51 protein-coding genes are annotated in these 57,671 nt (G+C 48.0%); 29 read left to right on the top strand and 22 right to left on the bottom strand.

Features of this window, described 5'->3' with window-relative positions:
* The first annotated feature begins 15 nt into the window (after positions 1–15).
* Complete coding sequence (locus B3850_RS00600; protein ID WP_286911227.1) at positions 16–984, top strand: hypothetical protein; 969 nt, start codon at positions 16–18, stop codon at positions 982–984.
* A 10-nt stretch (positions 985–994) separates the two neighbouring features.
* Here B3850_RS00600 and B3850_RS00595 read toward each other — a convergent pair whose 3' ends face one another.
* Positions 995–2,389 (bottom strand): PhoH family protein, encoded by a 1,395-nt coding sequence (locus B3850_RS00595; RefSeq protein ID WP_407716541.1) that lies wholly within the window; start codon positions 2,387–2,389, stop codon positions 995–997.
* A gap of 142 nt (positions 2,390–2,531) precedes the next feature.
* Here B3850_RS00595 and rapA point away from each other — a divergent pair, with 142 nt between their 5' ends.
* From rapA to B3850_RS00580, 3 genes are read left to right on the top strand one after another with little or no spacing between them, the layout of a single operon-like run.
* Positions 2,532–5,192 (top strand): RNA polymerase-associated protein RapA, encoded by a 2,661-nt coding sequence (gene rapA / locus B3850_RS00590; protein ID WP_286875979.1) that lies wholly within the window; start codon positions 2,532–2,534, stop codon positions 5,190–5,192.
* Positions 5,192–5,848: a pseudouridine synthase gene (locus B3850_RS00585; RefSeq protein WP_053953900.1), complete on the top strand. Its 657-nt coding sequence runs from the start codon at positions 5,192–5,194 to the stop codon at positions 5,846–5,848. The genes rapA and B3850_RS00585 overlap by 1 nt, the downstream gene beginning before the upstream one ends.
* A gap of 54 nt (positions 5,849–5,902) precedes the next feature.
* Positions 5,903–6,694 carry a DUF3530 family protein gene (locus tag B3850_RS00580; protein ID WP_053953899.1) on the top strand — a complete coding sequence of 264 codons (792 nt, stop codon included), beginning with the start codon at positions 5,903–5,905 and terminating at the stop codon, positions 6,692–6,694.
* 6 nt (positions 6,695–6,700) lie between these two features.
* Here the strand turns inward: B3850_RS00580 and djlA are convergent, their stop codons facing one another.
* From djlA to B3850_RS00565, 3 genes are read right to left on the bottom strand one after another with little or no spacing between them, the layout of a single operon-like run.
* On the bottom strand, positions 6,701–7,537 hold the full coding sequence (gene djlA / locus B3850_RS00575; RefSeq protein WP_053953898.1) for a co-chaperone DjlA: 837 nt from the start codon (positions 7,535–7,537) through the stop codon (positions 6,701–6,703).
* Positions 7,534–8,211, bottom strand: a complete 678-nt coding sequence (gene murU, locus B3850_RS00570) for an N-acetylmuramate alpha-1-phosphate uridylyltransferase MurU (RefSeq protein WP_058577050.1) — start codon at positions 8,209–8,211, stop codon at positions 7,534–7,536. Before murU ends, djlA begins: the two co-directional genes overlap by 4 nt.
* Positions 8,208–9,209, bottom strand: a complete 1,002-nt coding sequence (locus B3850_RS00565) for an aminoglycoside phosphotransferase family protein (RefSeq protein WP_286911225.1) — start codon at positions 9,207–9,209, stop codon at positions 8,208–8,210. Before B3850_RS00565 ends, murU begins: the two co-directional genes overlap by 4 nt.
* Positions 9,210–9,334: 125 nt before the next feature.
* Between B3850_RS00565 and B3850_RS00560 the strand changes: the two genes are divergently transcribed.
* The 7 genes from B3850_RS00560 to B3850_RS00530 are packed head-to-tail and all read left to right on the top strand — an operon-like array spanning position 9,335 to position 17,965.
* Positions 9,335–11,626, top strand: coding sequence for an LPS-assembly protein LptD (locus B3850_RS00560; RefSeq protein ID WP_286911224.1), 2,292 nt, complete (start codon positions 9,335–9,337; stop codon positions 11,624–11,626).
* 11 nt (positions 11,627–11,637) lie between these two features.
* Positions 11,638–12,936, top strand: a complete 1,299-nt coding sequence (surA, locus tag B3850_RS00555; RefSeq protein ID WP_058577053.1) for a peptidylprolyl isomerase SurA — start codon at positions 11,638–11,640, stop codon at positions 12,934–12,936.
* On the top strand, positions 12,933–13,925 hold the full coding sequence (gene pdxA / locus B3850_RS00550) for a 4-hydroxythreonine-4-phosphate dehydrogenase PdxA (protein ID WP_126752345.1): 993 nt from the start codon (positions 12,933–12,935) through the stop codon (positions 13,923–13,925). Before surA ends, pdxA begins: the two co-directional genes overlap by 4 nt.
* Entirely contained in the window at positions 13,918–14,736 is an 819-nt protein-coding gene (gene rsmA / locus B3850_RS00545; protein WP_126752344.1) for a 16S rRNA (adenine(1518)-N(6)/adenine(1519)-N(6))-dimethyltransferase RsmA, read from the top strand. The genes pdxA and rsmA overlap by 8 nt, the downstream gene beginning before the upstream one ends.
* 3 nt (positions 14,737–14,739) lie before the next feature.
* Entirely contained in the window at positions 14,740–15,111 is a 372-nt protein-coding gene (gene apaG, locus B3850_RS00540; protein WP_053953891.1) for a Co2+/Mg2+ efflux protein ApaG, read from the top strand.
* Between the two features lie 2 nt (positions 15,112–15,113).
* Positions 15,114–15,926: a symmetrical bis(5'-nucleosyl)-tetraphosphatase gene (locus B3850_RS00535; protein WP_286875993.1), complete on the top strand. Its 813-nt coding sequence runs from the start codon at positions 15,114–15,116 to the stop codon at positions 15,924–15,926.
* Between the two features lie 38 nt (positions 15,927–15,964).
* Entirely contained in the window at positions 15,965–17,965 is a 2,001-nt protein-coding gene (locus tag B3850_RS00530; RefSeq protein WP_286875995.1) for a methyl-accepting chemotaxis protein, read from the top strand.
* 78 nt (positions 17,966–18,043) lie between these two features.
* On the opposite strand, the gene tyrS is transcribed toward B3850_RS00530, so the two are convergent.
* The gene (tyrS, locus tag B3850_RS00525) at positions 18,044–19,249 is read right to left on the bottom strand and encodes a tyrosine--tRNA ligase (protein WP_286875997.1); all 1,206 of its coding nucleotides are present in this window, start codon (positions 19,247–19,249) and stop codon (positions 18,044–18,046) included.
* A 204-nt stretch (positions 19,250–19,453) separates the two neighbouring features.
* Between tyrS and B3850_RS00520 the strand changes: the two genes are divergently transcribed.
* Together B3850_RS00520 and B3850_RS00515 are read left to right on the top strand one after the other, a co-directional pair.
* The gene (locus B3850_RS00520) at positions 19,454–20,770 is read left to right on the top strand and encodes an OapA family protein (protein ID WP_286875998.1); all 1,317 of its coding nucleotides are present in this window, start codon (positions 19,454–19,456) and stop codon (positions 20,768–20,770) included.
* Positions 20,770–21,876: an anhydro-N-acetylmuramic acid kinase gene (locus B3850_RS00515; RefSeq protein WP_286875999.1), complete on the top strand. Its 1,107-nt coding sequence runs from the start codon at positions 20,770–20,772 to the stop codon at positions 21,874–21,876. Before B3850_RS00520 ends, B3850_RS00515 begins: the two co-directional genes overlap by 1 nt.
* Positions 21,877–21,891: 15 nt before the next feature.
* Here B3850_RS00515 and pepQ read toward each other — a convergent pair whose 3' ends face one another.
* The 3 genes from pepQ to B3850_RS00500 all read right to left on the bottom strand — a co-directional run bounded on the left by pepQ (position 21,892) and on the right by B3850_RS00500 (position 24,445).
* The gene (gene pepQ / locus B3850_RS00510) at positions 21,892–23,211 is read right to left on the bottom strand and encodes a Xaa-Pro dipeptidase (RefSeq protein WP_286876001.1); all 1,320 of its coding nucleotides are present in this window, start codon (positions 23,209–23,211) and stop codon (positions 21,892–21,894) included.
* An 81-nt stretch (positions 23,212–23,292) separates the two neighbouring features.
* A complete protein-coding gene (gene erpA, locus B3850_RS00505) occupies positions 23,293–23,643 on the bottom strand; it encodes an iron-sulfur cluster insertion protein ErpA (RefSeq protein WP_053953885.1) in 351 nt (116 codons plus the stop codon).
* A gap of 55 nt (positions 23,644–23,698) precedes the next feature.
* Positions 23,699–24,445, bottom strand: a complete 747-nt coding sequence (locus tag B3850_RS00500) for a DUF6776 family protein (protein ID WP_053953884.1) — start codon at positions 24,443–24,445, stop codon at positions 23,699–23,701.
* Positions 24,446–24,539: 94 nt separating this feature from the next.
* On the opposite strand from B3850_RS00500, the gene B3850_RS00495 reads away from it, so the two are divergent.
* The 4 genes from B3850_RS00495 to hemL all read left to right on the top strand — a co-directional run bounded on the left by B3850_RS00495 (position 24,540) and on the right by hemL (position 29,039).
* Entirely contained in the window at positions 24,540–26,228 is a 1,689-nt protein-coding gene (locus B3850_RS00495) for a chloride channel protein (RefSeq protein WP_286911223.1), read from the top strand.
* Positions 26,225–26,656 carry a protoporphyrinogen oxidase HemJ gene (gene hemJ / locus B3850_RS00490; protein ID WP_273269480.1) on the top strand — a complete coding sequence of 144 codons (432 nt, stop codon included), beginning with the start codon at positions 26,225–26,227 and terminating at the stop codon, positions 26,654–26,656. The genes B3850_RS00495 and hemJ overlap by 4 nt, the downstream gene beginning before the upstream one ends.
* A 70-nt stretch (positions 26,657–26,726) precedes the next feature.
* Positions 26,727–27,740, top strand: a complete 1,014-nt coding sequence (locus tag B3850_RS00485; RefSeq protein WP_286876053.1) for an aspartate carbamoyltransferase — start codon at positions 26,727–26,729, stop codon at positions 27,738–27,740.
* A 15-nt stretch (positions 27,741–27,755) separates the two neighbouring features.
* The gene (gene hemL, locus B3850_RS00480; protein WP_286876010.1) at positions 27,756–29,039 is read left to right on the top strand and encodes a glutamate-1-semialdehyde 2,1-aminomutase; all 1,284 of its coding nucleotides are present in this window, start codon (positions 27,756–27,758) and stop codon (positions 29,037–29,039) included.
* 18 nt (positions 29,040–29,057) lie between these two features.
* Here the strand turns inward: hemL and mrcB are convergent, their stop codons facing one another.
* From mrcB to pepB, 3 genes are read right to left on the bottom strand one after another with little or no spacing between them, the layout of a single operon-like run.
* Positions 29,058–31,319: a penicillin-binding protein 1B gene (gene mrcB, locus B3850_RS00475; protein WP_286911222.1), complete on the bottom strand. Its 2,262-nt coding sequence runs from the start codon at positions 31,317–31,319 to the stop codon at positions 29,058–29,060.
* On the bottom strand, positions 31,316–33,772 hold the full coding sequence (hrpB, locus tag B3850_RS00470) for an ATP-dependent helicase HrpB (RefSeq protein ID WP_286876016.1): 2,457 nt from the start codon (positions 33,770–33,772) through the stop codon (positions 31,316–31,318). The genes mrcB and hrpB overlap by 4 nt, the downstream gene beginning before the upstream one ends.
* A gap of 6 nt (positions 33,773–33,778) precedes the next feature.
* A complete protein-coding gene (gene pepB / locus B3850_RS00465; protein ID WP_286876018.1) occupies positions 33,779–35,077 on the bottom strand; it encodes an aminopeptidase PepB in 1,299 nt (432 codons plus the stop codon).
* A gap of 55 nt (positions 35,078–35,132) precedes the next feature.
* Here pepB and sfsA point away from each other — a divergent pair, with 55 nt between their 5' ends.
* The 7 genes from sfsA (at position 35,133) to panC (ending at position 40,909) form a co-directional block, all read left to right on the top strand.
* Positions 35,133–35,837, top strand: a complete 705-nt coding sequence (sfsA, locus tag B3850_RS00460) for a DNA/RNA nuclease SfsA (RefSeq protein ID WP_286876019.1) — start codon at positions 35,133–35,135, stop codon at positions 35,835–35,837.
* A gap of 141 nt (positions 35,838–35,978) precedes the next feature.
* Positions 35,979–36,431, top strand: coding sequence for an RNA polymerase-binding protein DksA (dksA, locus tag B3850_RS00455; protein ID WP_053953875.1), 453 nt, complete (start codon positions 35,979–35,981; stop codon positions 36,429–36,431).
* Positions 36,432–36,437: 6 nt separating this feature from the next.
* Complete coding sequence (gluQRS, locus tag B3850_RS00450) at positions 36,438–37,289, top strand: tRNA glutamyl-Q(34) synthetase GluQRS (protein ID WP_286876021.1); 852 nt, start codon at positions 36,438–36,440, stop codon at positions 37,287–37,289.
* Positions 37,290–37,437: 148 nt separating this feature from the next.
* Positions 37,438–38,760: a polynucleotide adenylyltransferase PcnB gene (gene pcnB, locus B3850_RS00445; RefSeq protein WP_286876055.1), complete on the top strand. Its 1,323-nt coding sequence runs from the start codon at positions 37,438–37,440 to the stop codon at positions 38,758–38,760.
* Positions 38,747–39,253, top strand: a complete 507-nt coding sequence (gene folK, locus B3850_RS00440) for a 2-amino-4-hydroxy-6-hydroxymethyldihydropteridine diphosphokinase (protein WP_286876023.1) — start codon at positions 38,747–38,749, stop codon at positions 39,251–39,253. Before pcnB ends, folK begins: the two co-directional genes overlap by 14 nt.
* 19 nt (positions 39,254–39,272) lie before the next feature.
* Positions 39,273–40,067: a 3-methyl-2-oxobutanoate hydroxymethyltransferase gene (gene panB, locus B3850_RS00435; RefSeq protein ID WP_286876025.1), complete on the top strand. Its 795-nt coding sequence runs from the start codon at positions 39,273–39,275 to the stop codon at positions 40,065–40,067.
* The gene (gene panC, locus B3850_RS00430) at positions 40,064–40,909 is read left to right on the top strand and encodes a pantoate--beta-alanine ligase (protein ID WP_286876027.1); all 846 of its coding nucleotides are present in this window, start codon (positions 40,064–40,066) and stop codon (positions 40,907–40,909) included. The genes panB and panC overlap by 4 nt, the downstream gene beginning before the upstream one ends.
* A gap of 13 nt (positions 40,910–40,922) precedes the next feature.
* On the opposite strand, the gene panP is transcribed toward panC, so the two are convergent.
* The 6 genes from panP to mpl are packed head-to-tail and all read right to left on the bottom strand — an operon-like array spanning position 40,923 to position 46,924.
* Positions 40,923–42,572, bottom strand: a complete 1,650-nt coding sequence (gene panP / locus B3850_RS00425) for a pyridoxal-dependent aspartate 1-decarboxylase PanP (RefSeq protein ID WP_286876029.1) — start codon at positions 42,570–42,572, stop codon at positions 40,923–40,925.
* Positions 42,573–43,247 (bottom strand): tRNA (guanine(46)-N(7))-methyltransferase TrmB, encoded by a 675-nt coding sequence (gene trmB / locus B3850_RS00420; protein ID WP_286876031.1) that lies wholly within the window; start codon positions 43,245–43,247, stop codon positions 42,573–42,575.
* Entirely contained in the window at positions 43,247–44,023 is a 777-nt protein-coding gene (locus B3850_RS00415; protein ID WP_286876033.1) for an ABC transporter permease, read from the bottom strand. Before B3850_RS00415 ends, trmB begins: the two co-directional genes overlap by 1 nt.
* Complete coding sequence (locus B3850_RS00410) at positions 44,020–44,949, bottom strand: ABC transporter ATP-binding protein (RefSeq protein WP_286911221.1); 930 nt, start codon at positions 44,947–44,949, stop codon at positions 44,020–44,022. The genes B3850_RS00415 and B3850_RS00410 overlap by 4 nt, the downstream gene beginning before the upstream one ends.
* Before the next feature lie 8 nt (positions 44,950–44,957).
* A complete protein-coding gene (locus B3850_RS00405) occupies positions 44,958–45,578 on the bottom strand; it encodes a flavin prenyltransferase UbiX (protein ID WP_286876036.1) in 621 nt (206 codons plus the stop codon).
* The gene (gene mpl, locus B3850_RS00400; RefSeq protein ID WP_286876038.1) at positions 45,578–46,924 is read right to left on the bottom strand and encodes a UDP-N-acetylmuramate:L-alanyl-gamma-D-glutamyl-meso-diaminopimelate ligase; all 1,347 of its coding nucleotides are present in this window, start codon (positions 46,922–46,924) and stop codon (positions 45,578–45,580) included. The genes B3850_RS00405 and mpl overlap by 1 nt, the downstream gene beginning before the upstream one ends.
* Positions 46,925–47,074: 150 nt before the next feature.
* Here mpl and B3850_RS00395 point away from each other — a divergent pair, with 150 nt between their 5' ends.
* From B3850_RS00395 to B3850_RS00375, 5 genes are all read left to right on the top strand, one after another.
* The gene (locus tag B3850_RS00395) at positions 47,075–48,058 is read left to right on the top strand and encodes a class 1 fructose-bisphosphatase (protein WP_053953864.1); all 984 of its coding nucleotides are present in this window, start codon (positions 47,075–47,077) and stop codon (positions 48,056–48,058) included.
* Positions 48,059–48,141: 83 nt separating this feature from the next.
* The gene (gene ppa, locus B3850_RS00390; protein ID WP_053953863.1) at positions 48,142–48,672 is read left to right on the top strand and encodes an inorganic diphosphatase; all 531 of its coding nucleotides are present in this window, start codon (positions 48,142–48,144) and stop codon (positions 48,670–48,672) included.
* Between the two features lie 26 nt (positions 48,673–48,698).
* Positions 48,699–49,397: an ABC transporter ATP-binding protein gene (locus tag B3850_RS00385; protein WP_286876041.1), complete on the top strand. Its 699-nt coding sequence runs from the start codon at positions 48,699–48,701 to the stop codon at positions 49,395–49,397.
* Positions 49,394–50,626: an ABC transporter permease gene (locus B3850_RS00380; RefSeq protein WP_286876043.1), complete on the top strand. Its 1,233-nt coding sequence runs from the start codon at positions 49,394–49,396 to the stop codon at positions 50,624–50,626. Before B3850_RS00385 ends, B3850_RS00380 begins: the two co-directional genes overlap by 4 nt.
* A complete protein-coding gene (locus B3850_RS00375; protein ID WP_286911220.1) occupies positions 50,623–51,093 on the top strand; it encodes a DUF3299 domain-containing protein in 471 nt (156 codons plus the stop codon). Before B3850_RS00380 ends, B3850_RS00375 begins: the two co-directional genes overlap by 4 nt.
* On the opposite strand, the gene B3850_RS00370 is transcribed toward B3850_RS00375, so the two are convergent.
* The 5 genes from B3850_RS00370 to B3850_RS00350 form a co-directional block, all read right to left on the bottom strand.
* Entirely contained in the window at positions 51,087–53,300 is a 2,214-nt protein-coding gene (locus tag B3850_RS00370; RefSeq protein ID WP_286911219.1) for a GGDEF/EAL domain-containing response regulator, read from the bottom strand. The genes B3850_RS00375 and B3850_RS00370 overlap by 7 nt on opposite strands.
* Before the next feature lie 88 nt (positions 53,301–53,388).
* The gene (locus B3850_RS00365; protein WP_286911218.1) at positions 53,389–54,078 is read right to left on the bottom strand and encodes a TIGR04219 family outer membrane beta-barrel protein; all 690 of its coding nucleotides are present in this window, start codon (positions 54,076–54,078) and stop codon (positions 53,389–53,391) included.
* A gap of 21 nt (positions 54,079–54,099) precedes the next feature.
* Positions 54,100–54,519, bottom strand: a complete 420-nt coding sequence (locus B3850_RS00360) for a copper chaperone PCu(A)C (protein ID WP_286911217.1) — start codon at positions 54,517–54,519, stop codon at positions 54,100–54,102.
* Positions 54,520–54,557: 38 nt separating this feature from the next.
* On the bottom strand, positions 54,558–54,875 hold the full coding sequence (locus tag B3850_RS00355; RefSeq protein WP_286911216.1) for a hypothetical protein: 318 nt from the start codon (positions 54,873–54,875) through the stop codon (positions 54,558–54,560).
* A 157-nt stretch (positions 54,876–55,032) separates the two neighbouring features.
* Positions 55,033–57,462: a TonB-dependent receptor plug domain-containing protein gene (locus B3850_RS00350; RefSeq protein WP_286872409.1), complete on the bottom strand. Its 2,430-nt coding sequence runs from the start codon at positions 57,460–57,462 to the stop codon at positions 55,033–55,035.
* Positions 57,463–57,671: the final 209 nt, after the last annotated feature.

The raw sequence follows: 57,671 nt of genomic DNA, 5'->3' as shown, positions 1-57,671 counted from the left end.
GTTAAGGAAGCCAGCGTGACACATCATAACGGTGCGTTTTTCTGGCTTTCTCTCAGTTTTTTACTGTTATTTTCCTCGAGCAGCCTTGCTCAATCTTTTTTTCAGCTTGATGAAAAAGACAACCAACTCCACTTTTCGTATCACTGGGACGACTTCGATGGTAATCAAAACGCCATAGAGTTTTCCGCCCACAAAAAAGACTTCCTGGACCCCTTAAAGCGTTACCGCGGGTTTAATCGTGAACGCAGTCAGCGTGAATTAAGCCGCCAGCTCAATCGATACATTCGCCAGCAAAATTGGCAGGGTATTCAAGCAAAACTAACCCCCAGGCAGCAAAGCGTGGAACTAGTGACAAGTCGGGCGAGAAACCAAGAGCAGCAAGCTCAACTCGAACAGTACAAGAGACGCTTGCGCGAGTACTACAATGAGCGCTGGACTGACTATCTGGACTCCAATTTCTACGAAAGTATCTCACTGCCACCTGGAGAGCGAGGCATCATTCCAGACCATGCCGCTATAGCCAGTGAAATGGAGAACGTCATAAAGCCGCTAATTAATGCGATTGGCGAGCAGTTGGGCGACAATACACAGCGAAATTACATTAATTATGTGACCAGTTTCCTACAGCAAATACCTTACAACGAATTGACCAACAAACTCGACAGCCGGGGCGATGGCTTTATTCCACCGAATCAACTGATTTATTACAACCAAGGCGACTGCGACAGCAAAGTGACGCTAATGACGGCTATTATGCGTAACATTATCAATAACGCTAAAATGGCAATTATTTACTTACCCGAGCATGCGGTTTTCGGCATCAATATAAGCAAACGTGACAGTGACACGACCATTGAGCATGAGGGCATTCAATACGTGCTGGTTGATGTTACCGGCCCCGCCGCTATGCCGGCGGGAACCGTAGGTGAAGATACCGAGTTTCATATTCGCACCGGTCAGTACACTGTAAAACCCGTGAATTAATTTCCCCGCTTTATAAATGCTCTTCCGCAAATTGTGCCAAGGAGCTGCGTACCACACCGTTTAAGTTAACAGTCGCACTGCCCGGGTAATCTTTAAAACGTTCCACAATATAAGTCAGGCCCGATGTGACCGCGGTTAAGTAATAACTGTCTATTTGCGCCAGGTTCCCCGATACAATCAATTTCGTGTTCTCCCCACAGCGAGTTATGAGTGTTTTAAGCTGTGAGGCCGTTAAATTCTGCGCTTCATCCAGAATGACAATGGCGTTTTGAATACTGCGTCCACGCATAAAGTTTAAAGACTTAAACTGAATGTTCGCCTTTTTCATAATGTAGCTAAGACTCGACTCCATGCTTTCATCATGCTTGTGTAAAGCTTCCAGTGAGTCGGTAATAGCCGATAGCCAAGGTGCCATTTTTTCTTCTTCCGTACCTGGCAAATAGCCTATCGACTCAGCAATTTCCGGCGTATTGCGGGTCACAATAATTTTTTCATAAATGCCCTGCTCAACCACCATTTGCAAAGCCGCCGAAAGCGCCAAAAAGGTTTTTCCGCTCCCGGCAGGCCCCGTTAGAATGACCATATCCATATGGGTGTCTAATAAAGCATGTAGCGCCATTGCCTGATAGATGTTTTTTGGTCGCACTCCCCAGGCGTCATACGACATTAGCCGTTCAACGCCTAAGTCCATAAGGGTTACCGAGTCTTTGTCGTAGGTATCCACCCGGGCCGCAAAGCTGCTGGTTTCATCAATAATATATTCGTTGGCAAAAACCTGCGGCAGCAGCTCACGCCCCATTGTATGGTAGGCATCGCGTCCTTCCTGATGGGTTTCCACGCTACCGACCTGCGACCAGAAATCCCCTTCAAATTTATAAAAGCCTTTGGTCAGTAAGCGAATATCGTCAATAAGCTGATCGGTACGGTAGTCTTCGACATATTTCATGCCCGCGCCTTTGGCTTTCAGACGCATATTAATGTCTTTTGTCACCAGCACGACTTCTGCCGGAGATTTATCTTTTTGAATTTCCAGTGCAGCCTGAATAATACGGTGGTCATTCTCGGATAAAGATAGCACCGACTCGTTTTGTTCCAACTGATAATCCGGGAATATTGCCAAGGTGCCTTGAGCGTTGTGCTCGCCGTGCATACGGCTGAGTTTTACACCATCAATAATTTCATCCGGCCGAGCTTCTTTTAATGCCTCTTCTAAAGAACGAATCGCCACCCTCGCCTCACGGCTGACGTCTTTATTTCGGTCTTTAATTTTGTCGAGTTCTTCGAGAACAACCATTGGTATAATAACGTTGTGCTCGTCGAAGTTGAGGAAGGCAAGAGGGTCATGCAGTAGAATGTTGGTGTCGAGGATGAAGTATTTACCCGCTTTATTTTCAGACATAGGCATTTACCTTTTGTCGTTACTGTTTAATTACAGCTTAGCCTAAAATTAATGACAAAATAGTGACACAGAGAAAATTTTTTCTCGGAATTTTTCGGTGAATTCAGTACCATTGCCGCCCTTAAATAAAGCGATTGGGAGTTCTGCAGTGAGTGAATTTAGAGTCGGCCAACGGTATCTCAGTGAAACTGAAACGGAAATGGGGCTTGGCCTTATCACACAAGCAGAGGGACGCCACATAACCGTTATGTTTCCTGCCAACGGTGAAGTGCGCTTATATGCCGCACAAGAGGCGCCTTTAGCCCGTTACCTATTGCAGGAAGGACAGCAAGGGAAACACGCCGAGGGCTGGACTTTTATTATTGAGGAGCTGTCTGAAGCGGCAGGCATTGTCACTTACCACGGCACACGCGAGGACACCCAGGAAACAGTCACGGTTCCTGAACCACAGTTGTCGTACCAAATTGACAACAACCCAGCGCTGACCCGTTTACTGGCGGGACAAGCCGACCGCTTAGATATGTACCAATTACGCTGCGAAGCGAATCAGCATTTGGCTGCGTATCAAAACAGCGAAGTCGCCGGACTTTTGGGTGTGCGCACGCACTTACTGCCACATCAGTTATATATTGCAAAAACAGTGGCTGACCGCTACCACCCACGCGTTCTTTTAGCCGACGAAGTAGGCTTAGGTAAAACTATTGAAGCTGGCATGATCATAAAGCGCCGACTGATGACCGACCGCTCCAGTCGAGTTCTGATAGTGGTGCCTGAATCGCTCATGCATCAATGGCTCATCGAACTGCGTCGCCGCTTAGCTTTAAGCTTCACTCTGTTTGACGAAGAGCGTTGTGAGCAAGCCTCGGAAGATACAGGAAACCCGTTTCTCACTGAGCAGCATATTATTGTCAGTAGTGACTTTATTAAAGAGCCGAAATGGCAAAGTGCTCTATCGGACGCTGATTTCGACTTACTCGTCATTGACGAAGCGCACCACTTACAACCCGACGCCGATGAGTTTGCGCAAGTCAAAGCACTGTGTGAATCCATTCCCGGCCTATTGCTGTTAACAGCAACGCCTGAGCAAGAAGGTTCGGAAGGACACTTCCTGCGTTTGCAACTGCTGGATCCTGATCGTTTTAATGACTACGAAGCCTTTTTAACAGAGCAAGAGCATTACAAAGAGCTCGCCGAACAAGCAGAATCAATTACCGATAACGAGAAACTCGATGAGCTTCTCGATAAATACGGTACCGGTCGAGTCATGTTCCGAAACCGTCGTGCGGACATTGGCGGCTTTCCCGAGCGCCGATTCCATCCCATAGAACTGCCTGAGTTTACGCCAGAAGAGGGTATGCCCTGGTGGATGGATGATCCACGAGTCGACTGGCTCATTAACCACCTTAAAGAGAATCGCAATACTAAAGCGCTCCTCATTTGTAAAACTGCTGAGCAGGTACTCGACTTATCGGAAGCATTGCGCGTTTTAGCCGGGCTTCAGGCGGCCACCTTCCATGAAGGCATGACACTGACTGAACGTGACCGTTCCGCAGCATTCTTTGCAAGTGAAGAAGACGGCAGCCCAGTGTTATTATGCTCTGAAATTGGCAGCGAAGGCCGTAACTTTCAGTTTGTTAGCCAACTGATTTTATTCGATTTGCCAACCAACCCCGATTTACTCGAGCAGCGCATTGGCCGTTTAGACCGAATTGGTCAGCAAAATACGATTGATATCTATCTGCCTTATACTTCAGGTTCAAGCGAATCCATTTTGCTGCCGTGGTATGAACAAGGCATGAATGCCTTCCGCCAGTGTAATGCCATTGGTCGTAAACTTTACGACGCCTTTGGCACCTTCATTGAAGCGGCACTTCAAAAACATCACCCCTTGTCCGACGACATTATTCAGCAAACTCAAGAGTTGAGTGATGCATGGCGTGAACTTAATAAGCAGGGTCATGACAAACTGCAGGCAATGAACGCCTGCCGCCCCGAGCAGGCCGAGCGCATTATCGGGAATATTGAAACAGACTCAGACGTCGATACCGTCGCGGACTTTATGCTCGCATTTTGGGACCGCTTTGGTGTCAATAACGAAGTACTGGACGAGAACCGTTGGTTTATTCGCGCCAGCGAACACATGCGCATACCAGGGCTTCCAGGTCTGCCGGAGGATGGCATTACTGTCACCTTCGACCGGGTAACAGCACTTAACTTTGAAGACGTAGACTTTCTTAGCTGGGACCATCCGATGGTTCAGGCCGCGTTAGAACTGCTGTCCGCCGACGACTTTGGCAGTACGTGCGTTGCTCAAATGAAAAACACCGCCATTCCGGCAGGCAGTTGGTTTCTCGAACTGGACTTCACCAATACAGTAACGGCTCCTGCTAAAACCGCGGCTCAGGAATTTTGTCCGCAAGGTAACCTGCGTTTGTTACTCGACAGTCAGGGCCGAGAGCTGTCCGATAAAGTCTCCCGTGAGCTACTTGATCAGCAAGCCAGTTTTCTCGACAAAAAAACCGCTCGTCAAATTTTGAAGCAGCTACGAGGCCCGGCTCAAGACCTGATACACGGAGCCCAGGACCAAGCTCGCAGTTGGCAAGAACGGTTGGTTAAGGCGCAGCAAGAAAAAATCAGTGAGACACTGCAACGCGAGCTCAAGCGTCTGGAAGCATTAAAGGACGTGAACCCATCCGTTCGTGAGTCAGAAATTGAGGCTCTCAAAGAGCGCCAAGCCACTTTGTTGGCCGCAACCGAGCAGCCACAACTGTCGCTAACAGCTATTCGCATATTGGTGAATAATCACTAATGGCCCTTTTGCATTATCGACCACCGTTAGAGCCTTACCTAAAAGTTATTTACGAGGACTCTGAATTGCTGGTGGTTGATAAGCCAGGGGGCTTGCTCAGTGTGCCTGGTAAGCATATTGAGCATCGCGACTCTGTATATACCAGGGCACAGCGTGTGTTACCCGATATTCGAGTTGTTCACCGACTCGACATGGCAACCTCGGGGGTTATTTTGCTGGCAAAAACTCGCCATGCTCAAAGCCATATTAGCCGTCAATTTCAGCAGCGCGTGACTAAAAAGACGTACATTGCTGACGTGTGGAGCCGCTTACCAGCGCAACAAGGCGTTGTTGAACTCCCGCTGTCGTGTGACTGGCCGAACCGCCCTCGCCAACACATGGACTTCTTCACCGGCAAAGACAGCACCACGGGTTACCGCGTGTTAGCAACTAATGAAAACTATTCACGGGTTGAGCTCTACCCGCATACCGGACGTTCACACCAGCTTCGCGTGCACATGCAGGCGTTAGGTTGCCCCATTTTGGGGGACAAGTTTTACGCACACACTGACGCCTTTAACATGACTGAGCGATTACACTTACATGCTCATTCATTAACGATTGCCCACCCTCTCACCGAGCAAGCCGTTACTTTCACAAGCCCGCTGCCTTTTTAATTTTTTACGCCTTTTTATTATCAAGTTCCGTTCCCTAAAGCCGATATTACGACTATGAAACGTCATTTTCTTATCGCCTTTTTGCTGTTTTTCGTCACTGCTCCTGTGTTGAATGCACAGGACGATTTGCAGCGTTACCTTCCCGAAGACCAGCTTCATTGGTTAACGGACGGTGACGCTGCACGCTTTTTAGTGCTAAAAAAAGAGTATTTACAGGCGTTTGAGAGTGGACAAATGACGCTTATTCCCGACTGGCATTATCATCCGCTGCAGTCATTTTATGTCAGTTATTTGTATAACGTCGCACCGGACTTTGGCTGGACCACCTGGGCGTTGACACCACCGGATAACACCATTCGTACAGACAACCTGCAAACGCCCGCTACAAGCACGCATTTTCCACAGCAAGCCGATGACAGTGTATTTGAGCCTTTAGTTGCGGCGCTTGAAAACCGCATAGCGCTATTGCAGGACGAAACCCTAAGCCGGCCTGGGTTTGCCGTTTGGGTTGTAGAGGGAATAACCGCCGATATTACGTTGCGGTTACTCGAAAAAACGCCCTCAATGATGCCCGATGCATTGGTGATAGTGAATGCTTACATTCCTCAGTATCATTTCAACAAGGCGCTGTCGGAACGAATCGCTAAGTCGCCGCTGCCTATTCTGGATATTCGAACTGCCGAGAGTAATCACTGGCTCGACGCTCAGTGGACATTACGAAAAAAACTCGCCACCAAATACCAACACGTTTCTTACCGTCAGCGAAAACTACTCAGTTCCGGTAACTCAGGACGAAAAGAGCTGCGCTCTACCGTAAAAGGCTGGCTCGAATTCCACGGTTATTAACCACAACTACCGAATGTTTCGGTGCTCTTTCACCTGTTCATACGCCGCCTGAATGTCACGAGCTTTTTGCTGCGCCTGCTTCATCACCTCTTCCGGAAGCCCTTGTGAAGCCAGCTTGTCCGGATGGTGTCGCGCCATCAACTTCCTGTACGCCTTTTTAATTTCCGCATTGCTGTTTTTTTCAGTGACACCCAATATTTGGTAAGCGTCTTCTAAATCACTTTTCGTCGACGACTGGCGTCCACCGCTGCCGGCGTGACTGCGCTGACGCTGTTGATGAAAGCGAAACGCCGCTTTTTCCATCATTAGCCACTGATCGAGCTGAAAACGCGTAAAACCTAAGGCTTTCGCCACGTCCACCAAGACTTCATGCTCAGCTTTTTCAAGCACGCCATCGTTCAGCGCCAGGCCAATTAATTGCTCCATGAACAGCTGAAGAACATCTCGATTGCCGTAAAACGACGCACTAAAATCTTTCATCACTTGTTGCAGTGGAAAAGTGGGTTCTTTGCCTTCACGAAAAGCATCTTGCGCTTCTTTGGTGGCATCTGTTCCCAGTTTTAATTGCTGCATTAAATACTGCGCTTGTGCAATGTCACGCTCAGTCACTCGCCCTTTCGCTTTGGCCACATGCCCCATCACCGCAAATAGGGTATAAATAAAGTTTGCATCCCCCACCGCTTTTTCAGCACCGTATAAGAAGCGTCCCCAGGCACCCCGCTTGGAAAAATCCTGCGCCATACCACGGTCAAACCAATGACCAACCAACGCCCCCAAAATAGCCCCGGGCCACTTCATAAAAGCGAAACCGGCTAACGCACCTATTACCTTTCCCCAAATCATCGATACTTCCTTACTTGTTGATTCAGTTGCTCAAGCCGCTCCGGTGTGCCTACATCTGTCCAAAGGCCTTTCATTACAGATGCAAGGACGTTTTGTTCTGATATGGCTTTCTCAAAAAACGGTTTTAACGGAAGTTTGCCCTCAGGGTATGGCTGCAGTAACTCTTTTCGATACAAGCCAATACCCGCAAAGGTTTTTGACTCACCTAGCGGCTTTTCAACTAAGCAGCCGTCGACAACACCAAAGTCACCGTCAGGATTATGCGGTGGGTTATCAACCATCAGCAAATGCGCCAGCTTATCATCGGGTAGGCTTTTCGGCAGCTCAGAGTAATCCCAGTCCGTCCAAATATCCCCGTTAATGACCCAAAAAGGATCATCTCCGAGCAGCGGCAACGCTTGAATAATACCGCCGGCGGTTTCAAGCCCGCCCTCGGGCTCCGGAGAGAATGACACCTGAAGCTGCCAGTCAGAGCCGTCTCCAACAAAGTGTTCAATTTGCTCGCCTTTCCAGGCATGGTTAATAACCACTTCAGTCACTCCGGCCTTCGCGAGCTTTTCTAAGTGGAAAGCCAATAAGGGCTTTCCGGCGACAGGCAGCAGGGGTTTTGGCTGGTTATCGGTCAGTGGACGCATACGCTGCCCGCGACCTGCAGCTAAAATCATTGCTTTCATTGCTGCTCCCACGCTGGCAACACACGCTCATTGAGCCAGGCGTTATATTCTTCCAGCTCACTGTATCGCTGGCTGACGCGTTCTAAATAACCCAAGGTTCTGGGCACGTCCTGCAGGTACCCCGGCTTTTTATCGCGATGTGCCAGGCGTGCAAATATGCCTGCCGCTTTGGTATGACGCTGCATGCCCATTAAGTCAAACCAATGCTGCCATTGGTCTGATCCAGTCTGTGCCGCCAACCGATTCGTTTCTATTAAATGTTGGCGCAAACGGTCACTCAACTCATCAACCAATGCATCTGGCCACTCGATGTAGCAGTCGCGCAACAGCGACACAGCGTCATAAGTAATAGGGCCCACCACTGCATCCTGAAAGTCGATAATGCCAATACGGTCATCGCTCAGCAGCATTAAGTTTCTGGAATGGTAGTCGCGATGCACGCCAACCTGGGGTTGCGACAATGCATTACTGATCATTTTATCGCAAAAGTCGTTCCAAATACGTTCATCTTCAGGCTGCCAGCTTATGGTTAAATGAGTTCCCAATAACCAGTCCTTGAACAACCCTAACTCACGTTCCAACAGCGCTTCATCAAACTTGGGCAAGTCCCCTTTTCGGGTGTTGGTGACATCCATAATATTAGGTAATGCAGCAAGGGCTTGCTCATAAAATTGACGGGCATTACGGGCGTGAAGCTTGCTCAGTAACAAAATTTGGCCAAAATCTGACTGCAGCATAAAGCCATGTTCAGTGTCAGCCGCAATCACTTCCGGTACAGTAACGCCAGCATCACGGTACGCTTCAGCAACCGCCAAAAAAGGTTCCATAGGCTCTTTATCTGGAGGACAGTCAACCGCAATAAGGCTCTCGCGGCCGTTTGTCGCTCTAAAATAACGACGAAAACTGGCATCTCCCGACACCACTTCCAGGGTAGATTGTGTTACTCCGGTTTGCGACTCACACCAGGCTTGCAGAGCCAGCTCTCGCTTGTCTTCCAAAATGTCCTCCAGAAATATGCTTTATATGCCTAAACTTGCAGTGTATCAAATAGCGAAACAAACAAAATTGCTTTATTATATTGCCCTTTACGCAGATACAATAACGCTAACAACAACAAAAACGGATGACTCATTTGTTACTTAGGCTTACCACAGTAACGTCGCTACTGGCTGTCCTGCTTTTAACGCTTTCAGGTTTGGCATCAGCAGCGCCGCAAAATTCAGTATCCCAACCTATGGTATGCCAGGCAGTGCCTGTTGAGAGCATCGCCGATAAGTCCGTGCGCCTGCAAGCAACAAAGGCTGGCGAGATAGGCGTTGAGTCTAAGTCGGCTCGTATTCTATCCAATGACAAAGCTTACTTTGAAGGTAATGTCATTATTCAGCGCAATGGCCAGTGGCTGTCAACTCAAGCGGCAACCCTTGATCAGCAAAAAGGTCAAATTGAAGCCAGCAATGGTATTAACTTCAGCGACGGCTACTTAAACGTCAGTGGTGAATCGCTGTTTCTGGATTTAAACAGCAACGAAGCCCGACTTTACTCCAGCGACTATCGACTGGAGAACGTCAACGCTCGGGGACACGCCGAGCTGCTGTCCTTGTCACAGCAACAAGTGCTTCTGCAAGACTCCAGCTTCACCACCTGCCCCGGCGACACGCCAGCCTGGCAATTAAGAGCAGAGCGCATTGAAATAGACGAGAACAGCGACTTCGGTGAAGCCTGGCATGCCCGTTTCGAACTATTTGACGTACCCATTCTTTATTTGCCGTACTTCAACTTCCCAATAAGCGACGCCCGCAAAACCGGCTTTTTGTATCCAACCTTTGACTCGTCATCTAATAACGGCTTTGAAGTTGAAGTTCCTTATTACTTCAATATTGCACCAAACATGGATGCCACGGTAGCGCCGGTTTATATGTCTGAGCGCGGCACCATGCTGACCGGGGAGTATCGTTATTTATTTGATGAAAGCGCCGGCCAACTAAACCTTGAATATTTAAATAATGACAAAGCTATTGCCACCGAAGACAGTCGTTACCTTTGGCATGTTCAACATAAAACCCAATTTAACGATAAGTTGAGCCTGTACCTGGACGGCACGCAAATAAGTGATGATAACTACTTAAATGATTTTGGCAGCGACTTTGCCGGGCGTGCTGACACTCACTTATACCGGGTAGCTCAACTTGATTACATCAATGAGAACTGGACGGCTCAGGTTCGAACGGAAGATTACGAGATTTTGGGCGACTACTTAAGCCCATTCCGAACGCTGCCGCAAATAAGCCTGAACTATCAGCAAAATAAGTTTACCGGTTTTAGCACCAACCTTTACACTGAACTCACTTATTTCCAGAATCAAGACAGGGCGAGTAATTACGCGACGCGAGCTCATATCGAGCCCAGCTTCAAGTACCGCTATGAAAAACCAGCTTTTGACGCAGAAGCTGAACTGTCTTACTTATTTACTCGCTACCAGCAACAAAGCGACGACATCCGGCTAGACGAAGATGTCACCCGGACATTACCCAGAGCGCGACTGCAGGCTCAACTGCATTTAGAGAGAAGCACCAGCGATGGCTACCGTCAAACCTTGTCGCCGCAAATTCAGTACTTATATGTACCTTATGAAAATCAGCAGAACATCGGTATTTATGACACAGCTCTTTTGCAGGATGACTATTACGGTTTATTTCGCAGCCGTCGTTTTTCTGGGCTAGACCGCATTGCCGAAGCCAACCAGATAACTTACGGCCTAACCACAAGCCTCTTTACAGATAATGAGCGCGAAGTATTACGAGCCAGCCTCGGGCAAATATATAACATTGAAGACAGCCGCACAGCACTGTTAATTGAAGAAACGGAAGAGCCTACCTTCACCTCCAGTAACAGCGAATGGGTGGCGGATATCAACTGGGCTATGACTGACGAGTGGTCACTGAAAAGCTCCATTCAATACGATACGGAACTTAACAGCACTCGTAAGAGTCAGACCGCACTGGAGTACCGGAAAAACAGCGGTAATTTGGTGCAGGTGAGTCATCGTAAGGCCACCAACATTCTTAACAACGATATTGAGCAAGTGGGTACTCAGGCCGTATTTGCCGCCAGTAAACAATGGCAAGTCGCCGCCAATGTGTTTTATGACTTAACACACGACCGGGTAAATGATGCTATGGTAGGCGTTCAATACAGCAATTGTTGTTGGGCTGTTCGCGTCAGCGCTTACCGACGCATTAATCGTGACCTTGAACCTGCATTTAACAATGCGACAATCAACGCTGGTACCGAGTTTGACAATGGTATTAGCATACAATTTATTATTAGCGGTTTAGCCTCTGACAACCGGGGGCTGATAGATATGCTTGAGAAAAGTACGTACGGTTATCGCCGTCCTTTTTATCTCAGTAACTAGTGGTAGGTAGAATGAAAAAATTGGTAGCTTTTTTTGCAACGGCAATGCTTCTGGCGACGCCTTTGCTGGTCAGTAATACAACTCACGCACAACAACTTCTGGACCGGGTTGTTGTGGTTGTTGATGATGGCGTTGTATTACAAAGCCAAATTGATCAACTGGTGCAACAAGTAAAAGCCGGTAACAACTTCAACTCTGCGAACGCACCTTCTGACGAAGTGTTAGAAACTCAGGCTATAGAGCGACTTATTTTGCAGGAAATTCAACTGCAAATGGCTGATAGAATGGGCATTGAGGTTAATGACTCTCAACTGGAGCAAGCCATTAACGGTATTGCGCAAGAGCAGAACCTGAGCATTGATGAGCTCCGCCAAAAAATGGCTGACAATGGTATTAGTTGGGCAAGCTACCGTGAGAACGTTCGTAATGAAATTACCATCCAGCAAGTTCAGCGCGCAGCCGTTCAACAACGTGTTTCTATTACGCCTCAGGAAATTAATAACCTGGTCAAGCTAATAGACAGTAACCAAAGCACTCAAACCGAATACCGCTTAGGGCAAATTCTTATTGCTGCAGACTCTAATTCATCGCAAAGTGAGCTGGAAAAAGCGAAAGATCGTGCTGACACCGTCCTTCGTTTACTGGACGAAGGCAGCGACTTTTCTGACTTAGCAATTCGCTCCTCTTCAGGCTCTGCCGCATTAGATGGCGGTGACATGGGCTGGATGACAATTAACAGCATGCCAACCTTGTTCGCAGAAGCGGTGGATGGAAAACCTGCTGGTGAAGTGGTTGGCCCTATTCGCAGTGGTGTTGGTTTCCATATTCTGAAAGTTCAGGACAAACGCGGCGAGCAAACCGTTGAAGTCGAAGAAGTGAAAGCTCGACACATTCTTATTCAGCCATCAGTAATTTTATCGGACAATAAAGCAAAAGAAATGCTAAACACATTCCGCGAACAAATTGCTGCCGGCGAGAAAACCTTTGACGAATTAGCCAAAGAGCATTCGTCAGACCCGGGTTCTGCATCACGCGGTGGTGACCTAGGCTGGGCTCGTCCTGACAAGTACGCGCCTGAGTTTAAAGAGAAAGTAGAAACCATTGCTGCAAATACCATTAGTGAACCCTTTAAGACTCAGTTCGGTTGGCACATTGTCGAAGTTACAGACAGACGCACAACCGACGCAACGGACGAAAGCAAACAAGAGCGTGCTTACCAAATGTTGTTTAGTCGTAAGTTCCGTGAAGAGTTGGACAACTGGCAGCAGGAAATGCGCGATCAAGCTTACATAAGACGGGTTGCTGAGTGAGTTACCCAACCCTGATATTTACTCCGGGCGAGCCCGCTGGTATTGGCCCGGATTTAATTTTAAAAGTGGCGCAGCAGCCCTTAGAGGCTGCTGTTGTCGTTTGTGCTGACAAAAATATGTTACGGGAAAGGGCAGAGCTTCTGAACTTGCCGGTGACGTTCCATAAGTACGAAAAGGGGCAAAAAGTGCCTAAGCACGAAGCCGGGCACTTATGGGTAGAGCATTTGCCGGTTTGTGAGCCAGTAACAGCGGGTGAACTTACCGTCGCCAATGGCCATTACGTTGTTGATTGCTTAAAGCGCGCCTCAGACGGCAACCTTGCCGGAGAGTTCGACGCTATAGTGACAGGTCCCGTGCATAAAGGCGTCATTAATCAGGCCGGTGTCGCGTTTTCCGGACACACGGAGTTTTTAGCTCACGAGGCCGACTGTAATGACGTTGTCATGATGTTGGCAACCGAGGGGTTACGCGTTGCATTAGTCACCACTCACATACCTTTGGCGTATGTTTCCAGAGCAATTACCAAAGAACGCTTAACCAATATTTTGACGATTTTGCACAACGACTTGACCAACAAGTTTGGAGAAGTTCAGCCTAAAATTTTAGTGTGCGGTTTGAACCCCCACGCGGGTGAATCCGGACATTTAGGTCATGAGGAAATTGATACCATTGCGCCAGTCATCGAAACACTCAATGCCGGCGGCATGAACTTACATGGCCCATACCCGGCTGATACCATCTTTCAGCCCAAATATTTGGACGACGCCAGTGCTGTTGTCGCCATGTACCATGACCAGGGGCTGCCAGTCTTAAAATACAAAGGCTTTGGGCAAGCGGTCAATATTACACTCGGTCTGCCCTACATTAGAACATCGGTTGACCATGGTACGGCACTCGACTTAGCGGGTACCGGCAATATAAACGACGGTAGCTGCCGCTTGGCAATACAAACCGCTATTGATATGGCAAACGCAAGTTATTATGAGTAAACACCACAATCATTCCCAGACCCACCTGGGTCACCGCGCTCGTAAGCGCTTCGGTCAAAACTTTTTAAATGACGATGGCATTATTGAAGAAATAGTGGATGCCATTAACCCTGAACCGGGCGAAAACTTAATTGAAATTGGTCCCGGTTTAGCTGCATTAACCGAGCCAGTGGCCGATCGCAGCGGTCATTTGAAAGTTGTCGAAATTGACCGTGACTTGGTTGAACGCTTGCGTACGCACCCGTTTTTAAACCAAAAGCTCGACGTAATAGAAGCAGATGCACTTAAGACTGACTTTCGCCAATTTGCCGCGGAAAAGCCAGCTCGTGTGTTCGGTAACTTACCTTACAATATATCCACGCCGTTGATTTTTCATTTACTGTCATTCGCAGACAGCATTGAAGATATGCACTTTATGCTGCAAAAAGAAGTCGTCGACCGTTTAGCGGCACAACCTGGCTCAAAAAACTATGGCCGCATTAGCGTTGGTGTACAACAGGCTTGTGAAGTGACGCCGGTTGTTTACGTGCCACCATCAGCATTTACACCGCCACCCAAGGTAGAGTCAGCCGTAGTACGTTTAACGCCGTATAAAGACAGCCCGTACCCGGTTAAAGACCGCAAACAGCTACACAGTTTGTGTTTGACAGCTTTTAATCAACGTCGTAAAACAATAAGAAATAACCTCAAGGGGCTAATACCCGCTGAACAGTTAGAGTCTCTGGGTATTGACCCTTCAGCAAGACCAGAAACGCTATCCGTTGAGGATTATTGCAAGCTTTCAGATTGGTTAACCGAGCAGGCTGAGTAATTTATGGCAGGCATAATCGAGATTGAAGTCAATACACACTACTTATCGGCACAGTCTTCTCCTGAGTCTGAGCAATATGTATTTTCTTATACCATCACCATTACGAATACGACCTCTCAGCAGGTACAACTGCTGGCTCGAGAATGGCGCATTACCGATGCTGAAAATAAGATCACTCGAGTCGCCGGTGACGGGGTTGTTGGTCAGCAGCCTGTTTTACAAGCGGGCGAGTCTTTCAGCTATACCAGTGGCACTGTCTTAGCGACTCCCATTGGTACAATGGAAGGCCATTACGTGATGATCGACGAAAACGGTGAGCAATTTAAAGCGGATATTCCGTCTTTCCGCCTCGCTATTCCGAATATTATTCATTAATTATGGCAACTTACGCAGTCGGTGACATTCAGGGCTGTTACCGTGAGCTTATGGCATTACTGGAAACCGTTGGCTTTAGCCATAAAACGGACCAACTTTGGTGCGTTGGCGACATAGTCGCGCGGGGGCCTGATTCAGCAGACGCCATCCGCTTTTTTTATGAAAATGAACACTCCGTCCACACGGTGCTGGGTAACCACGACCTTAACTTAGTGGCTGTTTTGCTTGGACATAGAAAAGCAAAACGTAACGACAAGCTCAGCGGTATTTTAACGGCATCGGAGAAGCTGGATTGGGTAGATTGGTTACGCAGTCAACCGCTCATGCAACAGTTAAACCCATCGACCGTTATTTCACACGCTGGAATTTACCCGTGGTGGTCTGTCGAAGAAGCTCAAACCTATGCCGACGAAGTCTCCGCTGTTTTGAACAACAATGATTTTGAAGACTTTATTAAAAGTATGTTTAGTAATAAGCCTTCAAAATGGGACTCAAGTCTTAGCGGATTTGACCGATACCGTTTTATAGTGAACGCATTTACACGAATGCGCTATTGTCACCCAAACGCCGAGTTGGATTTAACCCGGAAGGATGATCCATATCAACATTCGTCGCAGGATGACTTGCAGCCGTGGTTTTACTTTTGGTCAAGCAGCGACTATCGGTTATTATTCGGACATTGGGCTGCATTAATGGGTAATACCCATCGCCAGGACATTCTCGCGTTAGATACCGGGTGTGTTTGGGGACAATACATGACGCTGTACGACCTGAGTAACGACAAATTTTACTACCAGAATGCGTTTAGTGCTTAGAATACAAAGATAATCATTGCTGTGCTGAGGAAGGTTTCATGAAAATAACGGTTGCTATGCGAGTGATTGGTGGCTTTGCCATCATAACCCTGCTTTTACTCGTCATCAGTTTGAGCTCACTGTTCAACATTAACAGCATTGGCTCATCCGTCGACAACGTTAACGACAAAGCCATGCCTGCTCTGAACGAAGTGGCGGCTATAAAAGTCGATACACTAGAGCTTTCTACTATACAGTTAGAAGCGTATTATAGCGAATCTCTGTCTGCCATTGACTCTTATCGCGGTGAGTTTGATAACTCGCGTGACTCACTGGTAAGCTCCCTGAATGACCTTCAGCAATTAATAAAAGGCGAAGGTCAAAGTAGCCTTATCAACGGCACAGAGTCTTCCGTCACCCAATACGTTGACCTTATCGATCAACTGTTTAATTATCAGCGTGAATATCTTGAACTTCGTGGCACCACGGCCGATCAGCTTGACGAAATAGCCTTCAGTATAGATGACGCAGCCATCATGCTACTCGACACCATGGATATGTCGAATAACGAGGTTGTTGCGCGCGAAGCCAGCAATGTTGAGTCATCTTTGTCTAGTTTAATCACGTTAATGTACGACTTAAATAAAGCGAGCGACCTCGACTCAGCAAACGTTATTAAGAGCGAAATTGATATCAATATAGACAGCATTCGTCCTCGCCTTGAAGCGTTAGACAATGAGTCGACAGGCAGCGCTGAGCAAATGGTTGATGATGCGGTTACTACAGTACGCAACGCCATTGACCAACTACAGGGCTCTGGTTCATACCCTAATAACGTTATTTTACGCCAGCAACGCCGGGTTGACGCTGGTCAAGCACTTGAGCAGGCACAGCAACAGTCTGATACTCTGATGACGCAAACCGACGAGCTACAAACTGCCGTCCGCGGCATAGCCGAAGACAGCCGTAACTCAGCAGCCGATTCAATTTCAACCAGCAGCTGGATAAACAGCATTATTACGGTTATTTCTATTGCATTAGCCGTGCTGATTTCCTGGTTAACTGTACGCAGTATCAGCCGACCTCTGTCGCGTGTTAACCACATGCTGAATATTATGGCAGAAGGTAACCTGACTGAGCGTGTTGATTATGACGCACAAGATGAATTTGGTGAATTGGCAACAAACACCAATAAATTAACAGGCAACCTTCGCAAGCTTATTGAAGGCATAGCGAACCGTGCTACACAACTGGCAACGGCAGCCGAGCAATCATCAAATGTATCTGACGAAACTACCAACGCAATAGATGAGCAACGCCGTCAAATTGAACAGGTTGCGACTGCGACGCAAGAAATGAACAATACCGCCAGTGAAATGGCTGAAGGCGCTGACCAGGCTCTGCGCGAAATTCAGCATTCTGACGATGAAGCAAAACGTGTCCGTGAAATTTCAGATAAAAACCGCTCTACTATTGAGCAGTTAGCTCACGAAATTCAGGGCGCATCCCAGGTCATCGATCAACTGTCTGAGAACAGCAGTAATATCGGCGGCATCCTGGATGTTATCCGCGGCATTGCTGACCAGACTAACTTACTTGCGTTGAACGCGGCTATTGAGGCCGCCCGAGCCGGCGAGCAAGGCCGAGGCTTCGCCGTAGTAGCTGATGAAGTTCGCACGCTAGCAAGTCGAACTCAAGAGTCTACTGAAGAAATTCAGGAGATGATTGAAAGCCTGCAAAATGACTCTAAGCGCGCGGTAGAAGTTATGAACCGTGGCCGCGAACAGGCAGAGCTTAGTGTTCAGCAATCGGACGAAGCAGCCCAGGCGTTGCAGTCAATTACGGAGTCGGTACATCAAGCATCTGATAGCAGTAATCACATTGCTAATGCCGCGCAAGAACAAAGCCGTACCGCTCACGACATTAGTGAGCGACTGGAGTCGATTGTTTCTATCGCCGAACAAACCGCTTCCGGCTCTAAGCAAACAGCCCAGGCTTCTAATGAAGTTGCCAAGCTGGCTGATGAGCTGCAAGACTCTATTAAGAGCTTCCGGGTTTAACACCTGTAAAAAGAGTAGTTATAAAAAAACGCCGGTCACTTTTAAGGTGGCCGGCGTTTTTATTGGGCAACTGTCTAATTAGACTGTCAGTGTCAGCTTCGCAAAACGACGTTTACCCACCTGATACACCCCAGAGTCTTTATCGGTGCATACGTAGTTTTTATCGGTAAAACGTTCGCCATCAAGTTTCACTGCATTTTGTTTCAGCATTCGTAATGCTTCAGACGTTGACTGAACAAGCCCCGCTTCTTTTAGTACATTAGCAATACCCATACCTTCAGAGCCGACTGCTATGGTTTTTTCTTCAATCTCGTCAGGCAATGCATTTTTCTGAAAGCGCTGAATAAAATCCTGTTCGGCTTTTTCTGCGGCCTCATCAGAATGGAAGCGTGCGATAATCTCTTTCGCCAACAGCACTTTAACATCACGCGGGTTTTTGCCCGCAGCTACATCGGCTTTCAAGCCATCTATTTCTGCAATAGAGCGGAAGCTTAGAAGGTCAAAGTAACGCCACATTAATTCGTCAGACACTGACATTACCTTGCCAAACATATCATTGGGTGACTCGGTGATACCAATATAGTTATTCAGCGACTTCGACATTTTTTGAACGCCATCCAAACCTTCCAGTAACGGCGTCATAATGACCGTTTGCGGACGCTGGCCCTCTTCTTTTTGCAGCTCACGACCCATTAGCAGGTTGAAACGCTGGTCTGTACCGCCCAGCTCGATGTCGGCTTTCAGTTCGACAGAGTCCCAGCCTTGAACCAGTGGGTACAAAAATTCGTGAATCGCAATAGACTGGTTATTTTGGTAGCGCTTTTTAAAGTCATCACGCTCTAACATGCGGGCAACTGTTTGACGGGCTGCAAGTTTAATCATGTCCGCAGCGCCCATTTTCGACATCCATTCTGAGTTAAAGCGAATGTCTGTCTTTTCAGGGTCGAGAATTTTAAAGACTTGCTCTTTATAGGTTTCGGCATTAGCCGCCACTTCTTCCGGTGTTAGCGGCTTGCGAGTCACATTTTTCCCCGTTGGGTCGCCAATCATTCCGGTAAAATCACCAATAAGGAACACAATTTTATGACCAAAGTCCTGCAGGACTCGCAATTTATTAATTAGAACCGTGTGACCCAAGTGCAAATCGGGAGCGGTTGGATCAAAACCAGCCTTAACGATCAGAGGCTTGCCACTTTCCAGCTTTTCCGCCAATTCTTTTTCCAGCAGAACCTCTTCGGCACCACGTGTAATCTCAGCTATCGCCTCTGCCACTTCTGTTTTCATCAAACCTCTCCATCGATTGCCCAGTCAAACCCATTATTTTACGCCATTCTTAACACTGTTTTAAGCGCAGAAACTGGTATTCTGCGTTTTTTCGTATTATCCTCGAAACCATAAGGTTATTCTGAGGTCGTAAACGAGTACACCCTGTGTATCGTTTGCATGGGTAATCATAATAAAGAAAGTTTGTTCTAAAGTGCGCTAAATATGACATTGAAAGTAGTTTCTCAAATGCAGCGGATGTTCCTGCAGCTTCCGCATTCTCATAAAATACTAATCAGCGCGATTAGTGTTGCCCTACTCATTTTGTTGGTGATTCCTTCAGAACCGGCTACGGCGTCTAAGAACACAACCTCCGTTGACCAGCTGGTTCCAGGTAAACGTTACCAATTGGAACTGGCCTTTGAGAACAACGGCAACAGCGAAGACAATTCAGCACAAGAATTGCATTGGCAAACCTATCAAATCAAGTCTGGCGATAACCTGGCTGACATTTTTAGTAAGTTAGGTTTTAGTGCACAAGAGCTTTACCGCGTCACTGAGTCAGGTGAAGAAGCGAAGCTATTGCGTAAAGTACACCCCGGTGACTTACTGCGCTTTGCAACCGATTCAAGCGACAAACTGGTTCAGTTAGCGCACGATATTAACGGTACCGACACGCTCATTATCACCCGTCAAAAAGACAGCTTTGTCGCAGAAGTCGAAACCAAAGACGTTGAGGTGCGTACCGAGTTTGCACACGCCGTTATTGATTCCAGTTTCTGGAACGCGGGTATCGGCGCCGGACTAACCGATAACCAGATTATGCGAATTGCGAATATTTTTGGTTGGGATATCGACTTTGCCCTCGATTTACGTAAAAACGACGAGTTCAGTGTTTTATTTGAAACCCACTATGTCGACGGCGAATTTGTCGGTTACGGAAAAATTCTTGCGGCGGAGTTCGTCAACCGAGACGAGCACTTCCAGGCCATATTGCATGACAATGGCCAATATTACACACCAAATGGACGAGCAATGCGTAAAACCTTCTTACGCTCTCCGGTTAACTTTACGTACATAAGCTCAAGCTTTAACCCTCGCCGCTTGCACCCGGTTACAGGCCGTGTGCGTCCGCACAACGGCATTGACTACGCCGCATCGACCGGCACGCCTGTTATGTCATCTGGCGACGGTAAAGTTGTTCAAGCCGGTTATAGCCACTTAAATGGTAATTATATTTTTGTGCAACACGGCGAGCGTTATACCACTAAATATTTGCACTTAAGCCGCAAACACGTCAGAACTGGCGACCGAGTCAAACAGGGCCAGGTTATTGGTCGTGTGGGTGCGACAGGCCGCGTAACCGGTGCGCACTTACATTATGAGTTCTTGGTTGATGGGGTACACAGAAACCCTCGAACAGTTGAACTGCCACAAGCCAAATCATTGGCTGAGTCGGAGCTGCCATCATTCCGCCAGCAAGCCGACCAAATTATTGCGATATTAAACGACAATAAACGTGTTTATCTGGCAATGAGATAATGTCCGAACGTTATATTGGCTTAATGTCAGGAACCAGCATGGACGCGATTGACGCCGTGCTGGTTGATATAACGGCTGATGGGCACCTTAGGCTTAATGCGTCACACAGCTATACACTTCCCTCTGAATTACGCACCCGGCTATTAACACTCAGCATTAGTGATCACTGGAACGCGGATGAGCTGGCAGAGCTTGATGTGTTATTCGCTGAGCATTCCGCTGCTGCCGTGAATAAGTTACTGAGTGAAGCCAAAATTTCGGCGAAAAGCGTCACAGCTATAGGCAGTCATGGCCAAACAGTTCGCCACAAGCCAAGTCATAGCGCTCCGTATACACTGCAATTAGGCGACCCTTCTAGGCTGGCTTTTAAAACTCAAGTTAATGTCATACACGACTTTCGTCGCAAAGACGTAGCGGCCGGCGGTCAGGGCGCACCATTAGTGCCCGCTTTTCACCAACATGTTTTCGCTCAGCCGGGGAAAAGCGTTGCCATTGTCAATTTGGGGGGTATTGCAAACATCACCTGGCTAGGGCCAGAGCAGCAACTGCTTGGTTTCGATACCGGCCCGGCAAACACTTTAATGGACCAGTGGATACAACACTGCGATGCGAACAAAAGCTATGATGAGAGCGGTCATTTCGCTCGTCAGGGCAAGGTCATTGACGAACTTTTAGAGGCTTTACTGAAACACCCTTTTTATTCCCGCACCGCGCCCAAGAGTACTGGCCGTGAAGAGTTTAACCTGTCCTATTTAAAGCCGCTTATTAAAGCAAACTACCCGCCTGAAAATGTGCAAAGAACCTTGCTCGTGCTAACTGCAGAAACTCTGAGTAACGAACTTAATAAATTACCGACCAAGCCTGAACAAGTTTATTTTTGCGGCGGCGGCACCAAAAATGAATTACTTTTAACAGAAATTACTCAGCGCCTTGAGACAAAGAAGTACGACACGACACAGGCATTAGGGGTTGATCCTCAATGGGTTGAGGCAATGGCTTTTGCCTGGTTAGGTTGGTGCTATGAGCATAAAAAACCGGGGAACCACCCTGCTGTGACAGGTGCAGCCGCCCCGGTTGTATTAGGCTCTAAAACTTTATTTTATTGAGCCGACGAGTGAGCCTTACTCTGCACCAAGCGCTTTAAAAGCATCACGAGTCAGGTTTTCATTGTTACCGTCTTTACCAACCACGATGCTGTCTTCAATACGAACGCCACCATACGGTCTTAGCTCGTCCACTTTGTCCCAGTTGATATCATCACTGTCTTTGTGCTCTTCAAGCAGCTGGTCAACGACATACAGCCCCGGTTCAATTGTAAAGACCTGACCTTCTTCAATGTCACGCAATAAACGCAAGAATGGGTGACGCTCACTACGCTCATAGCTGCTGCCGTCGTCAGACTTCAGGAAGCCACCAACGTCATGAACCTGTAAGCCAATAAAGTGGCCAAGACCGTGCGGCATAAAGGCACTGGTATAACCCTTGTCGTAAATACTTTGTGCATCGCCATTGATAAAGCCAAAGTCACTCAGGATTTTAGCTACTTTCAGGTGCATAGACACATGTAAGTCGTAGTAATTAACGCCCGGCTTAATTTCGCTGAGTAACTCTTTCTGAGCATTATCCATTGCTTCTATTAAGTCAGCGTAAAAACCTTCTTCGTATGCGTATGAACGCGTGATATCGGCACAGTAGCCTCGGTAACGTGCCCCCGCATCAATTAAGAACGAACGAAATTGCTTCGGCGGCTCAGTGTCATAGACATCGTAATGTAAAATCGCAGAGTGACTGTTTAAAGCGACAATGCTGTTATAGGGCACCTGTGACTCACGAAAGTTAATGGCGGCCAAATACGCGTGATGAATTTCCAGCTCACTTTTTTCAGCGTAGAAAGCTTCTTTTGCAGCGACATGCGCTTTCGCCGCCAACTTATTGGCTTCACGCAAGTTCTCCAGTTCCCACTCGGTTTTAATGGCTCGGTGGAAGTGCAGATGATCAATCAGGTTTTGTGGGTTACGCGCTTTTACGTTCCAGCTATGAACCGGCTCTGCAAAATCTTCACCGATAAATGCAGTATTCGCCAGCTCACTGCCGATATCATCAGTCATAATACTGAGGTCATCGATAATTTTTAGATCGACATACTGCTGCCATTCTTCTTCGGGCACATCAACCGGAGCGTGCCAGAAGTCTCTGGCCTGGAATAGATAAACGGTAGGACGCTGACTGCCTTTGCGATAAAAAATCGCACTTTTGGGGCTTTCAGTAACAGGTACCCAGTATTTAAACAGCGGGTTGACGCGATAAGGCGGCGCGTTGTCGTCAAGAAAATCGACTCGTGGCTGACCTGAGTAAACCAGGGTCGATTCAAAACCGGTATCTGCTAGTGCTTTGTCGAAGCGCTCACAAACCGTTTTGATATGTTCAGCGTATGCACTCATAAAAAAACCTCACAACAAATGGTGAGGTCATTTTAGCGCAAATAAGCCCGGTTTTCAGCTGAAGCGGACGTCCTGTAAAGACTAGATAGAAAAGCTTGAACCGCAACCACAGGTTGTAGTGGCATTTGGGTTATCGACGAAGAAGCGCGAACCCTGCAAGCCCTCTTCATAGCTGACAATACCGCCCATTAAATACTGGAGACTCATGGGATCCACTAACAACGTGACGCCTTCTTTTTCCACCTGCATGTCACCCGGGTTAGGGGTTTCGTCAAAGGTGAAGCCATACTGAAAGCCCGAGCACCCGCCGCCCGTTACATAAACGCGCAACTTAAGGTTCGGATTTTCTTCTTCCGCAATGAGTTGGCTCACTTTTTTTGCGGCTTGTTCGGTAAACTCAATAGGTACCGCTGTTTCCGCAGAACTGCTCATAGTGTTTCACCCTTGTTGAACTCTGTCGGCATTTTCTCTTACCTGACTATTTTGGTCAAGTATCGCCGTCGGTTCTGACGTTCGGCGCCGGCTTACCTTTGCGAATGTCCTTCCAAAAAAACGAACGGTTCAACGTGCCGCGACCACCATCGGTTAAAGTCACCGATACGTCAATACGCTCAGGAACGAAGCCCTCAGGCATGAAGAAATCCCCCTCATAAATCGAAAAATAACGCATGGTAAAGGTACGGTCGTCGCCGCTAATGTTGGCAAGCTTCATTAAATCAAAGCGCTTTTTCTGACCGTCGATGCGGCCAACCAGGTCGATGGCGACACGCCCTTCGACAAAGCGCCTGCGTTGCTCAATTTGCAGAACCGCCAAGGAGAAGTGGAAATGCTTATCTGCCTGGTTTGGTGTCACTGTTATAGAGTCGATAGTCACGCCACTTTCCTGCAACTCAGGCGCCATTATCTTTTGGTAAAAAGCGAGGTCTCGACGTAATGCGTAGTTGTCGTTTTGTAGCGCAGTTAACTCGTCTTGCAGGCTTTGGTTCGATGAACGCTCAATATCCAACTCTACTTGCATAACATGACGTTGGTATTCCATCTGTTCCAGGCGCTCATACATATCATCAAGTTGTGCGGACTGTTCGCTGACCGTTTCTTTTAACGACTTTGCATGCCAAACGCCGGCAAGATATGCCAGATAAGCAAACAGAATCAGTAGACCTGCCACCGCGAAGAAAACAGGCAGCCTTCCGAACCTTTTTTGCCAATATTTGAGATTAAAGTACTGCTTCATAATGCTCGCTCATTTCCATTAGCCGCTTATGCTGATATGTTATTGATAAATATGCAAGCCTCGAGCCCGGGTTTCGTTTAAGGAACAACACTAAATGGCGCCTTTATTACGACAGCAGTTACGCAAACAATTGGCCATGCCAACGACAACAATTGCTATCTGTCTATTAGGGCTTGCCGGTGGCGTACTTGCTGCTTTAATGATTGCCGGTTTCCGTTTTGCTATTGAGTACGGCGCTCATCTCATTGGTAACGACACTTACTGGCAAGAACCCTTGCCGACGACGCTTCGTTTTACCATACCCATTGCCGCGGCGTTATTAATTTACGGTATTTTTCGTTTGTCAGGCTCGCGCTACGTTCGTATGGGCATTCCTTATGTTATTCATCGCATGAAACAACATTACGGCATGCTTCCTTGGCGCAGCACCGTTAACCAGTTTTTTGGTGGAATTATTGCCCTGATTGCCGGGTACAGTGTCGGCCGCGAAGGTCCCGCAGTTCATTTAGGAGCGGCCGCATCGACTTGGCTCGGCTTCCATGTCGATGCCCCTAAAAACGCCTTACGCACGCTTGCCGCCTGCGGTATTGCAGCGGCTATTGCAGCCTCTTTTAATACCCCACTTGCCGCTATGGTATTGGTTATGGAAGTGGTACTGCGGGAATACAAAGTCCACGTCTTTATTCCGGTCATGCTGTCGGCCGTCGCCGGGTCTTTAATCACCGAAGAGATTTTCGGCGTTGCATCAGAGCTGGCCATGCTATCGGCACAAGACATTCCGACCACTCAATTGCCTTGGGTGGTTATACTGGGTGTCGTGTTAGGCGTCGTCGGCGTTATCTTCAAAAAACTCATGCTGGATGTCATGGACACCGTGAAAGATATGTCTTTACTGACCCGGCTATTGTTCGCGGGCATTATCACCGCGTCTCTGGCTGTTATTATTCCAACCAGTTTAGGTCCCGGGCTAACCGCTATTGAGCAGGTGATTAATCACCAGGGCGAAATGTCACTATTAACAACCTTATTGCTTGCTAAGCTATTTGCTGCTGCCATTGCTCTTGGCATGGGTATCCCCGGCGGGTTAATTGGTGCGGTGTTCGGTATTGGTGCCATTATCGCCGCGGTCTTTGTCGGTGCTGTTGACGTACTGGGTATTCAGCAAGCTCTGTCTTTTGACAGCTTTATTCTATTGGGTATGGCCGGTATTCTGGCGGCCTGTATCCACGCACCTATGGCAGCATTACTGGCTATCGTTGAGTTGTCACGCAGTGTGGAAATTATTATTCCGGCAATGCTGGTTATTGTGCCTGCCTACCTGATATCCAGCCAGCTGTTTAAGTCAAAGTCGATTTTTATCGCTCAGTTAGAGTTACAAGATCTTCCCTACCAATTGGCACCTGTGCATGTGGCGCTGCAAAAAACCGGCGTTGAAAATGCCATGGAGACGGACTTTAAACTATTGCTTGAGCCCACTCAGAATGAATTGGTCGACTCGCTCGAGTCCGCTCAGGCCAAAACCGTTATTGTCATGTCAGTCGACGAAGACAACCAACCGCTGTACCGTCTTGTCTCTTATGACATTACTGCCGGTGACAGTCCAAGTTTGAGCTATACACCCATTAAGGGTTTGCGTATTACATCAACTTTGGCTGAAGTGTACGATGAAATTGGACAACAACGCCGCAGTGCGGTGTATATTTATGAATCAAACGGTGAACACCCATGTGGCATAGTCACCTGGGAAACCGTCCGAAAAGCATTACAAAGAGAGTTAGCATGACGTGGATTTTATGGGTTAAAGCACTGCATATTGCCTTTATGGTCGCCTGGTTCGCAGGTATTTTTTACTTACCCCGGCTGTTTGTATATCACGCCATGAACGCCAAACCTGCGGTGCATGAACAGTTCTGTGTCATGGAAAGACGCTTGTTATTTTTTGTCACACCTTTTGCCATTCTAACCCTGGTGTTTGGGCTGGTATTAATTTTTGCCTACGGCTCCGAATGGTTTGCCAGCAGCGGTTGGATGCATACCAAACTGGTTTTAGTGACACTCTTATACGCTTATCACGGCTACTGCTTCAAGCTTCTGAAAGACTTCAAAAACGGTAAAAACACGAAAAGTCACCGCTTCTATCGAGTCTTTAACGAGCTACCGGTTCTGGCGCTTTTTGCGATTATAATTTTAGCCGTAGTGAAGCCGTATTAGATTCTAAAACTGGGCTGACTTTGCTATAGTGTGCGTCCAGTGACATTCTGCGGCAGAGGCGCACCTATTGATGAATTTCACCGGTTCCAACATTCTCTCAGTCAACCAATTCGACCGAGACAGTATCGACTATATCTTTTCCGTTGCTGATAAAATGCAGCCCTACGCCCGTCGTAAAAAACGCACCCGGGTATTAGATGGCGCCATTCTCGGCAACCTGTTTTTCGAACCTTCGACTCGTACCCGAGTCAGTTTCGGCACTGCGTTTAACCTGCTAGGTGGCGAAGTTCGCGAAACCACAGGCATGGAAAGCTCAGCGATTGCCAAAGGCGAGTCTTTATACGACACCGCCCGGGTACTCAGTAGCTACAGCGATGTTATCGCTATGCGCCACCCTAAGTCCGGCTCGGTGAAAGAGTTTGCCAGTGGCAGCCGGGTTCCGGTCATTAATGGCGGTGATGGTGCCAACGAGCACCCGACTCAGGCACTTCTCGACCTGTATACCATTGAGAAAGAGCTGGCTTACCATCAGCAGAGCATCGATAACATGCACATCTGCATGATTGGTGACTTAAAGTACGGGCGTACGGTGCACTCGCTGTCGACACTCTTGTCCATGTATAAAAGCATTAAGTTTACGCTGATTTCTCCGCGTGAATTGTCGATGCCAGAGTCCGTCTTAGCCACTCTGGAGAACGCGGGTCATCAGGTCACTGTCACGGAAAAAGTCGACGGCATTGTCGATGCCGACATTGTGTATCAAACCCGCATCCAGCAAGAGCGCTTCGCAAGTCCCGAAGACGCTGATCAATATCGCGGTAAATTTCGTTTAAATCAGGAAATTTATACCAAGCACTACAAACCCAATACCGTCATTATGCATCCGTTACCGAGGGATTCCCGAGCAGAAGCGAATGAGCTCGATAATGACCTCAACCAGAACCCAAACCTGGCAATTTTCAGGCAGGCTGATAACGGAGTGCTCATTCGGATGGCGCTATTTGCACTGACACTCGGCGTCGTTGACCAGGTCGACAAGCATGAATGTGACGTCATTTGGTACAGCGAAAAAAGCCAATTATAAAGAGGTAACTGCGGCATGAGTCGTTCAGAAGATTTATTCAAACAAGCACAAATTAGTATTCCCGGCGGCGTTAACTCGCCTGTTCGCGCCTTTAGTGGCGTAGGTGGCACACCCATATTTTTTGAAAGCGCAGAAGGCGCTTATATGTTTGATGCCGACGGCAAACGTTACATTGACTACGTCGGTTCATGGGGACCAATGATTCTTGGTCACAATCACCCCGCCGTCTTAGAGGCAACATTAGCAGCGGCTAAAAGAGGCTTAAGCTTCGGTACGCCAACTGAAATTGAAATCACTATGGCGGAAACCATTCGTAAAATTGTACCGTCCATTGAAAAGGTTCGTATGGTAAATTCCGGTACCGAAGCAACCATGACAGCTATTCGCTTGGCGCGTGGTTATACCGGTCGTGACAAAATTCTGAAGTTTGAGGGTAACTACCATGGCCACGCTGACTCGTTGTTGGTGAAAGCAGGCTCTGGCGCATTAACCTTGGGAGTTCCAAACTCTCCGGGCATTCCGGAAGACTTAGCCAAGCACACGCTGACTGTTAACTACAACGACATCGACTCAGTTAAAGAAGCGTTTAAAGAGTTCGGCGACGATATTGCTTGTATTATCGTTGAGCCAGTGGCTGGCAACATGAACTGTATTCCACCTGTTCCCGGCTTTTTAGAAGGCCTGCGTGACGTTTGTGACGAGTACGGTTCAGTACTTATTTTTGACGAAGTCATGACCGGCTTCCGCGTTGCGCCCGGCGGTGCTCAGGAGCGCTATGGCATTACTCCCGACTTAACCACCTTAGGAAAAGTAATTGGTGGCGGTATGCCGGTTGGTGCATTTGGCGGTAAGAAAGAAGTCATGGACTACATTGCGCCAGTTGGTCCAGTGTATCAGGCCGGCACCTTGTCAGGTAACCCAGTCGCCATGTCAGCGGGCTTAGCTGCGTTGCAGCAGTTATCAACGCCTGGGCTTTACGACCAACTCTACCAACGCGTCGATGCGTTAGTGGATGGTCTACAAGAACGCGCCAATAGAGCGGGCGTGCCAATGACAACGAATCGTGCCGGCTCTATGTTTGGTTTCTTCTTTACTGAAGAGCCGGAAGTGACGTCGTATGCGCAGGCAACTCAGTGCAATATGGAGCATTTCAAAGCGTTCTACCACGCTATGCTGAATGAAGGGGTATACCTTGCGCCTTCTGCGTTTGAAGGCGGTTTCATGTCAGCGGCACACACTGAAGATGACATTGAGAAGACCTTACAAGCGGCGGAAAAAGCCTTTACTCAACTGAAGTAAATCAACAGCCCGGTGGGGCTAGCCTCCAAACAAGCGGTCCCACCAACTTTTTTCCTCGATATTACCGTCACAGGTTATATTGTCCGGCAAGCGTATTTCTTCTGCTGGCAATAGTTCGCCATTATCACAATCATTAGGTATGCGTTGCCCTGTCCGTTCATGAAAACGTTGCATTTTCAACGGCTCAGGAATCTCCAACGCCATGCTTAGCGGTGGTTTACGTTCGTAATAGTCAGCGACAACTCTTAACGCACCGCTACTGCCTGTCAGGCCCGTCGGTTGGTTATCATCTCTTCCTAACCAGGCTGTCACCACTTGCTCTCCGTCAACGGCAACAAACCAGCTATCCCGGTAGTCATTGGTGGTACCGGTTTTACCACCCACTTGTTGTCCGGCTAGCACTCGTTGTAAAGCGCTCGCAGTACCTTCCGACACCACACCATGCAAGCCAAACTTCGTCAGGTACGCGACCTTTGAGTCAAACACCTGAGAGGTACTTTTTTCAGGTGTTCGATATAAAACATCGCCCTGATGCGTGGTAATAGACGAAATTGCTGACAGAGACTGGAAACGGCCATCATTCATCAGGGCGCTGTACATTCTGGTGACTGCAAACGGCGTTAATGACGCAGAACCTAAGGTTAACGATGGATACGCTTCCAGTGGCGTTACCACACCCAGCCGCTTCATGTAATCCACGACCGTATCAACACCAACCTCTACACCGACCCTAACTGCCGGAATATTGCGAGACTGAACAAGCGCGTCGTACAGCAGCAAACTCCCTTTAAATTCGGTATCGTAGTTCTGAGGCTCCCAGGTTTTCCCCTGTTTATCTTCAAGTGTAATTGCTTCATCAACAACGGGAGTATGCAGTCCAATACCGGACTCTTGCATTGCGGTTGCATAAATTACAGGTTTTATTAGTGAGCCTATCGGGCGCAGTGCCATCAATGCCCGATTATAACCGACGGTTTGACTGAGTCTTCCGCCAGCCAGCGCCGTTATCGTCCCTTGTCGATAATTCGCCACGACCATAGCGCCTTCCAGCGCACTGTCGTCATCGGTAAGCTTACGCGCCAGCGATTTTTGTACAGCCTCCTGCGCATTAACATCCATGTGGGTGTATATCTTCAAGCCCGTGTCCTGCCAGTCTTCCGGCAACGCCAGGGTTTTCATTTCGCGCTTAATAATATCCATATAGTGAGGATACGGATGCTCTACTAACCGTCGACTTTCCCTCACGTCTAACTGTCGCTGTACCGCGGCGACATAGGTCGATTTTGCGATAAGATCCTGATCAAACATGACCTTTAACACGGTATCCCGGCGCTCTTGAGCGCGTTCAGGAAAACGTCTGGGGTCATAATAAGAAGGGCCTTTTATCATGCCAATGAGCAACGCAACCTCATCAACTGACAGCTCCTGAACTTGTTTACCGAAGTAAAACTGGCTGGCAAGCCCTATGCCGTGAATCGCATTGCGGCCGTCCTGACCGAAATACACTTCGTTTAAATAGGTTTCCAGAATAGTATTTTTATCAAAACGGTAGTCGATAACCAGCGACATCATGGCTTCGTGAAACTTTCGCCATAAGGTTTGTTCGCGGGTGAGGTACAAGTTTTTAACCAACTGCTGAGTTAGCGTTGAGCCCCCCTGAACCGTTCTTCCTGCTCTTAAGTTCGCGACTAACGCTCTTAAAATAGCCCAGGGAGAAACGCCCTTATGATGATAGAAGTTGCGATCTTCCACCTGAAGTAGCGTCTCAATGAGTAGGTTAGGTACCACTTCCAAACCTACCAATAACCGGTCTTCTTTGCTTAGCGTGCTAATTCGACCGATGAGCTCAGGCTCCAAACGAAAGCTATCCAACTCTCTCCCACTGGGCCACGAGGTAATAGATGCAACTCGATCATTCACAAAGTGAACCTGAACCCGCTTAGACATTTGTGGACCGTCTGAGAAGTCAAAAGGCCGACGGTGAACCATGACGCTGTCATTGCCGACCGAATAGTACCCGGACTGCTCAGTGTTATTACTGCGGTTATAGCCAATACGCTCGAGTGTTTTTATCAACGTCGACTGCTGTAATGGGTAACCGGGATAGACACGTAACTCGCCGGCGTACACAAGTGCCGGCGCCTGATAACGCTCTGTTTTAAAGTGCTTAGACAGGGCGGCATCTAGGTATATCGCATACACAGCAATGACGGCAGCAACCGCTAAACCAATCTTAAAGCTTGTCCAGAATAAATAGCTTAACCATTGACGTTTTATCACTGCATTTGCCTTTTGGTTTTATAGGTCGCCTCGGCGTTTATCGGATCTTCCGGCCACGGGTGTTTCGGGTAGCGCCCGCGCATTTCCTTGCGAACGTCCTGATACGCGTTATCCCAAAAACTCTTTAAGTCATTAGTTCGCTGCAGCAGACGGCCTGCCGGCGAGAGTAAATCGACCGATACGACTTGCTGCCCATCAATAATCCGCGGTGAGTCCTTTATGCCAAACATTTCCTGCAATTTCACCTCAACTCGCGGGGTTTCGTCCAGGTAATTTATAAAGATTTTACGTTGCGTGGGCGTTTCCCAGTGTGCCGGGCACGCATTATCCAGCCGTTGCTTTTCATCATAGTTAAGCCAGTACGCCAACGCCTCGTATGGGTCCCATGCTTGTAACTGCGTCAGCGACTTCACCGAAGTCCAGTACGGGTAAGCCCAGGCCTCCAAGTGAGAAAGTAAGCCCTCATATGATAGTGAGTATTCACTTAATTCACTGGTCACTGACTGTAACAAACGCATACGTGCCAGCAGTTGGTTTGCCTTGCGCGACCAGTTAAGCATTTCAAGACCTTTTTTCTTCAGATAGTCCGCAAATGCCTGGCAACGCTCTTCATTGGTCACATCTCCGTCGAGTTTCTCCTCGGACAGAAACAATGCCCCTATGGTCTGCCGCTTAATTCGAGTCAGCGTTTGCTGCGTGCCAACCCAGTCAGCGGAATAAATGTCAGTAGTTGATAACCCAGCGGCCTCTATTGCACCGAAAATGTCAGGCAGCTCGGCATAACTCCGTACTTTGCCGTTGCTATCACTCTGTTGAAAGGTTGCGTCAAATATAACCGTCCATTGAGGCTGGTTTAATAACTCGGCAACGGATGCGAGTCGCCCGCCGGTGACCAGCTGGTAACTTTTCTTCGCTTTGCTGTACTTTGCCAACCTGTCGGGAAACCCTGCGACCAGCGCTTTTTCTAAGCCTTTGTTGTTAGCTCGCGTACTCTCAGACACCTGTAAACGCTTTAACCAATACTGCCAACGCCTGCGCCAGCGACTCAATGTCTGACGTTGTTGATAATGTTGCTGTGCACTGTCGAGAATATCGAGCGTTTTAATGTGCGCCGATGGCTCTTCCAGGGTCGCCAAAGCCTGGGCGCAAGCAGCCTTCAGTTCATGACTTTCTGAGCGGGCCGCATCGCAAATGAGTGCAAGACGCGCATCGGTGCCCGGGTCGAGAGTCTTCGCTTTCTGCGTCAACTGACCATCAACCAAAAGCCCTGTTAATGACAAAAACTGCTCAGCAACCCGGCAATGCACAGAGTTGGGCGGTGTCAGCCAGGCCAGTTCGTCGACTGAACTGCCCCACTTCATCACTTCCAGTACCAGTGACGTTAAGTCCTGACTTTCTATGTCGGCAGAAGCGTACTCAGGCTGACCGTGCTCGTCCGCTTTAGACCAAACGCGGTAGCATGTTCCGGGCTGCAATCGTCCTGCGCGGCCAGCTCGCTGCGTTGCGGATGCTTTAGACACAAAGTGCGTAGTCAACTGGTTCATACCGTAACCCGGCAAAAAGTTCGCTCGACGTTCACGTCCGCTGTCCACAACCACATCTATGCCTTCTATGGTTAGGCTCGTCTCTGCAATATTAGTCGCGAGAATAATTCGCTTACCATCACTGGCTTTTAACGCGTGCTGCTGCTCTTTAAGTGACAGCCGGCTATGCAGTGTATAAACACCGACATCGGTTGCTACCAGAGAGCCCAGTGCTTGTTGCACACGTTCAATTTCGTAGATACCCGGCAGAAACACCAGCACGCCTTTGTCAGCGTTTCCCAAAGCCTCGACAATGACGCTGGGCAAATGCAGTAACCACTCACTTCGCGTTTTGGGTGCTCGGTATTGAATGTCTATTGGAAAGCTACGCCCTTCGCTTCTAAGCGTTGTTACCCCTTCACAATACCCGGACAACCACTCAGAAATAGCTTCGGCCGGCAGTGTCGCCGACATGACCAACAGGTTTAAATCGTCACGTAATGGCAGCGCGTCCACGACTAACGCCAAGCTTAAATCACTGTGTAAATTGCGTTCATGAAATTCGTCAAATATCAGTGTGGAGATATCACTAAGCTCAGGGTCTTCCTGTAACCAGCGTACTAATACGCCTTCAGTGACGACAAGAAGCTTAGTGCTCTTCGAGCGTTTCGTCTCACCGCGCACAATATAGCCAACCGTTTCGCCAACCTGTTCTCCCAGTTGCCTGGACAGGTAACTGGCCACATTGACAGCAGCAACCCGACGCGGCTGCAGCATAACAGTAATACCATGAGTGCCCAGTTGTTCGCGCAGTAAATAAAGAGGCAGGAAGGTCGATTTACCGGCACCCGGCGGTGCCTCTAAAACCACACGTGCTGCCGGGAAGCATTGCGCTAACGCCGGCAGCACGTTTTCAACAGGTAGGCTCATACCAAATTAGTCACCTTGAACAGTAGCGGCAATGGTTCTGACGCCTAACGCTGTCGCCCCTGTTGACCACATAGCTGTCGCAGACTTCTGATACGCCCCGGCTAAGTCAAAGTGCAGCCAGCCTTTACCTTGCTCAGGCGCAAAGCGCAGCAGGAAACCGGCCGCATTGCTGGCCCCTCCGGCACCACCACCTTTTTGCGGGCGGCTGTTTGCGGTATCGGCAAAAGCCGATGGGCAGTTTTCCGAATGCCATGGAGCCAGCGGCAAACGCCACAGTAACTCGTGCTCTTTGTCGGCATTTTTCAATGCTCGGGCCGCAGCGCTGTCATCGACACTAAACAACGCATTGTATTCGTTACCCACGGCCATTTGAGCGGCACCGGTCAGCGTAGCTGCATCAATAATATTCTTCGCACCAAACTCACCGGCAGCCTGCAAGCCGTCAGCAAGCACCAAACGACCTTCGGCGTCAGTATTAACCACTTCTACGGTCAAACCGTTCTTATAACGAATAATATCGCCCAGCTTGTACGCACGTCCATCAATCATGTTTTCAGCGCAGCAAAGAATCAATTTAACGCGCTTGTTCAGGCCACGGCGAATAGCCAACGACAATGCACCAGTCACTGTTGCCGCACCACCCATGTCGCACTTCATAGACAACATGCCTTCGCTCGGCTTAATGCTGTAGCCACCGCTGTCATAGGTAATACCTTTACCGATAAGCGCTGTATCAACAGGCGCGTTGTCGTCGCCAGTTGGGTTGTAGTCAAGTACCAACATGCCAGGCGCATGCTGGCTGGCACGACCCACGGTATAAATTCCCATCCAACCTGCGTCTTTCAGAGCCTCACCTTTAATAAACTCTGCGCTTATCGCATCGGGCGCTAACCCTATAAAATGTTCAATAACGCGCTCAGCCAGGCTTTCCGGATAAATATCTTCTGCCGGTAAGTTGGTGAGCTCACGGCTAAAGCGGGTGGCATCACGCATAGCGTCAAGATGTTTTGCCGCTTCTGCGTCGTCTGCGTGCCATATCACATCATTTTTCGAAAGTGTTGACGTAAAGCCCTGATACAGCGCCCACTGGCGTTCCATATCCCAGCCGTCACCAGACACTGCGACCTTTATTACGCCATTGTTGTCGAGGGTTCGTCCCGCTTTTTGAATACGCCGCAAATTCTCAGACTCATCGTCTACCAAAATTATTTTTGCTGCGTCGCCGTCAAAAACGACGTTAGACTTCGGGTTCCAATGAGCTGCAGGTGCTTCATTCGTTAAGTAAACCGCTAGTGCGCTGGACATTCTCAACCTCTCTCGATAATTTGCTTTCAGTTACTTTAGAGTTATGAGGCCTCTGATGCAATTTAACAAGCCCCTTCGCCGGGGAGTTTTACAAAAACGCTATAAACGCTTTCTTGCCGACATTGATTTTGGTGATGGGCAAATAACAACGGTTCACTGCCCGAACACCGGTGCAATGACAGGCTGTGCTGAACCTGGGTTCGACGCATATTGCAGTCTTTCTGACAACAAAAAACGTAAGTATTCACATACCTGGGAGTTATCACGAACCAAGGAAGGCGAATTTATTGCGGTGAATACCGGCTGTGCCAATACCCTGGCCGGAGAGCTGCTAAATAGCGAACTTATACCGGAGCTTAGCGGTTGGTCCGAACTGAGGGCTGAAAAAAAGTACGGGCAAGAGAACAGCCGTATCGACTGGTGGGGAATAGACCCTAATGGCAACGAATGCTTTGTCGAGGTAAAAAGTGTGACCCTGGCAGAGGGGAAACACGGTTATTTCCCTGACGCGGTCAGCCAGCGAGCACATAAGCATTTGCATGAGCTCATGCATGTTGTCGATGAAGGACACAGAGCCGTTCAGCTTTATATGGTGATGCATACCGGTATTGAATCAGTCAGCCCGGCGAAACATATCGATCCAAAATACGCGGAACTGTGTATTAAAGCGGCTGAACATGGCGTCGAATTTTACGCAGTGAAATGCACTGTTAATGAAAAAGAAATTCGACTGGAGAGACCAGTTGCAGTGCGCTTGTAGCGCGCGGCATTGAGCTAAATTTTGAACAAAAGAGTTGTTGAAATAGCGTTGCCAACCTGACCCCTTTCTGGTATATGTAGCGTCCTTTTTTAAACGCACGCTTTTAGAGCACTCTAGTTTTAGAGAATTAGGAGATCCAAAATGCCTCAAGGCAAGGAAAAGAAAACCCATGGCATTCTGGCACTAGCCGGCCTGGAGCCTTATCAGGAGAAGCAGGGCGAAGAGTACATGAATGACGCGCAGCGTGCGCATTTTCGTCGTATTCTGGAAGAATGGCGTCGTCAGTTACGCCAGGAAGTTGATCGCACCGTGCATCATATGAAAGATGAAGCAGCGAACTTCCCTGACCCAGTTGACCGCGCGGCACAAGAAGAAGAGTTCAGCATTGAATTGCGCACTCGTGACCGTGAACGTAAGTTGATTAAGAAAATTGAGAAAACGCTGCAAAAAATTGAAGACGATGACTTCGGCTTTTGTGATTCATGCGGCATAGAAATTGGTATTCGCCGCTTAGAAGCGCGTCCAACAGCGGATCTCTGCGTTGACTGCAAAACCCTGGCAGAAATGAAAGAGAAACAAATGACAGGAGCCTAAGGGCTCATGTACCGCGGCCGATTTGCCCCGACCCCGTCGGGGCCTCTACATTTAGGCTCGTTGGTTGCTGCTGTTGGTAGCTACCTTGATGCTCATGCGCATAACGGCCAGTGGTTTGTTCGTATTGAAGATGTCGACAAACCTCGCGCAGTTCCGGGCGCTGCCGATACTATCCTCCGCCAACTCGAAGACCACGGACTCACCTGGCACGGTGAGGTTATTTTTCAAAGTGACCGTGACGAGTCGTATCAGGATTACATCAACTCGCTAGCTTCCGCCGGTTGCATCTATCAATGCGACTGTTCACGTAAGGCCATTCGCGAGCGCGGTGGTATTTATGATGGCTATTGCCGAACTCATCAACCACGCCCGACACCTTATGCATTACGCTATATTAACAGCAACCCCGTCAATCAATTCAATGACCGGGCACTCGGCATACAGCAGGGTGATACCAGCACCTGTGCAGAAGACTTTGTCGTGAAGCGCCGTGATGGCTTGTACGCATACCAATTAGCGGTGGTAGTTGATGATATTGAGCAAGGTATTACCGATATTGTTCGTGGTAGCGACCTGGTTGTTCCGAGCTTTTGGCAGCTCACTTTGTGGCAGCATATCGCTAAAACCGAGCCTCGAATGATGCACTTACCATTAGTGACATCGAATGACGGCCGTAAGCTCAGCAAACAAAATCACGCGCCAGCAATAAACAGCCAACACGCGTCAGACAATCTGTTAACAGCGCTGAATTACCTGGGTATTGATGCCCATGAACTCAGTGAAACGCGACAAATCGATGAGATATTGGCCTTTGCGGTGCAAAAATGGCGCAAAAAGTGGCACATTACGCCTGCTTGACGGTACAATATGCGACCAATTGAGAAGAAACAACAATAACAATGGTAAGGGAGAAACCACCATTATTAAGCGAATAAAAGAGTTAGCAAAACGCGCTTTCTCCAGCAAGGATACTACCAGCAACAGTCGTTTACCGGCGTTGAAAGTTATCCCAAGAGATAAACACCCCGTATCCCGGAACGACATTAGCAAAAACGCACTTAAAGTCCTTTACCGCTTGCATAACAGCGGCTTCGACGCCTATTTAGTAGGCGGTTGCGTACGTGACATTTTATTAGGTATTCAACCGAAAGACTTCGACGTGACCACCAATGCGACGCCTGAACAGGTGAAATCGCTATTTCGAAACTGCCGCCTTATTGGTCGTCGGTTTCGTCTAGCGCATGTTGTGTTTGGCAAAGAGATTATTGAGGTTGCTACGTTTCGCGGGCATCACGCCGATGACGCCGACTCAAAAAGCAGTAAGAAAAGCCAGCACGCACACAGTGATGAGCATGGTCAGTTAGTACGCGACAATGTCTATGGCACCATAGAGGAAGACGCCGAACGCCGCGACTTCACGGCTAACGCGCTGTATTACAACATTGCGGACTTTGCCATTTACGACTTTGCGAACGGCGTAGAAGATATCAACAAAGGTGTTTTACGCTTAATTGGTGATGCTGAAACACGCTACCGCGAAGACCCGGTCAGAATGCTGCGTGCGGTACGTTTTGCGACCAAGCTCAATATGCAACTAGATACCGCGGTACGTGACCCTATTCCTGAACTAGCGTCATTGCTTGCAAACATTCCGCCAGCGCGTCTGTTTGACGAATTTCTGAAAATGTTCATGTCGGGTAAAGCCACTGCCAACTTTTCCATGATGATGGAGCTGGGGCTGTTTCAGCAGCTATTCCCAATGCTTAAAGGGCACCTCAGTGACGCCCAGTCACCCGCATACCAAATGCTGTTAAAAGCATTTAAAGATACCGACAAGCGCATTGCTGAAGACAAACGGGTCACCCCGGCCTACCTTGTTGCTGTGTTGTTGTGGTGGCCATTACTGGCCCGCAAAGAGCAACTGGAAAACGAAGGTGGTCTGCCGCCTATGGATGCGATTAACATTGCCGCCGCCGATGTCGTACACAGGCAGTCTCAGCGTGTTTCTATTCCTAAACGCTTTAGTTTACCGGCGCGTGAAATTTGGCAATTACAACGACGTTTGCAAGTCACTAAAGGTGGCAGAGCAATGAAAGCGCTTGAGCACAAACGCTTCCGCGCCGCTTATGATTTTATGTTGCTGCGCTCACACGCCGAGCCCGAAGACAAAAAACTGGCTGAACTGGCTCAGTTCTGGACAGAAGCTCAGAACAACCCAACGAAGCTCAAAACCGGTAAGTCCGGCGCTCCCACTCGCAAGCCGAGACGCCGTCGTCGCGGACCGCGTAAGAAGAAACCACAAAGCAACTCAGATAATGGCTCAGCATAATGCCTATGTCGCACTGGGGAGTAATTTAAACGATCCGCTCAATAACTTACTCAGTGCGCTGTCACGATTAAATCGGTCCAATAAGTGGCAACTTCTCAGCTATTCTTCGCTTTACGGCAGCAAGCCCATGGGACCGCAAGATCAGCCTGACTATGTTAATGCCGTGTGCCAGTTGAAGACGGAATTGTCTGCTTACGACTTGCTGCAGTCACTGCATGATATTGAAGACGAGTTTGGTCGCAAACGCATTCGTCATTGGGGTGAGCGCACATTAGATCTCGATTTACTATTATTCAATAACGAGACACATCAAAAACCAGACCTGACGGTTCCACACCCGGGTATTTATGAACGTAGCTTTGTCCTGTATCCGCTGGCTGAAATAGCGCCAGCAATTGTCTTACCCAACGGCAAAACAGTGACTGAGCAAGCCAAGACACTTACCGAAAGCGGTCTTGACGTGCTAGTCTACCAGTCATCTATTTCTTTATAACTTTGCTAAAGGTCGCATAATGGCTACAACCAGCATTGCTACACTGCAAAAAATGAAGCGTGAAGGCGTTAAAATTAGCTCGCTTACCGCCTACGACTCCAGCTTCGCAAAATTAATGACCGAACAAGGTGTCGACTTTATGCTTGTCGGCGACTCATTAGGTAATGTTGTTCAGGGCCGCAATTCGACAGTTCCAGTCACACTCGGTGACATGGCCTACCATACCGAATGTGTGCGCCGCGGCGCCCCTGAAGCCTTCGTTATTAGCGATATGTCGTTCATGACCTATTCGACACCAGAGCAAACCTATGACAATGCAGCGGCACTTATGCAAGCCGGTGCCAATATGGTGAAGCTGGAAGGCGGGGAATGGCTGGAAGAAACCATTAAGGGGTTGCATACTCGCGGAATTCCGGTCTGTGCACACCTTGGTTTACTGCCGCAGTCAGTCAATGTGCTAGGCGGCTACAAAGTACAGGGTAAAGAAGAGCAACAGGCAGAAAACACCCTGCGTCAGGCAAAAGCACTCGAAGCCGCAGGCGCTCAACTGCTGGTGTTGGAGTGTATTCCATCCAGTTTAGGCAAACGCATTACCGACGCCTTAACTATTCCGACCATTGGTATCGGTGCTGGTCCTGACACCGACGGACAGATATTGGTAATGCACGACATGCTGGGCATGAACAGTGACTATTTGCCCAAATTTGCCAAAGACTTTCTGGCGCAGGGCGGTTCTCTCGCCGACGCGTTTCGTTTATACACCGAGCAAGTGCGCTCGGGCGAATTTCCGGCTCCGGAGCACTGCTATAAATGAAGGTACTAAAAAGCTTACAGGAGCTTCGTGAGTGGCGTAGTGCACGGAAGGAGGTTGCTCTCGTTCCAACTATGGGCAACTTACATGACGGCCACTTACAGCTGGTAAAAAGTGCGCTGCAACATTGCGACAATGTGGTGGTGAGTATTTTTGTGAACCCAATGCAGTTTGGCCCCAACGAAGATCTCGACAGTTACCCCAGAACCTTAGACGCCGACTGCGCTGCATTAGAGAAGTTGGGCGTTAGTGCCGTATTTACTCCCACAGTCAGTGATGTTTATCCACGCGGACTCGAGCAACAGACGAAGGTCAGCGTGCCCGGCATTAGCAATATTTTATGTGGCGCCAGCCGCCCAGGCCATTTTGACGGTGTGGCGACTATCGTCTGCAAGCTGTTCAATATGGTGCAGCCTCAAGTTGCTGTTTTTGGCGAAAAAGACTATCAGCAACTGCAAGTCATTCGGCTGATGACTCAGGACTTAAGCTTGCCGGTAGAAGTTATTGGCGTGCCAACACAGCGAGAAGCCAGCGGTTTGGCTTTAAGCTCACGCAACGGTTATTTGACAGCAGAAGAGAAAACTCAGGCAACAGCGTTCTACAAAAGCCTTCAAGATGCGAAAGCGGGGCTTGAACGCCGGGAAGACTTTGAGCAGATAGAGTCTCAGGCAGTGCAACAGCTGGGAAAAGCTGGTTTTAAAGTGGACTACTTTAGCATCCGTAACGCAAACGACTTACAGCCAGCCTCTAAAACCGACGAAAAGTGGGTTATATTGGCCGCTGCTTTTCTCGGAAAAACTCGCTTGATAGACAACCTTCAGGCAGATAACCCAGCGGCCACTTAACTCACTTTTCGGCTTAGTTCAGCATACCGAGCTCACGCATCTCGGTATGCAACGCCCCTCTCAGACTGGTTGCTTTGGATGCGATTTCACGCTGCTCTTCCAGTACTTCCTCGAGCATATCGTGCGTTGTTAGCGGGTTTGCCAGCACGACACGGAATACAACCGTAGGCTCATGGTGGTATTGCCCAGGCGTCAATTTGGTCCGCGATACAAATGAACGTCCGGTTTCACGCTGACGCTTTTGAATGTAACGCGTCAACGCATTTAAGTGCGGGGTTAAGCGTGCCAGCTGCTCAGGCGTAGCGTTTTCAAGCGCCTTTTTAACTCTTGCCGGTACAAAGCGATAGGTCAGTATACAAAGCTCCGGCTCGGTAATGACCTCAAAGTCATCCTGCTCGCTAATAAGCTTCGAGAAATACCGCGCTTTATCAATACTGTTGTTAATTAGCAGCTCATAACCCCGGCGCCCTATCACGTGCATAGCGGAAAAGACCATCATGGCCATGCCCGCCCGGGAGCCTTCCATTGTATGCGAGCCTAAGTCTTTAGAGCCTTGTCGAATAATATACTCGGCATGGTGTTCTATCGACTTCACCAGCGACGGGTTCTTAAACAACACCAGCCCCGCGCCCATAGGCACATACATTTGTTTATGAGCGTCAATGGTAATACTGTCGGCACGCTCAACGCCATGCAATAGCGAACGGTGCTGCTCAGATAACAGCGTTGCGCCTCCCCAGGCGGCATCGATGTGAAAGTGCGCGCCAATGTCTTCTGCAACATCGGCCATTTCGTCCAACGGGTCTATGTGTCCTGTTTCTGTGGTACCAGCCACACCAACCAGCGCCAGCACTTTGCCGCCTTCCGCCGCTATTGATTCGCAGGTTTCACGCAGCTTATCGATACGAATGCGATTGTTGCTGTCCGTTGGCACTGAGACTAAGTTGCGGCGCCCAATACCCAAAATATCGGCGGCTTTACTCAACGAGTAATGCCCTCGCTCAGAGACCACCACCGTCAGGCGTGAATAACCATAATGTTGTAAGCCTGCAGCAATACCGTCCGCCGCAATGCCACCGAAGTTACCGTCAGCCTGTAGCAACCGGTTTCTGGCGACCCACAAAGCCGTCATATTGGCGATAGTGCCGCCTGAGCAAAAGGCGCCCAATGAATGCTGTGCACTGTGCATCCAACGGTTATAGAATGCTGCTTCTTCTCGGTAAACCAAATGATGCAGCATGCCAATAACGTTACGTTCTAACGGTGTGAACGCCTTCGAGGTTTCTATTTTTACCAGATTTTGATTCAGCCCAACCATCAACTTCGCTAACGGCAATAGGAAGTAAGGCAAAGCCGATGTCATGTGGCCAATAAAACGCGGCGAAGCGGTATGTACTGAGTGCGCCACCAATTTATCGAGCAAAAACTCAGTATGGTCAGAAACGAACTGCGGCTCTTCCGGAATTTGCGAGCGGTCAAAGTCCCGCTCAATTTCCTGCAGGGGTTTCTCGCGCGCAACGATATGATCGCCAAGAAACCCCATGAGGTTCTCAGACAAATGCTTTTCAATTTTACTCAGTGTTGAGTCGGGCGCTTCAGGAATCGTAAAAATGCGGTAAAGCGATTCTTCACTGACTTCAGCCACGTCTGGTTTAGAGCTCAATTAGGTCTCCTTCGATAAATCTGCATCGAGTTGCCACAACGGCTGGCCACTGGTTTTATATTTTCGCTCAAAAGGTGTCATAACTTCGTCGTTACTTTTAACAAGTGACACTTGTGCCTGATAGCCACTCACCATAAGTGCTTGTGTCACTTCCAGCAAGTAAAGGCTCCAGTTTGAACGCATATGCAACTGTCCGCCAAGCTCAACGACGTTTTTCCACACCGGGCTGCCATGCCAGCGGCGCGATAAATGAGCAGCCTTAGGCCATGGATTTGGGTACAAAATACAATGTTTCTCAAGCGCCCAGTTAGCCTGGTTGGCCAGCCGCCAAAAGTCGATAAGATCAGCCCTAACCACCCAGTAGCGCTGACCTTTTTCATTATTCTGATAGTGACTATGACGTGCCAGTCGGTGCGCTGACTTATCAACGCCAATAACCATAGCGTCCGGGTGTTGAGCCGCCAGTTTTGCTGTACTTTCACCAACTCCACAGCAGGAATCCAAAATAACCGGCCCCTTCCAGTCTTCAACCTGAGCATTAATTTCCTCAAACGCTCTCAGGTTATGCTCCTGAAATGGCTTCTTGAAAACAGTGCTTAAGTGGCGCTCAACCACGGCGACAGTGTCTTCATGTGGCCCATGTTGGTTACTGCTTACTGGCCTTGCTTCATTCATTACGAGCGAATTCCTATGCCTTTCTCAAGGATGTAATACGCCATTGCAAAAAACAGCACATTAAACCCGACCAGTACCGCAATAGCGACACCAATACCAACGTCCGACTGACCTAAAAAGCCGTAGCGGAAACCGTTCACCATATAAAGCACTGGGTTTGCCATTGACACTTTTTGCCAAAACTCCGGCAGTAAGCTCACCGAGTAGAACACCCCACCTAAATAGGTCAACGGCGTCAGTACAAAGGTTGGCACTATGGATATATCGTCAAAAGTTTTACCATAAACGGCATTAATCAGACCACCTAAGCAGAATAAGGTCGAAGTTAGTACCACCGTCAAAACAACATACCCGATATGAGCAATTTGAATATCGGCGAACAGGAACGACACGCAAGTGACAATAACCGCCACTATCATCGCCCGAGCCATGCCTCCACCGATATAGCCCGCAATAATAACTGAGGTGGGCACCGGCGACACCAGCATCTCTTCAATATTGCGTTGAAATTTCGCACTGAAAAACGAAGAAGCGACGTTTGAATAGGAGTTGGTAATAACCGACATCATAATAAGACCCGGTACAATAAACTCCATGTAGCCAACACCACTCATTTCACCAATGCGTTCACCGACAATGCTACCGAAAATCACAAAGTACAACGTCATGGTAATTGCAGGCGGCACCAACGTTTGCACCCAAATTCTTAAAAAGCGGGTGCACTCTTTTATCCAAATGGTCTTCAGTGCGATAAAGTTTGATGCTGAATGACTCATTGCGCAGCCTCCTTCTGACGACCCTGCTCAACCATTGAGACAAAAAGCTCTTCAAGTCGGTTTGCTTTGTTTCGCATGGATAATACTTTTACCTGTTGTTCGCTAAGTTGCTCAAACACACGGTTGAGACCGGCATCTTTATCGACTTCGACTTCAATCGTGTGGTCGTCTGTCCAACGATGATTAAAGCCGTCAATGGTCGCACCCTTGTGACCAGGCTCAATATCGAGAATAAAGGTTTCCCGACTGAGCGTCGCCAATAAACGCTTGATTGAGGTGTCTTCCACGATTTGGCCCGCATCAATAATGCCAATATTGCGGCACAGCATTTCCGCTTCTTCGAGATAATGCGTTGTCAAAATAATGGTAATGCCCTGCTCGTTTATTTTGGTCAGGTAGTCCCACATTGAGCGGCGCAGCTCTATGTCGACACCGGCAGTAGGCTCATCCAAAATCAATAGCTTCGGCTCGTGCAGTAACGCCCGGGCAATCATTAAGCGGCGCTTCATACCGCCTGACAAAGAACGCGCAGGTTCATTTCGCTTGTCCCATAAACCTAACTGTTTCAGGTACTTTTCTGAGCGCTCTTTGGCAAGTTGTCTGGGCACACCATAGTATCCAGCCTGGTTCACCACTATTTGCTGAACCGTTTCGAACTGGTTGAAGTTGAATTCCTGTGGCACTAAACCAATTTGGCGTTTTAAATCCGCTAACTGCGTGTCCAGGTCATACCCAAACACACTCACGGTGCCCGCAGTCTTATTCACCAACGACGAAATAATGCCGATAGTGGTCGACTTACCTGCACCATTAGGCCCAAGCAATGCATAAAAATCGCCTTCTTCTACCGACAGATCGATACCTTTTAGGGCTTCAAAACCACCTCGGTATACTTTTCTTAACCCTTTAATTTCTAGCGCTTTCATACTCTGTACTATGACTCCTTTGAGTAGCCCCAACGCGCAACCAGCTTCTGCTCTAACCCTAAATGATCAAGCACTCGGGCGACCATAAAATCAATTAAATCGTCTATATTCTCTGGCTTATGATAAAAGCCAGGTGCTGCCGGCATTATGGTGACACCTTGCTGACTTAGCTGCAGCATATTTTGCAAATGTATGGTCGACAATGGCGATTCGCGCGGAACCAAAATAAGTTGCCCACGCTCTTTCATAACGACATCGGCGGCCCGCTCTATAAGCGTATTGCTACTGCCACAAGCTATTGCCGATAAAGTGCTGGTTGAACAGGGACAAACCACCATTTTCCCGGGCGCAGACGAGCCGGACGCCACCGGCGAAAACCATTCTTCTTTACCAAAAACCTGAAGCTTATCGTCGCTGGCTGAAAAGTATTTACGTAATTGTTCAGCCGCTTTGTCAGGGGCGGCCGGCAACTGCATACCATGCTCGGTTGCCAGAACCACTCTGGCTGCGCTGGATATCAACAAAAACACCTGTTGATCCTGATCAAGCAAGCATTGTATCAAACGCAGTGCATAAGGTGCACCCGATGCGCCGGTAATAGCGACCGTGACCCTATTATCCTGTTTCATTATGCCTCCTGGCTGTGTTGCAACGCACTGAGAAAGCGCTGGTGTAAACCATCAAAGCTACCATTACTCATTATAACGACAGAGTCTTCCGGCTGCGCTTCATGTAGCAAACCCTCGAGCAATTGCCCAGTGCTAGTGAAAACGTGTGCATTCGGTAACACCCGCGCCAGCTCCCACTTTAATCCGTCAGGTTGCAGTACAAAGACCTCATCAGCAGCTCTCAACGCTTCTTCCATAGCGTCAGCATGAACACCCATTTTCATGGTGTTTGAGCGTGGTTCCAGTACCGCAACAATGCGCGAACCCGGCAGGTGAGAGCGCAAGCCTCTCAGTGTTGTTTTAATTGCGCTGGGGTGATGGGCAAAGTCATCATAAACTCTTATACGGTTGTGTTCGCCAATCAGTTCCATGCGTCGTTTAGGGCTCCTAAACCGGCTTAAAGAATCGGCACTTTGCTCTGCTTTTATGCCCACATGGCGTGCCGCAATTATTGCCATCATGGCGTTATTAACGTTGTGCTCACCTAATAACGACCATTCAACGGTTGCGACCGTGTCGCCCTCATGCATCACCTCGAAGGACGTGCCATCCTCGTTGTTGAGCTTTGCAGACCAGTCTTTACCCAGCTGGACTTTGTCGCTCCAGCAGCCACCGTCAACAACTTCGTTTAACGCTTTGTCTTCAGTTGGATAAATAACCTGACCGGAGTCTGGCACAACGCGCAGCAAGTGCGAAAACTGTCGTTTAATAGCGGCAAGATCATCAAAGATATCGGCATGATCAAATTCGAGATTATTCAGCACCAGAGTGTCGGGGGCGTAGTGTACAAACTTCGAGCGCTTATCGAAAAATGCCGTATCATATTCATCGGCCTCAATCACAAAAAAGTCCGACTCGGTCAACCTTGCACTGACGGAGAAGTTTCCCGGCACACCACCAATCATGAAACCTGGGTTATAACCGTTATCTTCCAGAATCCACGCTAGCATACTGGCCGTTGTGGTTTTACCGTGGGTTCCTGCAACCGCCAAAACCCAGCGTTGGGTCAGTATATTGTCATGCAGCCATTGCGCACCAGACACATAAGTGAGCCGCTCACGCAGTACTGTTTCAACCTCTGGATTCCCCCGGCTCAATGCATTGCCGATAATAACCAAGTCGGGCTTAGGTTCTAAATTCGCTTCGGCATAACCTTCCATTAACTCGATGCCCAAACTTTCCAGCTGAGTGCTCATTGGTGGGTACACGCTGGCATCAGAGCCTGTTACTTTATGTCCAAGCTGCTGGGCAATAGCGGCGACACCGCCCATAAAGGTACCGCAAATACCGACGATATGAATATGCATGCGTCAATCCAATTCATCTATTTGTTACTGAAGCGAAAGTGTACCACGTCAAAAACGCCAAGCAGGATTTTTACTAAAAAATAAGGTATCATTTGCGCCCTCGAAAACATGTCATTTAACGCACCAACATTTTAAGCTGCAGGAACTGTTATGAAACGCTTATTGCCTACACTGAGAGCCGACCAAACCAGCGAGTCGCTTATATCCGTTATTAACACCATTCAAATTGCAGCCAAGGAAATTTCGTTCCGACTTCACCAGGGCGCACTAGCCGGTGTGCTGGGCTCTACGCTGGATGAAAACATTCAGGGCGAAACTCAGAAGAAGCTCGATGTTGTCGCCAACCAACTGTTAAAAACCCTGCTGTTGGAGTCACCTAACGTACACGCAGTGGCGTCAGAAGAAGAAGACTCCGTTGTCGACAGCCCTAACTCCGGCCATTACCTGGTCGCTTTTGACCCACTCGATGGTAGCTCTAATATCGATATTAACGGTGGCGTAGGCACTATCTTTTCGATACTAAGAAAGCCTGAAGGTGAAGAGACCAGCGAATCTATGTTCCTGCAACCGGGCAAGGCACAAGTTGCCGCAGGTTATGTATTATATGGCCCGGCAACCATGATGGTGTTAACCACTGGCAAAGCCGTTCGGGTTTATACGTTAGACCAAACCGTGGGCGAGTTTTTGCTGACGCACGAAAAGGCGGAAATTCCTAAAGATACAAAAGAGTTCGCTATTAACATGTCGAACCGTCGCCACTGGGCAGAGCCAATTAAAGCGTATATCAATGACTTACTGGAAGGTAAAGAAGGGCCTCGAGGCAAGAACTTTAACATGCGCTGGAATGCCGCTATGGTGTCTGATGTACACCGAGTGATTTCTCGTGGCGGATTGTTTACCTACCCGTGGGACGCCCGAAAACCAGAAAAGCCCTTTAAGTTACGCCTAATGTACGAAGCCGCGCCTATGGCTATGCTGGTTGAAAAGGCAGGCGGTAAAGCATCTGACGGTTACCGACGCATTCTGGACATTGTCCCTGACCATATTCACCAAAGAGTTGCCGTTGTACTTGGCTCTGCAAACGAAGTTGACGTTTGCATGGAGTACCATAAGCAGTACCCGAAACCGTATTAGACCTTTAGCGATATTGCACGATAAAGCCGAACCGCTATAATCGCGCAATCGGTATAACTTTTACATTGAGAACAGGAAGTATTATGAGCTTAGGAAACGTACCTGCAGGTAAAAACCTGCCAGAAGAAGTCAACGTTATCATCGAAATTCCAGCAAACGCTGACCCAATTAAGTACGAAGTCGACAAAGACACAGGTGCATTAGTGGTTGACCGTTTCATGGCAACGCCAATGTTCTACCCTGCAAACTACGGTTTCGTTAATGAAACGTTGTCACTCGACGGCGACCCGGTTGACGTTTTAGTACCAACACCATACCCACTGCAAGCTGGCTGTGTGATCAAATGCCGTCCGGTCGGTGTATTAAAAATGACTGACGAGTCTGGTGAAGACGCAAAAGTTATTGCGGTTCCTGTCAGTAAGCTGACCAAAGAGTACGACCACATTAATGACGTGGACGACTTGCCAGAGCTATTGAAAGCTCAAATCACGCACTTCTTCGAGCGCTATAAAGAACTTGAAAAAGGTAAGTGGGTTAAAGTTGACGGCTGGGAAAACGCAGCGTCAGCTAAAGAAGAAATTAAAACGTCATTTGAGCGCGCTCAGAAGTCGTAAATTCTTAACGTTAAAAGGCAGTATCTATGACCGCCGTTTCTGTTCGTGATTTAAGCTTCTCCTGGAAGCGCAATGAACCCGCCACATTAGAAATACCCGAGTGGCAAGTACAGAACGGCGAAACTCTGCTTTTACGCGGCCCCAGCGGTAGCGGGAAGTCCACTCTGTTATCGCTGTTAGCCGGCATTAATACACCGCAAAAAGGTGAGTTGAGCCTTTTCGACACACCGCTTTCTAAACTTTCCGGACGCCAGAGAGATCGGTTCCGGGCCGATAACATCGGTTATATCTTTCAGCAGTTTAATCTTTTGCCTTATTTGTCTGCATTGGACAATGCTTTGTTAGCTTGTCAGTTTTCAAGCGTTCGCAAAGAGCGCATTGCAAAGGCTGGCGAGACACCAGAAGCCTCAGCTCACAATATGTTGAAACGTTTAGGTTTAAGCGAGAGCCAGGTTCAACAGCCCGCGCACTCCCTCAGCGTCGGCCAGCAACAACGGGTTGCTGCTGCACGCGCTTTGTTAGGCGCACCACCACTTTTAATTGCGGACGAGCCAACATCAGCGCTCGACGCTGAGCACCGTGACAGTTTTATCCAATTGCTTCTCGAACTGTCTGCTAAGAACAATACTACGGTGATTTTTGTCACGCATGATGCCGCTTTATCTCGCTACTTTGACTCCCATGTTGAACTCAATGACCTCAACAAAGCAGGAATAACGGCATGATAAAGCTGGCCATTAAAAGTTTGCTGAATCGCCGTGCGAGTGTTCTGCTGACTGTTATTGCTATTGCAGTCAGTGTCACCTTGCTACTTGCTGTCGAACGCACGCGAGAACAAGTGCAAACAAACTTTGCTAATACGGTCTCGGGAACGGACTTAATTATTGGAGCCAGAACCAGTCAGATACAGCTGCTGCTGTCGTCCGTTTTTCATATTAGTAGCATGATCAACAACATGAGTTGGGAGGCCTTTGATGACATTCGTTCACGCCCCGCAGTGGAGTGGGCTGTGCCAATTTCGCTGGGTGACAGTGTCGGCGGTTTACCCGTTGTTGCCACTACTGAAGACTACTTTAAACACTTTAGATACGGTAGTAAGCAGTCACTAACCTTTGCTGCTGGCGACGCTTTTAAAGGTGAAAAGCAGGTTGTACTGGGTGCTGAAGCTGCGTCTAAATTAAACAAGAAAGTCGGTGATAACATTACCATTGCGCATGGCAGTGGTGGCATTAGCTTTAGTGAGCACGATGAGCACCCACTAACTGTCGTAGGTATCTTAAAGCGCACAGGGACGCCCGTTGACCAAACTATTTTAACCAGCTTGACGAGCCTTGAAGTTATTCACGGTGGCGAAAGCCATGACAAACATGACCACGGTGACAGCCACGCTCACCCTCCTGCAGAGAGCATTAGCGCCGCATTACTCGGGCTCAAAGCCAAACCGCTGGCGTTAAGGCTTCAACGACAGATTAACACCTATAAACCGGAGCCACTCACAGCATTATTACCCGGTATGACACTGCAAGAGTTGTGGAAGACTCTGCGCGTATTCGAACAAGCGTTAACCGTTATATCCTCGATGGTGGTACTTATTGGGTTACTAGGCATGCTGACCATTATGCTTGCCAGCTTGCGGGAACGCCGTCGTGAAATGGCGGTCTTAAGAGCAGTAGGCGCAGGACCAGGAACCGTTTTTGGCTTGTTAGTCAGTGAAGCTTTATTACTGACGGTGGTAGGCGCCGCAAGCGGGTTGGCTTTGCTGTACTTGCTCGAATGGTCGCTGGCCGGCGTTATTCAGTCGCAGACCGGCATTGTTCTTAGCTTTGCATGGCCAACAGTTGCTGAGTGGTGGCGCTTAGGGCTCGTGGTAATTACCGGTTTTGTGTTAAGTTTAATTCCAGCCTGGCGAGCGTATCGCCAGTCTTTAGCAGACGGACTTACGGTGAAAGTATGAAGCAATTATTAGCGTTAATGTTTTTGGTCGTTGCAATGCCGACGTTCGCAGCAGAAAAAATTGGCTGGAAAGACTTAATTCCTGAAGGTTTTACCCCGCCGCCGGTTAAGCCTCAATCTTACTATGACGCTAACCCTGAAGAGGATAAGCAAACTAATTTAGATGCACCTGTGGTCGAATCTTTAGATGGCAAAAAAGTACGCATACCGGGTTATGTGGTGCAGCTTGAAGGCGACGCTGACAACGTCACGGAATTTTTGCTAGTGCCTTATTTCGGCGCCTGTATTCACGTGCCGCCACCGCCGCCCAATCAGATTATCCATGTTCAATACGAAGAAGGTGTTCCTTACGAAAACACCTACGATGCCGTATGGATTGAGGGTACGATTAAGGTGGAACGCAAAGAAGGCGACTTAGCAGTTGTTGGCTACACTATGGATGCCGACTCTGTTGAGGTATATCAGTAAGAGTCTTTTTGCTCTTTCAATAATTGAATGAGCTCATTAGCCGGCATGGGCTTGGCGAAGTAAAAGCCTTGCCCTTCCCGGCAGTCCAGACCAATGAAATAATCCCGCTGCTCTGTTTCTTCAATACCTTCCGCCAGAATTTCCAGACCCAGCCGATGGGCCATATCCACAATAGTCTCAATAATGATTTGCCCGCTTTTATGGGCGGAGTTATTCACGAAGGTTTTATCAATTTTAATTCGGTTAAGCGGTAGTGTCTGTAAATAACTGAGCGAAGAAAAACCGACACCGAAATCGTCAATAGCAACTTTCACGCCTTGAAGCTTCAGTCGTTTTAAAATATCAGCGACTAACTCAGGCTCTTCCATCAGAATACTTTCTGTAATTTCCAACTCAACACGCTCAGGCGATATACCAGACTGCTCAATTTGTCGCTCAACCAACTCTGGGAAGTCCCGCTTTCTAAACTGCGGAACCGACACATTAATGGCAATACGTAGGTTAGGCAGGCCGCTTTCATCAAAGGCTTGAATTTGTCGGCAAGACTCTTCGATGACCCAGGAGCCAATATCGACAATAAGACCGGAGTACTCCGCCAATGGAATAAACTCAGCAGGTGAAATAAAACTTCCATCGCTCTGTGGCCAACGCAATAGTGCTTCAACACCGATAATTTTCTGAGTCTTAAGGTCAACCTGGGGCTGATACCAGACCTGCAGTTTTCTATCCGCAAAGTCAGCTCTTAACTTTCTGACCAGTTCGAGACGACGCTGAGTCTCTTGTTCCATAATGGGTTCATAAAAGTCGAAGCGCTCGAATGAATGAGTTTTCGCACTTTTAAGTGCAATATAAACCTGCTTCAAAAGACCTTTACCGTTAACTCGTTCGGTATTTTCCGCCGAGGTAAAGCCACAGGTGACTTGCAGCGGTATGTAATGCTCGCCGGCTCTGAACGGCAACATAAACAGCTGATTAATATTATCCGGCGTGACGATAGCTTTAGGACCTGTTATGCCAAAAACATCTGCTGAAATTCTGGAAACAAAGACTTCATTACCAAGTTGTTCGGTAAGTCGAAGCGCAACAGAACGTAGCAGTAGATTGCCTATATCCTGGCCGAGGCCATCGTTCACATCTGAAAAATGGTCAATATCCACTACGGCTATGGCGGTTTCCTCGCAAGGCTTTTCAGAGATAACCTGAAGCTTTCGCGTAAATTCGGCGCGGTTCGGAATACCGGTTAGCGGGTCAAGATAAGCAGCAGTGCGCAGCTCTTCAAATAAATTCGCATTTTCAAAGCCGACAGCAATATTGGCTAAAAACACCTCCAACAATTCCTGATCATACTCAGCCACCTTTTGATCGGTCTCAATATAAGCGGCGGCCTGATGCTCTTGCCCGTCGATGAAAAATACCGTTGCGTGCTCTGTCTGAATGTGTCGCTTTTCATTCAAACACTGACGAACAGAGTTTTCTATTTCTTCTGAATTAAGCGTCGATAAGCTTTTATGTATGCTGTTTGCAAAGTGACCAGCAGCCCCAAGTACTAAAATATCATTATCTTTATGAGGAGCTCGCGCGCCAACAATACCTTCTGCGTTTAGGCCCAGTAACGAAGCAATTTGAGTGACGACACCTTCGGAAAAGTTCACTATAGAATGGCGTTCCATCAAATTCGAAGCAGAATGAATAATTTTTCTTAAGCCACGGCGGTTTTCATTAATGGTTTTTAACTGTTGGTAAGAACGCACTGCGGAAAATACAGTGGTTAATAGGCGACTACGAGTGAGTTCAGTTTTTGTTTTATAGTCATTGATGTCATACGCTTTTACGACATTTTCTTCCGGTGCATACCCGGGCTGTCCCGTTCGCAACACAATACGTATTTCATCGTTAGCGAGCTTTTCTCGAATATCCTGCGCGACTCTCAAACCGGCGTCGTCAGTTTCCATAACAACATCCAGTAAAATCATAGCAACGTCATCGTGCTCGCTTAAACGATCGAGCGCTTCGCTACCGCTATACGCATGCAAAAATTGAAGGGGTTTGTCTGAAATAATGACATCGGCGAGAGCCATTTTTGTGACAGCATGAATCTCCTGATCGTCATCGACAATCAGGATTTTCCAAAAGCCCTTGGGCTTGTCTACCTTGATCTCTTCATCGTCATCATGAAGGAACAGCGGCTCATCTGGGGTACTGCTCATTCGCCTTCCGCTTAAACCGTTACAAACATCTAACAATTTAGCTTATAAGGTTGTACAACTGCAAGCGAATAAACAGTATTCGTTTTCTTTAGAAATGGACTTCCAGGCCTACAAAAGGACCTTTAAAGGTTACATCAGAATAAATATCGTCAACATCATCTAACTCAATGACCGAATGGCGGTAGCCAGCATGCAAATTCAAGTCGATGGCCAGGTTTTCAACCAAGCGATATTCGATACCAATTTGGGCATCCTGCACTTTAGAGTCTTTTATGCTCAGTGCACTGGCTTCTGCAAATAATGTTAGGTCGGTCATTGGGATACCAACACGAGTTGCAAGATAAGCGGTTGGAACGGTGACAGAGAAATCCTGACGGCCAAATGTCGTGCTTAGCGGAGTGCGAACCGTACCATCAAAATCCATCGCATTAATACCAGCGTCAAACGAGATAATGTCATTATCGAAAAACTCGTAATAAAAAATATAGTCGCGATGGCTAAAATCATTACGTCCGTACCCACCGTTAAACTCAAGTGAGTTCTCGCGTATTTTTACGTTAGGAATAAGCGGCACTGGATGTTCCAGGGCGGCGTAATAGCTGTTTTGTCCTTTGTCTTCAAAACCAGGATTAAATACTTCCGAACCAACTCCGTACTCACCGCTGGCATCGGTGTCCCAGTATTGGCCGCCGACATATAACCCTAAAACTGTGTCTGCGTTTGCAAGCTGAGGTGTTAATGCCAAAGCGGCAGCGAGCATAATGCTTTTTTTATACATGTTCATCCTTAATACAACGTTTTATTTAACACGAATAGTAATTGGCTGGGTTTCACCATTGGTAAAGTGTAATTGCAAATCAAACGTTTGCCCACTTTTCAGCGGTGACGAGAGTCCAAATAACATAAAGTGATAGCGTCCAGGTTCAAAGGTTATTTGTTCATTTGGAGGTAATTCAAGTGCCTTTACCTGTTGCATCGACATCATTCCATCAGTCATCACATGAGTATGGACTTCTACCTTGTCTGCAACGGAACCGCTCACGCCCTTTATAATCAGGACTTCTTGAGACGGGTTGGCTAACTTGCCATAAGCGGCTCCATTCTCCGCTCCGGGTATGCTTTCTCGCGCCCAGCCTTCGGAAAAAGTAACGACATCGGCGTATACCGTCGATGTCATTAATAGTGCAAAGATACCAGCCAGTAATGTACGCATTGTCATTCCAGTAATCAGCTTATAATGCGCTATCTTACACTTAATTAAGGAGCCCTAGAAACCCTCGGTTTACGAAACACTAAGTAAAGAACGAAAAGACAGAGTAAAAGGGGCCAGAAAAAACTAATTCCACTTAGCACCAGTGCTATAAACGCTGCGCAGAAGCCAAGTAGCGTGCTCCCGAATATCGTCGTCACGATGAAGAAAATACCACCGATGACCAGTAACCAAACAATTAGTGACACCGAAAGCTCGACCGCAGCCCCTAAGATAGAAGCGGTTAAGGCAACAATTTCGTCCCCAAACAATAGAAACGCGATAACGGCAATTACAATGATCCAAACAGTTTTCTTGTCTGACATAATCTTATCCACACCTATTAAATCATTTTAATAGTATTGCTTTCATAAACCATGCCAATGAGTAACCCTATGTTTTTAAAGTTTTTTTGGAAAAAAGATGTTGGCGGAAATAAAAAAACCGCCAAATAATGGCGGTTTTTACTAAGTTTTCGATAATTTAGAACTTGTACTCAACTTCGGAATAGAAGTAAGCGCCGTTGAATCCAATAGGCGAGTTTGTATTAGGATACTTAAATATCGTATCAAACACACTCTCTACGGGTTGTTCTTCTGGATACTCACTAAACACGTTCTGGCCACCAACGATTAAGCTGAGGTCATCAGAAAATGCGTATTTCACTGAAATGTCAGTCACCCAATTGGGTCCGTAAGTATCATTGGCTTCTTCGGCAGTCTCTCCTGTGTCGTAATCACCAATAATGTAAGTTCCAAAATAATTAAAACGTACGTCTGTTTTCCAGTTTCCTAATGAATGAGTAAAGCCCAACGAGCCACTATGATCTGGTGTTGAATCGGTCATACGGATTTTTTCGTCATAATCGAATAATACCGACTCAAGCCCATCAAAAAGTGGTGGCAAATTAACTGACTCTATTTCCGTGTTATTAAAGCCATAAGCAAGTTGTGCTTTTAGCTCACCAAAGTCATTTAAGCTAAATGTCTTGCTCGCAACAATATCCAAGCCTTCTGTTTTTGTATCAACTGCATTGATAAAAAATCGGGCATTTTCTGCGGACACCGTGCTTAGCGCATCGGCTACAGCCGGCGAGTCACCCGGAAACACTTGGTTTGATAAAATAATGCGGTCATCAATATTGATTCGGAAATAGTCTAATGTAATGGCCAAACCGTCATAACCATTCCAAACAATACCTGCACTAATGCTATCCGACTCTTCCGGCTCAAGGTCAGGGATATTCAACGCTTCAGTAACAGGGCTCAAAGAATTAAAAGTGCCAGAGCGTTGCAGAACTGTCTCACCATTCACGTCGACGGCCAATGTTGAAATATTCGTAAAATAAAGTTGCTGTGCGCTCGGTGCCCTAAAGCCAGTATTAAGCGCGCCACGTACCGCTATTCTGTCAGTAATGTCGTAGCGTCCCGATACCTTCCAGCTCGTATTGTCACCGAAGTCTGAATAGTCTTCGTAGCGTACCGCAGCGCCCCACATAAAGTCAGTGGTTAGCTGGTTCTCTGTTTCAAAGTAAACACCCACATTATCTCTGCTTTGACTCACTTCTGCGTCGGGTCTAAAACCAGTGAATCCTTGGCTCCCGCCTGGGCGTCCCTCATAACCACCGTCGATATAAGACGCTTCTTCTCCAGCTTCAATTTCGTAAGTGTTGTCTCTGTAGCTTACGCCAAAGGCAACCGACAAATCAGAATTGTTCACAAACGGGACAAAACGCTGAGCATCGAATGTGATATTCGCCTCTTCATTCGTCAATGTCCCCGCGTCGAACGACGTTGGAGTTATGTCGGGTCCCAAAGATGCATTCAATGAGTTTTCAACGTTGTACTGGAACTCACTAACACCATAACCACCACTAAAATCTAAAGTCCACTCACCCAAGTACCACTCATAGCCGGCGTAGCTAGAGTAGTCTTGAACATCAGGTGCTAGAATAGGCAGAAATCCGTCAGGATAGATTTCAGTCAGCGTGTTACTTTGAATCGCTCTTCTGTAAAAAGCCCCCGACTCAGATTTACGGTCACTCATACCGCCAAAGGCATAAAGCCTACCGTCGCCTAACCTCATATCAAAGTTAGCAAATAAAGAGGCGTTCTCGTATTCAGCTTGGCCAATATGAAAACTCTGTCTATTAAAGGTCTCTTCTCGAGGATCTGGGTCACCGTTCTCGAGTAATGGATACTGTTGCCGAGTATCTGGGCCAGCTCTATTGGTACGGTTTTTATGGTGCAATTCTCCCGACACCGTCAACGCGCCGTCTTCGCCTACCGAAAATCCGGTACTAGCCGATGCACGCCATTGTTCACCATCACCTTTATGTGTTTGACCAAGCTGAAAGCTCGCACTTCCGCCTTCGGAATTGTCTTTCAATACGACGTTAATCACACCGGCAATAGCATCCGAGCCATAAAGTGCAGCGGCGCCATCTCTTAACACTTCAATTCGTTTTATAGCCGACATTGGTATTGCGTTAAGGTCGACGTTTGAACTACCTCGCCCCGTTGTCCCATTCAAGTGGACTAAAGCGGAACTGTGACGGCGTTTGCCGTTGATAAGGACGAGCGTATGATCAGGCGATAAGCCTCTTAGTGAGGCCGGTCTAACAGCGTCACTACCATCCGTAATAGAAGATGACGGGAAGTTAAAACTTGGCACAGCATATTGAAGTGCTTTTGCGGTATCGGTCATCCCTGTGGCGGCTAGATCTTCTCCGCTAATAATGTCGACCGGCGCTGAACCGTCAGTTGCTGTTCTCATTGATAAGCGAGAGCCTACAACCTGAATAACCTCTTCAACCTCTGCACTTTCATTTGTATCAGCATTTTGTGCGAATGCTACTGGAGCGACAAGAAAGCTACTAGCCAAAGCTAGTGTTATAGGATTTATACGTTTCATACTGCTGTTCTCCCCATTTATATGTCATTCTAATATAGCAGTTAAAACGCAATTTGGTTCAGTCCTGTTAGCGATGTCATATGAACATTTGTTATAAGTAGCATCATGCTATTGCATAGCCGCAATGTCGCTAGGGTGGCTCACAGACACAAAAAAAGCCCCCAGCGTCAGCTGAGGGCTTCTTAGATTTGAAGTCTGGCGGTGTCCTA

This window comes from Idiomarina sp. UBA4520, assembly GCF_002388365.1.
GTDB classification, from domain to species: domain Bacteria; phylum Pseudomonadota; class Gammaproteobacteria; order Enterobacterales; family Alteromonadaceae; genus Idiomarina; species Idiomarina zobellii.
The sequence above is the reverse complement of the archived record's forward strand: the minus strand, read 5'-3'. Positions and strand labels throughout refer to the sequence as shown.

Bases quoted from the DNA above. Each gene is read 5' to 3' on its own strand.
- surA (WP_058577053.1), top strand. From the start codon at position 11,638: ATGAAAAAATTGGTAGCTTTTTTTGCAACGGCAATGCTTCTGGCGACG.
- B3850_RS00415 (WP_286876033.1), bottom strand. From the start codon at position 44,023: ATGAGTCATTCAGCATCAAACTTTATCGCACTGAAGACCATTTGGATA.
- B3850_RS00405 (WP_286876036.1), bottom strand. From the start codon at position 45,578: ATGAAACAGGATAATAGGGTCACGGTCGCTATTACCGGCGCATCGGGT.
- erpA (WP_053953885.1), bottom strand. From the start codon at position 23,643: ATGAGCAGTTCTGCGGAAACAGCGGTACCTATTGAGTTTACCGAACAA.
- apaG (WP_053953891.1), top strand. From the start codon at position 14,740: ATGGCAGGCATAATCGAGATTGAAGTCAATACACACTACTTATCGGCA.
- hemL (WP_286876010.1), top strand. From the start codon at position 27,756: ATGAGTCGTTCAGAAGATTTATTCAAACAAGCACAAATTAGTATTCCC.
- panB (WP_286876025.1), top strand. From the start codon at position 39,273: ATGGCTACAACCAGCATTGCTACACTGCAAAAAATGAAGCGTGAAGGC.
- B3850_RS00370 (WP_286911219.1), bottom strand. From the start codon at position 53,300: ATGAGCAGTACCCCAGATGAGCCGCTGTTCCTTCATGATGACGATGAA.
- B3850_RS00500 (WP_053953884.1), bottom strand. From the start codon at position 24,445: ATGAAGCAGTACTTTAATCTCAAATATTGGCAAAAAAGGTTCGGAAGG.
- B3850_RS00520 (WP_286875998.1), top strand. From the start codon at position 19,454: ATGACATTGAAAGTAGTTTCTCAAATGCAGCGGATGTTCCTGCAGCTT.
- hrpB (WP_286876016.1), bottom strand. From the start codon at position 33,772: ATGAGCCTACCTGTTGAAAACGTGCTGCCGGCGTTAGCGCAATGCTTC.
- B3850_RS00410 (WP_286911221.1), bottom strand. From the start codon at position 44,949: ATGAAAGCGCTAGAAATTAAAGGGTTAAGAAAAGTATACCGAGGTGGT.
- B3850_RS00515 (WP_286875999.1), top strand. From the start codon at position 20,770: ATGTCCGAACGTTATATTGGCTTAATGTCAGGAACCAGCATGGACGCG.
- ppa (WP_053953863.1), top strand. From the start codon at position 48,142: ATGAGCTTAGGAAACGTACCTGCAGGTAAAAACCTGCCAGAAGAAGTC.
- murU (WP_058577050.1), bottom strand. From the start codon at position 8,211: ATGAAAGCAATGATTTTAGCTGCAGGTCGCGGGCAGCGTATGCGTCCA.
- B3850_RS00595 (WP_407716541.1), bottom strand. From the start codon at position 2,389: ATGCCTATGTCTGAAAATAAAGCGGGTAAATACTTCATCCTCGACACC.
- mpl (WP_286876038.1), bottom strand. From the start codon at position 46,924: ATGCATATTCATATCGTCGGTATTTGCGGTACCTTTATGGGCGGTGTC.
- B3850_RS00385 (WP_286876041.1), top strand. From the start codon at position 48,699: ATGACCGCCGTTTCTGTTCGTGATTTAAGCTTCTCCTGGAAGCGCAAT.
- trmB (WP_286876031.1), bottom strand. From the start codon at position 43,247: ATGAATGAAGCAAGGCCAGTAAGCAGTAACCAACATGGGCCACATGAA.
- hemJ (WP_273269480.1), top strand. From the start codon at position 26,225: ATGACGTGGATTTTATGGGTTAAAGCACTGCATATTGCCTTTATGGTC.
- B3850_RS00580 (WP_053953899.1), top strand. From the start codon at position 5,903: ATGAAACGTCATTTTCTTATCGCCTTTTTGCTGTTTTTCGTCACTGCT.
- B3850_RS00355 (WP_286911216.1), bottom strand. From the start codon at position 54,875: ATGTCAGACAAGAAAACTGTTTGGATCATTGTAATTGCCGTTATCGCG.
- sfsA (WP_286876019.1), top strand. From the start codon at position 35,133: ATGCAATTTAACAAGCCCCTTCGCCGGGGAGTTTTACAAAAACGCTAT.
- pepB (WP_286876018.1), bottom strand. From the start codon at position 35,077: ATGTCCAGCGCACTAGCGGTTTACTTAACGAATGAAGCACCTGCAGCT.
- rsmA (WP_126752344.1), top strand. From the start codon at position 13,918: ATGAGTAAACACCACAATCATTCCCAGACCCACCTGGGTCACCGCGCT.
- B3850_RS00365 (WP_286911218.1), bottom strand. From the start codon at position 54,078: ATGTATAAAAAAAGCATTATGCTCGCTGCCGCTTTGGCATTAACACCT.
- panC (WP_286876027.1), top strand. From the start codon at position 40,064: ATGAAGGTACTAAAAAGCTTACAGGAGCTTCGTGAGTGGCGTAGTGCA.
- B3850_RS00560 (WP_286911224.1), top strand. From the start codon at position 9,335: ATGACTCATTTGTTACTTAGGCTTACCACAGTAACGTCGCTACTGGCT.
- B3850_RS00535 (WP_286875993.1), top strand. From the start codon at position 15,114: ATGGCAACTTACGCAGTCGGTGACATTCAGGGCTGTTACCGTGAGCTT.
- B3850_RS00380 (WP_286876043.1), top strand. From the start codon at position 49,394: ATGATAAAGCTGGCCATTAAAAGTTTGCTGAATCGCCGTGCGAGTGTT.
- B3850_RS00350 (WP_286872409.1), bottom strand. From the start codon at position 57,462: ATGAAACGTATAAATCCTATAACACTAGCTTTGGCTAGTAGCTTTCTT.
- pepQ (WP_286876001.1), bottom strand. From the start codon at position 23,211: ATGAGTGCATACGCTGAACATATCAAAACGGTTTGTGAGCGCTTCGAC.
- djlA (WP_053953898.1), bottom strand. From the start codon at position 7,537: ATGATTTGGGGAAAGGTAATAGGTGCGTTAGCCGGTTTCGCTTTTATG.
- dksA (WP_053953875.1), top strand. From the start codon at position 35,979: ATGCCTCAAGGCAAGGAAAAGAAAACCCATGGCATTCTGGCACTAGCC.
- folK (WP_286876023.1), top strand. From the start codon at position 38,747: ATGGCTCAGCATAATGCCTATGTCGCACTGGGGAGTAATTTAAACGAT.
- B3850_RS00585 (WP_053953900.1), top strand. From the start codon at position 5,192: ATGGCCCTTTTGCATTATCGACCACCGTTAGAGCCTTACCTAAAAGTT.
- tyrS (WP_286875997.1), bottom strand. From the start codon at position 19,249: ATGAAAACAGAAGTGGCAGAGGCGATAGCTGAGATTACACGTGGTGCC.
- B3850_RS00360 (WP_286911217.1), bottom strand. From the start codon at position 54,519: ATGACAATGCGTACATTACTGGCTGGTATCTTTGCACTATTAATGACA.
- gluQRS (WP_286876021.1), top strand. From the start codon at position 36,438: ATGTACCGCGGCCGATTTGCCCCGACCCCGTCGGGGCCTCTACATTTA.
- B3850_RS00485 (WP_286876053.1), top strand. From the start codon at position 26,727: ATGAATTTCACCGGTTCCAACATTCTCTCAGTCAACCAATTCGACCGA.
- B3850_RS00375 (WP_286911220.1), top strand. From the start codon at position 50,623: ATGAAGCAATTATTAGCGTTAATGTTTTTGGTCGTTGCAATGCCGACG.
- B3850_RS00395 (WP_053953864.1), top strand. From the start codon at position 47,075: ATGAAACGCTTATTGCCTACACTGAGAGCCGACCAAACCAGCGAGTCG.
- B3850_RS00530 (WP_286875995.1), top strand. From the start codon at position 15,965: ATGAAAATAACGGTTGCTATGCGAGTGATTGGTGGCTTTGCCATCATA.
- B3850_RS00495 (WP_286911223.1), top strand. From the start codon at position 24,540: ATGGCGCCTTTATTACGACAGCAGTTACGCAAACAATTGGCCATGCCA.